Source organism: Rhizobium sp. NPDC092011 (assembly GCF_044756305.1).
Classification (GTDB): domain Bacteria; phylum Pseudomonadota; class Alphaproteobacteria; order Rhizobiales; family Rhizobiaceae; genus Rhizobium.
This window is the reverse complement of sequence record NZ_JBIVSO010000001.1, coordinates 1,199,229-1,256,899: the sequence shown is the minus strand read 5'-3', so window position 1 is coordinate 1,256,899 and position 57,671 is coordinate 1,199,229. Positions and strand designations below refer to the sequence as shown.

Below are 57,671 nucleotides of genomic sequence, written 5' to 3'. Positions count from 1 at the left end.
CCGAGCACGGCATTCCTGCCCCGGTGGTTGCGCAATATCTGCGTGAAAACCGCATCGTCGCCGAGAAGAACGACCTCAACTCACTGCTGTTCCTCCTCACGCCCGGCGTTGAGGCCAGCAAGGCCGGCACTTTGATCAGCGGCCTGGTCGCCTTCAAGAAGCTCTATGACGACAACGCCCTGCTGGAAGAGGCTATTCCTGAGTTCTATCGCCGCCGACCGGGCCGCTACGCAGGCGTAAGGCTGCGCGATCTCTGCACGGACATGCATAATTTCTTCCGCCAGGCCAATGTCAGCGCGCTGCAGACGTTGCAGTTTTCCGCGGCCCACCTGCCGCCGATTGCGCTCTCGCCCCATGATGCCGCACGCTGCCTGGTGCGCAACGATGTCGATTACCTGCCGATCGACGCCATCGCCGGCCGCATCGCAACGACGCCATTCGTGGTCTATCCGCCGGGTATCGCCACCATCGTACCGGGCGAGCGCCTGACGGATGAGGCAAAACCCATGCTCGACTATCTCAAGATGTTCGAAGCCTGCTTCAACATTTTCCCCGGCTTTGAAGTCGAGATTCAAGGGCTCTATCGCGAGATTGATGAAACCGGCCGCATCCGCCTCTATACTTACGTCGTTGCGGAATAGGCCGGGAATTCAGGTTCGATCATGGAGCAGAATAGAACGATCGTCATTCGCCCTTCGCGCGAGACCGACGTCGATGCGATGTTGGCGATCTATCGTCGCCACATTCGCCGCGGTGTCGAAGATGGAGTGGACGACAACGACACGCCGCAATCCGACGATCTCAAGGACCGGCGCAAGAATCTTAGGAACCGCCGGTTCCCTCATGTCGTCGCGGTTGAAGGTGAGAAGGTCGTTGGTTACGCCTATGTGGTATTGTTCCGCAAACGCCCAGCCTATCGCTATACCGTCAAGCACTCGATCTATGTCCATCACGACCATATCGGCCAAGGTGTCGGCAGCCTGCTCATGCGCGGGCTGATCGACGCCTGCGCCGCCGCCGGATTCCGGCAGATGATCGGCTACATCGACGCAGACAACGTCGCTTCGCTCACCCTGCACGAACGCTTCGGCTTTGCGCGGGTCGGCCTCTTGCCGGCGGTTGCCTATCGTTACGGTCATTGGGCCGACACGGTGATGGTTCAGCGCTCCCTAGGCTCCGGCTCGACCACGCCGCCACCGCCACCACCGCTTTCAACCCGATAATGAGTAGCTCCAGGGATCTCGTGACAGGAACTGGCTTCTTTTGAAGCCTCGCTCAGACCATATGTGCAGCAACGCCGCTCGCCGCCAATAGAAAAACGACGATCCAGGGCGGCGTTTTCCAGACGGTGAGCAGCAGGAAGCCCGCCAGCGCCAAGGCGAAATCCTTCGGCGAGAGCACCGCTGATGTCCAGACCGGATTGTAGAGCGCGGCACCGAGGATGCCCACGACGGCGGCATTGGCTCCACGCATGGCGGCCTGCGCCGTCGGCCGAAGCCGCAACGCATCCCAGTAGGGAAGCATGCCATAGACCAACAATATCCCCGGCAGGAAGATCGCAACAAGGGCTATCGACGCACCGGCAAAGCCATTGGGTTCCGGCCCCACGATTGTGCCGAGGTAGGCCGCAAATGTAAACAGCGGCCCCGGTACCGCCTGCGCCAAACCGTAGCCGGTCAGGAAGGTTTCGTTCGTCACCCATCCCGAATCCACCACTTGGGCCTGCAACAGGGGCAGGACGACATGTCCTCCCCCGAATACCAACGCCCCGGAGCGGTAGAAGGCATCGAACAGCGCAATCGCTTGGTAACTGTTTGTCATCACGAACAGCGCCGGGAGGACCAAGAGGACTGCAAATGCGACAAGAGCTGTAGCTCCCCCGCGGCGCGATACCGGAAAGTGCAGGCGGCTTGCCGATGTGAAAGACGGTTCGCCGCGACAGAGCCAGAGCCCACCGACCGCTCCAAGAGCGATGGCACCGGTTTGACCGAGCGTTCCACCGATGAAGACGACAATCGCAACGGCTGCAAGAGCGATGGCGGCCCGCCCTCGGTCCGGCGTCAGGTTTTTAGCCATGCCCCAGATCGCCTGGGCAATCACCGCGACAGCGACCAGTTTCAATCCATGCAGAACGCCAGTAGATGCCGCTCCGGTGAAAGTTGCCGTGCCGACGGCAAAGGCGAACAGGATCACAGCGGACGGCAAGGTGAAGCCGAGCCACGCCGCCAACCCGCCAAGCAGCCCGTTGCCGCGTAGGACCCCGAGCGAAAATCCGACCTGGCTGGAGGCTGGCCCCGGCAGAAACTGACAAAGGGCAACGAGATCGGCATAGCCTTTCTCATCGATCCACTTCCGTCGCGCGACAAGCTCGTCACGGAAGTAGCCCAGATGGGCAATCGGACCGCCGAAGGAGATCAATCCGAGCATCAGGAAGACGCGGAAAACCTCCAGAGGCGAGCCTCTTACCGCTGGTTCGTCTACCAAGGCATCACGATGGGCACTCATCATTTCCTCTTGAACCGGCTCGCTCGTGTAACCCGCACATGCTGTCCGATCGTCTCAATACACCATCATCGCGCCGATCAACTCACGAGTGCTTGAATGGGCTAAAGCGCGCCGCGATCTCTAAGATTCGCTTCACGCGCTCTAGCTCTTTGATTTCACGCATGTCGTAGCCGCAAAAACCGTTGCACACTTTTGCGCGACATGCTCTAGCATTGTCAAAATACCTTACCGATATTCGATAACATGCGGCAACGGCACTTAGCTCAAGATCATGTCGGCCGCTTTCTCCGCGATCATGATGACCGGCGAATTGGTGTTTCCCGAGACGATTTTCGGCATGATCGAGGCATCGACCACTCTTAGCCCGCCGAGACCATGGACGCGCAGCTGTGAATCGACGACGGCATCCTCGCCGCTTCCCATCCTGCATGTGCCAACCGGGTGGAAAATGGTCGTTGCGATGTCGCCTGCCCTTCGCACCAATTCCTCATCGCTTTGAAACTCGGGGCCTGGCAGCATCTCCCTCGGAGCGAACTTCGAGATCGCTCTGGCCTGCATAAGACGGCGAGCATGACGAATGGAGCGCGCCGCCACGATGCGATCCCCTGCCGTCGAGAGATAGTTCGGCCTTATCTGCGGAGCCATTGAAGCATCCGGCGCGGCAACGTGGACCGTACCTCGGCTTTCAGGACGGAGATTGCAAACGGAGACGGTGACGGCGGGATAGCGGTGCAGCGGTTCGCCCAGCCTGTCCGTGCTGAGCGGCTGAACGTGATATTCGAGGTCGGCCGTCGCCACCGCCGGATCGCTTTTCGCAAAGATCCCGAGCTGGCTCGGCGCCATGGACAGAGGGCCGGAGCGGCGGAACGCGTACTCCAACCCCATGCCGGCCCGGGCAAAGAGATTATGATAGAGCTGGTTCAACGTCTTCGCGCCCTCGATGCGAAATACGGTGCGGATCTGCAAATGATCCTGCAGATTTTCTCCAACTCCTTTCAGAGAATGTATGACGTCGATGCCGATATTCCGCAGCAGTTCGGGTCTGCCGACCCCGGAGAGTTCCAGTATTTTCGGCGAATTGATCGCCCCGGCCGAAAGGATGACCTCGCGCTTTGCCCGCGCCTCGTGAACCCTGCCATCCAATCGAAACCGGACGCCGCTAGCGCGACGCGCCTCAAACAGCAGCGCTTCCGTTTCCGCGCCTGTCAGCACTCTAAGGTTGGCCCGCTTCATGGCAGGGCGCAGAAAGGCCTTGGTGGTGTTCCAGCGTAGTCCGCCGCGCTGATTGACCTCGAAATAACCGGACCCTTCGTTGTCGCCATCATTGAAATCGTCGGTCTTCGGAATGCCAAGCTCCTCTGCCGCATCTCGAAACGCATCGAGGATCGGCCAGGAGAGGCGCTGCCGCTCAACGCGCCATTCGCCGCCTGCACCATGAACCTGCGACCGACCGCGATAATTGTCCTCCGACTTCAGGAAATAGGGGAGAATGTCATCCCAGCCCCAACCGACATTGCCCTCCTGCCGCCAGCCATCATAATCGGCAGCCTGGCCGCGCATATAGATCATGCCATTGATCGATGAGCAGCCTCCGAGGAGCTTTCCCCGCGGATAGGGAAGCGAGCGGCCATTGAGGCCAGTTTCCTGCTGCGTCTTCATCATCCAATCCGTGCGCGGATTGCCCATGCAGAAGAGATAGCCGATCGGGATATGCACCCAATGATATCGATCGTTGCCGCCGGCCTCGAGCAAAAGAACCCGATTTGCCGGGTTGGCCGACAGGCGATTGGCAAGAACGCATCCCGCCGATCCCGCGCCGACGATGATGAAATCGTAATCGCCGGCATCGGCGACTGCATCGTCAGAGGACGCGCTCACGCTGCCGCTCCTGTCGCAGAAGGCAGCGATGAGGACAGCCGTCGCCAGATCGGTGCCATTGCCGTCAGGATGTCGTTATAGAGGCCATAGCGTCGCTCGTAGTGGCTTTGAAGATGCCTGTTCGGAACGTAGTTCCGCTCGACCCGCACCATGGACGCCGCGCCGGCCGCGAAATCCGCAAAAACTCCAATCCCCGTTCCCGCGGTGATTGCGGCGCCGAGCGCACCGGTTTCCCGCGAACGGGCGATCGAGACCGGCAAACCCAGCACATCGGCGAATATTTGCGGCCAAATCAGGCTGCGCGAACCGCCACCGGAAAGCACAGCTTCGTTGAAGACTGCACCCGCCTGCCGCATCGTCTCGATATGTTGTCGATGGCCAAACGCAACGCCTTCCAACACGGCACGAACGAGATGCCCCTTCGTATGCCAACCGGCGACGCCATAGAAGCCGGCGCGGGCATTGCCGCTTTGTTGCGCACCATAAAGGAAGGGATGATAGAGCGGATCATCCCCAGCAGGCTCGATGCCGGCGGCCAGATCTCCGCACAAGTCGAAGGGCGATCGGCCGTCCAGCGGAACATCCGAAAAGAACTCCCGTACCAGCCATTCGAGATTGGCGGCCGAGGTGGCGCTCGATTCGATCGCCATATAGCGCTTGCGGTCGAAGGTCGAGGACATGAACACCGGCCCGTCGAGCCGCGGCGTATCGACGACAACCTGATTGATGCTCCAGGTGCCGGCGATGATCGAGGCCGCCCCAGTGCGGGTGACACCGGAGCCGATGGCGGAGGCGACAACATCGAAAAGACCGCCGACGACAGGCGTTCCGATGGCAAGCCCGGTCAGTGCTGCTGCCTCCGCTGTGACGTGCCCCGCAATATCGGAGCTTTCGATCAAGGGCGGAAGCAGTTCCATGCAATCACCGAGGCCATAGGCTTCCATCAGACCATGGTCATAGCGGCGATCGACAACATGGAGCAGCCCGCATCCTGTCATATCGGAGACTTCGCTGACACGAACGCCAGTCAGGCGATTGACGATGAAATCCTTGCACAGGAAAACCGTGCCGATCCGGGCGAAGGTTTCCGGCTGGCAACGCTTCAGCCAGGCAAGCAATGTCGGCGTCTGCGATGGCCAGGGCCGCTGCTGGCCGATCGGATAGGTGCGGTCACCCACACCTTTTTCCTGCCATTCCTCGACGAGGCCAACGGCGCGCGTATCCAGAGACTGGATGCCCAGCAAGGGACGGCCTTCGCGATCGAGGGCGTAAAGCCCGTTTCCGTGGCCTGCACAGCCGACGGCAACAATGTCTCCGGGCGAAACTCCAGCCTGCTCGATGCAGGTGCGGATAACCTTACCGGCATTCGCCCAGAGCTCATCGAGCCCGCGCTCCACATGTCCGGGGCATGGCATGCGGCTGTGCCCCTCCGCTGACGCTGCCGCAATTTCGTTGCCCTGCCGGTCAAAGATCACCGCCTTGATGACCGTGTTGCCGGCGTCGAGCCCCAATAGATATTCTGCCATCCCGTACCCCTCCCAAGGCCCCAAGTCTTACGATCAGCCGCGCTGATAGAGCGCGAAGGCTTCCTCGCCGCCGACATCGTCATGAATGATCGCCATCAATCCGCGCACGACCGCGCTCGGATTTGCATGCTGATAGATGTTGCGACCGTACACCATGCCCATCGCGCCCTGCCGCATCAAGGCCGCCGACTTCTCGAAGACGTTGCGAAGGTCTTCCTTGCCGCCGCCGCGCACCAGAACCGGGCAACGGGCCGCTTCGACCACCCTATGAAAATCCTCGGCGTTGCTGGTCGGATCGGCCTTGACCACATCGGCTCCCATCTCCCGGGCAAGCCGCGTCAGCGTAACGATCTTGTCCGCGTCGCCATCGACCATATAGCCGCCAGCCGTGTCGACCGGCTGCATGACGAGAGGCTCGATCATCAAAGGCATTCCATATTTGTCGCAGTCGGCCCGAACCCGCGCGATGTTCTGCACGCATTGGCGAAAGAGGTCCGGCTCGTCGGGGAGCATGAACAGATTGACGACGACGCAGGCCGCATCCATCTCGATCGCGCCGATCAGCGGTTCTGCCTCATTCTGCAACACGGCCCACATATTGCGGTGACGTGTGCGGTTATAGGGATTTCCCATATCGACGCGCATGACCAGCGCCGGCTTGTCCCTGGCGGTAAGATCTTGCAACAGGTCGGCCTGACCGTAGTTCATCTGGATCGCATCGGGTGCCGCCGCCACCAGGGCAGAGACGACCGCCGGCATGTCTTCCAGGCCATTGAGGAAAGACGGTTCGTTGCAGACGCCGTGATCGATTGCGACATCAAGGCAGCGGCCGTCATTGAACAGCCGGTTCATCCGGACTTTGCTGTTGTTTCGCATTCCATGCTCCTTTGTTCGTTCCGTTCGGAGAGAGTGCTCTCGGCGACGCCGTGGCGCTCGCGCAAGAGAGTGAGAAAACGGGTTCGCTCGGCGCTGCGCTGCGCCGGGGTCCAGGCCTTTTCCGTCGCCAGCAGATCGAGCACGGCGTCCATCATCTCAGCAGAAAGCGCGCCTGAAATCGCAAGCGTCGTCCGCCGCAACAGAAGATCGTCCAGATGCTCCGCCGCTTCGTTGCGGATGAGGAAAATCAGCTCTCGCTGCGAGTAATCCGCATGCGGCATGGGCAGATCGGGTGCCATGGCAATAAAGCCGGCGATTGCTTCTGCGTGCGTGCCGTAACGGCCGAAAAGCGTCGCCATGCGGCTACCAGGAATTCCCTTTTTGGCGGCCACTTGTGCGATCCAGGCAGCGCGATCCAGCGGGAACCTCCGCCCGCCGCCGATTTCCCGGTCTGCCGTCGAAACGCGACGCTGCTTCCCCAGCCGTTCAAGGGCAATATCGGCGGCAAGCTCGCCGAAGGAGCGAAACGTCGTCCATTTGCCGCCGATCATGCACAATACCGAAGGGTCGCCATCATCCCCATCGACGATCGTACAGAAATGATCGCGCGGGATGCGACCTGTAAAGCTGTCGGTACTCGCCGGCAGAGGACGGACGCCTGAGAACTGGAAGCTGATCTCTTCAGGCCGGATCGTGATCCCTGGCAGAACGAAGGACAGGGACTGCAATATGTAATCCCGCTCATCCGCCTCGCAGCGCACGCTCCCCGGGTCATCGACCCGGATGTCGGTCGAACCCACCAGAACCTTGCCGAGATAGGGAAAGAGGATGCAGATGCGGCCATCCTCATTCTCGTAATAGATCATGTGGCCGGCCAAGGCGTCGTAAAGTGCGGGGTTGTCGATGATGAGATGCGAACCCTTCGTTCCACCCATCAAGGGGGATGTCTGCGCTTCGGGTTTAAGGAGAGCCTCGTTGGTAATGTCGATCCATCCGCCTGTTGCGTTGATGATGAGAGTGGGTTCGATCGTTGCAGATGCTCCGGCGATCGTGTCACGAATGAGATAACGCCCCTCACCCGTTCTCCGGATTTGGGCATAGTTCAGAGCCCGCGCCGTCGATCCCGCAGACAAGCCGTCGTCGAGCAGCTCTGTGCCGAGCCGCTCCGGATGACTGACCCAGGCGTCGTAATATGTCGCCGAACTCCTGATATCGGAACTGAGCGCCGGCCATTTGGCAAGCGTGCCGCTCCGGCCGCGAAACTGATGGCGCGGCATCATGGCCCGCTTGCGCGTCAGGAAATCGTAGATGCTGAGACCGACCTTGATCGCAATCGCACCGCGACGGCTGGGACGGCGGGACAGGCCGAGAAAGCGAACCAGGCCATTTCCCAGGCCTGAGAAAATATCGAAGACCGGCACGGTCGTCGGCAGCGGCGCCACATAATGCGGCGCGTTGCGCAGCAGCCGGTCGCGTTCGGCGAGCGATTCCTGCACCAGCTTGAACTCGCCGTTTTCAAGATAGCGAAGGCCGCCATGCACCATGCGCGACAATGCTGCGCTGGCTCCCGAGCAATAGTCGTGCTTCTCGACGAGGAGCACGTCGAGTCCCTGAAGCGCCAGTTCCCGAAAGGCACTGATGCCATTGATGCCGCCGCCGATGACACACACGTCCACCTTCGGGCTTCGGCGAAGCCCGTCCAACGTTTCTTCACGATTCATGATGGCGATCCGTTACCTGTCCATATCGGTCAGCTTCGCTGAAATGGCTGCCTCGATGGCTGATTGATCATCCGCATCCAGCCGGATGGTCCCGGCCCGAGCGTTGTCGAGCGCCTGCGCAGGATTGCGGGCTCCGCAAAGCGCGAAAGTGACGCCGGGCTGGGTAAGTGTCCAGGCGATGACGACTTGAGCGATACTGGCTTCGTGCCTATCGGCAACGGGTCCGATTGCCTTTGCGAAAGCCTGCGCCTTGTCACGGTTCGAAACGGAAAAGCGAGGATTACCCCGCCGTTGATCGTCACCGGAGAAGATCCGCTCCGGCCCGACGGTGCCGGACAAGAGCCCGAGCGCCAACGACGAATAGCTGAGAGTCGAAATCCCGTTTGCCCGCGTCAACGGCAGCAATTCGCTCTCGATCTCCCGATCGATCATGCTGAAGCGCTCCTGGATGGCATCGAGGCCATCGGCCGCAATATAGGCCTCCAGCTCAAGCGCGCTGACATTGCTGGCGCCGATCGCCCGGATCTTGCCGGATGCTTTTAGGTCCTCAAGCGCCCTAACCGTCTCCTCGATCGGAGTCGTCGGATCCTGCCAATGGGTGATATAGAGGTCGATGTAATCGGTGCCGAGGCGCCGCAGGCTCTCCTCGACTTCGTGGGAAATCGCATCGCGGCCGAGATAACGATGAACCGGCTTGCCGTCCTGATCGAAGAAATGCCTGCCTTTGTCGGTATGCCACACAAGGCCACATTTGGTGGCGATCACGGCCTTGTCGCGACGGCCGGCAAGCGCCTTGCCGACGATTTCTTCCGACCGCCCGAGACCATAGGCCGGTGCGGTATCGATGAGCGTGACGCCAGCATCGAGCGACGCGTGGATCGCCGAGATCGATTCCGTCTCGTCCGTTCCGCCCCACATCCAGCCGCCGATCGCCCATGTTCCAAGGCCGACCGCCGAAGCGACGACACCGGATTTGCCGATCTCGCGTGTCAATTGTTGGCTGCTCATACGTGCTGCCCTTTGCCGTTTGCCAGTGCCAGAACGCGGGCGCCTGTCGCTTCGTCCGTAACCAGCGTATCGAGATGATGGCCACGCATGACGCTGAGGATCGGGCCTGCCTTGTTCGGCCCACTCGCCACACCGATCTTCGTCGGGATCGAAGCGAACTCCGGAAGCGTGAGCGAGACCAGCGATCGGTTGAGGCTGTAATCGCAAACGCGACCTTCGTCATCGAGCAGATGGGCAAGCAATTCGCACGAAGCACCGGAACGCTCTATCGCCGCGCGGTCCGTGCTCGAAGACGGGTGGAGGTCATAATAGCTTGAATCGTCGGAAAGGATGGAGCCGATACCGACGACGGCAATTTTGGCTTCCCGCGCCTGTTTGAACACATCGGCGACGGCGCGCATGTTGATCAGCATGTCGCGCTCGGCCGCACTGTCGGCAAACAGAGGCGCATGGATCTGGAAAGAGTGCCCGCCGAGACGATCCGCCATCAGCGTCGAGACGTGATTGACATCCGTATAGTGCTTGCCCTGAACGCAGCCGGTCGCAGGGATTACCGAGACATCAAAAGGTCGCGGTGCCTGAAGGCCGGCGACGACGGCACTGACGCCCTTGCCGCCGGTAATGCAGATCGTATCGCCATCCGCGATATGTTCGACAAGCAGGCGGGCCGCCGCCTCGCCGACGGCCTGGAGCGCCGTCTGCGGATTGTCCGACACGGTCGGCACCACGATGGCACGGCTGATGCCGCCGAGCGCGAGAAGCTGCTCTTCCATGTCGACCAAGGGCTCGACGGGGGATTTGATCTTGATCTCGACGAGGCCGAGCTGGCGACCGCGCTTGATCAGCCGGTTGACCGTCGCATGCGAGATGCCGAGCTGATCGGCGATCTGAGCCTGCGTCAGACCTTCGAGAAAATGCAGGACGAGGGCTTGGTGCATCTGGCGCGCGATGACGATTTCTTCTCGCGGCGCAGATGGGGCTTTCGGCTTTGCAAGGGGCATGTCAGGCAGCCTTACGCTTGTGAAGGAAATGGTCGATAGAGACGGCGGTCAAGAGAATGCAGCCTTTGATCATGTCCTGCCAATAGACCGAGACATTGAGCAGGATCAACGAACTCGTGACCACCGAGAGAAGCGCGATGCCGAGAATGGCGCCGAGGATCGTCCCAGAACCGCCGCTCAAGGATGCTCCACCGATGACGGCAGCAGCGATGATGTTGAGCTCCATGCCGACGCCAAAAGTCGGCGTCGCAGCACCGAACCGCGACATATAGATCACGCCGGCAAACCCCGACAACGTCGTGCAGAGGACGGTGACCCAGAATTTGACCTGGTTGGTCTTGATCCCGGAATAGAGCGCCGCCTTTTCGTTGCTGCCGGTGTAGAACACCTTGCGGAATGCGGTTGCGCGGCGCAGCAGGAAATCGAAGATGGCGACCACTGCGACGAAGATCAGGATCACATAAGGTATCCCGTAAAACGTGCCCTGCCCGACTGCCTTGAACGAGGGCGGCAGCGTGAACAATGAGAGCGGCGTTCCTTTGGTGATGATGAGGCAAAAGCCTCGAACGATCACCATGGCCGCAAGCGATGTGATGAAATGATTGAGACCGATGACGGTCACGAAGAAGCCCATGGCGCAGCCTATCAGGGCGCTGGCGAGAATGCCGATCAGAGAGGCGCTCCACGGGTCAACGCCCATCAGGAACAATGACCCGGACAGAACCATCGAGAAGCAGACGACCGACCCGACCGAAAGGTCGATGCCGCCGACGATCAGAAGGATGGTCATGCCGACGACGACGATACCCTCGACGGAGAACGACATTAGCATGGCCCTGAAATTGCCAAGCGTCAGAAAGTGTGGCGAGGCAAAGCTCATGACGATGCAGAGTGCGAGAATGATGGCGATCAGCCCCGCTTCCCGCATTGTCCCGAGCTTGCGCCAGGAAGACGTACGCTCCCTCGTCGCGACCAAAGCGTGATCTGTCATTGTCTCATCTCCCGTTTCTGCCCTTTTCTCAGACGGCATGTGTTGATGCCTTCGCTTTGAGGTGTTGCTGCACATCGACACCGGAAGCCAGCCTCATGACCGCCTCCTCCGTCATGGTATCCCCCTCAACCTCCCCCGCGACGGCGCCTTCGCGGATGACGATCGCCCGGTCACACAGACCAAGAAGTTCCTGCAATTCCGATGAGATCACGACGATGCCGATACCGGAACGCGCGAGGTCGCGCAGCAAACGATGAATTTCGGACTTGGCGCCGACGTCGATGCCGCGCGTCGGCTCATCAAGCAGGATTACCTTGGGATCGACCGCCAACTGCTTGGCGATGGCGACCTTCTGCTGATTGCCGCCTGAAAGCGATGAAACCGGCATGTCGATACCGCCCATGCGCACGCCGAGCCGGCGCGCGAGCTCTTCGGCACGCTCGGACTCAGCCTTCGCATTCAACAGCCCGAACTGGCCCGTCAGCGACTTGAGATCGAGAGCGGAGATGTTCTGCGCGATCGACAGATCGAGAAACACACCGGAACCCTTGCGATCCTCGGAGAGATAGACGATCCCGGCGCGAACGGCATCGGCATAGCAAGTCGCTCGAAGCGCCTTGTCATGCAGTCGGATATCGCCTTCCGTCGTCTGGCGCAGCCCGCAAATGCCTTCGGCGATTTCAGTCCGACCGGAGCCGATCAGTCCGCCAATCCCGAGAATTTCCCCCTTGCGCAGCTCGAAGCTGACCTCTTGAAAACGCTTGCCATCGCCAAGATTGCGAACGGACAATACAGTCTCCACGCTGCGTTCGGTGAAGTCCTGCTTTTCCGGATAGAGCTGGGTGATTTCGCGGCCGACCATGCGGCGCACCACATCGTCGGCTGTGATGTCCGACACGCGCTCGGTCGACACGTAGCGGCCGTCGCGAAAGACGGTTACGCGGTCGCAGAGGCTGAAGATCTCAGCCATGCGATGGCTGATGTAGATGATCGATATGCCCTGCTCTTTCAGGTCGTTGATGATGCCGAAGAGCACCTGGGCCTCGGCGACGGTCAAAGCCGCCGTCGGCTCGTCGAAGATCAGGACACGGCAATCGAGCGTGAGCGCCTTGGCGATCTCCACCAGTTGCTGGCTTGAAATCGGCAGCTCGCCGACTTTCTGGCGAACATCGATCGGGGAAAGGCGGTTCATCACCGCCTGGGCCTCCCGTTCCAGCCTGGCAAAATTCATCAATGGAGAGCGGCGCCGGTTCGTCGCCGCCATGAACATGTTTTCGGCAACGGTCGCGTCCGGGCAAAGTGCGATTTCCTGATGGACGAGACCGATGCCCAGGGATTGGGCTGCGGCCGGAGACGCAATCTTGACGGGTGCGCCGTCGATAAGGATCTCACCCTCGGTTGGCTGCAGCACGCCGGCGATGATGTTCATGAGCGTCGATTTGCCAGCGCCGTTTTCACCGCAAAGCGCGTGCACTTCACCTCTTTCGAGCGTGAACTTCACATCCGTCAGTGCCTTGATCGCACCGAAACGCTTGCTGACATTACGTATCTCCAAGACTAGCGCCTGTGTCATGAACATCTCCTCCTTTTCGAACCCTGCGTCGGCTGCCCGAGATGTCTCGCCCCGGACAGCCGACGTTTCAGGTCTTACTCCTCGATGCCCTTCGTGCCGCGACGCTTCAGATACTTGTCCCAGTAGAAGTCATCGGCATTGGCGGCGGTGACGATCGACAGACCGTTGTCGACGAAGGGAATGCTCATCGGGTTGAAGCCGGAGCGCTTGGCGTCGTTCATGGGATCGATCAGCTCCGGATGCTTGGCAAGCCACAGCATCATGAAGCCCATGTAGCCCTGCATGCCCTGGTTCGGATTGATGGAGCCGAAGACTTCGCCGGCCTTGATCATGTCGAGAATGTTGGCGTTGACGTCGGCGCACATGACGAGGATCTTGCCGCCGCTTTCCTTGTTGGCCTGAGCAGCGCCAATTGCGGAGTTCGCCTCCGGCATGAACACGGCATTGAGGTTCGGATGCGCCTGAACCAGGCTCATCAGTCCCTGATAAGCCTTGTTCGGATCCTGGTTCGATGCGGCGCGGCCGACAAGTTTCATCTCTGGATATTTGGTTTCCATGCGGGCGATGAACGCTGCGATGCGCTTGTCGTGGTTGTCCTGACCCGGATTTTCCAGAACCGCATATTCGCCCTTGCCGCCAAGCTTCGCGGCAATCGCGTCGGCCGCGTAGGCGCCTTCGCGCGAATTGTCCGAGGTGATGAAGGAAATGCGCTTTGAGAGAGGCGAGTCCGCCGCAAAGGTGACGACCGCCGTGCCCTGATCGATCGCACGGTTGATCGGCTCGATGAAGGGATCGGAGTTCATCGGATGAACGAGAATTCCGGCCGGATTCTGGGCAAGCGCCTGATCGAACGTGGCGATCTGCTTGTTGACGTCATATTCCGGCGTGCCGGTATACGCAGTCTCGCAACCGAATTGCTTGCCGGCTTGCTTGAACATTTCATAGACCGGGAACCAGTATTCGACGCCCGAAACCATCACGTTCATGACGTATTTTTCACCGGGTTTGCAGCGGAACGGATTATCCGTCTCTGCTGCCGCAGCGGTGGAAACGAATGCCGCCGCAGCCAGGACAGCCATTGCGGTCGTGCTTAGAAAATTGCGCAAGATTCCTCCTCGAGGCCGAAGCCCCTCCCCAAAAAGCCGAGAGCGCGTATCGCGCCTTGTTCGTGAAACCGGGTTTCCTCCTCGAACCCCGGTGAGCGTAGTTAGCGCGACGGGAAACTTCATGTCAATATAATTCACATTGTGAAATATATTTCATGCACTCAGTCTTGAATGGCAACAGAAGAACAGGCGTCAAGTGAGCAAATTGTTTCTTTGGGAGGCTCATCATTAAAGTAATATACCTATTCTATAGATTATAAGCACATAACTTAGAGACGCCCGGGGCCAACTGATCCTCCCAACAATCAACGCCTCGAGCTGGGGACAGGCACTTTCAGGAGAGATTTCATGCAAGCAATTACCAACGTGCACAGGCGCGTGACAGGCGCTATCGCGGCAACGATGATCGCGGCCGCAACACTGTTGCCGAACATGGCAAATGCAGGCCCAACGCTCGACAAGATCAAGGAACGCGGCCTCATCAAGGTCGGCGTCGGAACGACACCGGGCTTCTTCACGCCTGATAGCAACGGCCGCTGGCAAGGGTTCTTCATCGACTTCGGGCGAGCACTTGCCGTGACCGTTTTCAACAATCCGGACAAGGTCGAATTTACCAACTCTTCGCCGCAGCAGCGCCTGCCCGCGCTTCAGTCCGGCGAATTCGACATTCTGCTTTCCGGCGTGACGGAAACCATCACCCGTGCATTCAAGCTCGGCTTCCATTTCGGACCGGTCGTCTTCTATGATGGCCAGGGTCTGTTGGTGCGCAAGGATCTCGGCGTCACCAAGGGTCAGGATCTGGATGGAGCCACGATCGGTATCCAGAGCGGAACGACGGGTGAGCTGAACATCGCCGACTTCTTCCGCAAGACCGGCAAGAAGTTTACACCCGTGACGATCGAGGAAACGGCAGAGTTCACCAAGGCGCTGGATTCGGGCCGCGTCGACGCGTTGACACAGGATTCGACCGATCTTGCGGCCAAACGCACGCAGCTCAAGAAGCCGGACGACTATATCCTGCTGCCGGAGCGACTCTCCAAGGAACCTCTTGCGCCTGCCATCCGCGCGGGCGACGACCAATGGCTGGAAATCGTCAACTGGACGGTCTACGCGACAATCCAGGCCGAGGAATTCGGTATCACCAAGGACAATGTCGATACATTCCTCACCAGCGACGATCCGGCCATCAAGCGCTTCCTCGGCGTCGATCCTTCCCTCGGCCAGGCAATCGGCCTCGATCCGAAATTCGCCTACAATATCATCAAGGCGGTCGGCAATTACGGGGAAATATTCGAGCGCAATGTCGGCAAGGGTACACCCCTCAATTTCGACAGGGGTCTCAATCAGCTCTGGACCAAAGGTGGCCTGATCTATTCGCCGCCTTTCCGTTGAGACGGGCTCGATGGATCAGCTGCAGATGCATTCCCGTCACTCGGGGTCGGGCTTTTCGAAGCCCGGCCCCCTTCGCCGTTTTCGCCTCTGGCTTGGCCCTGCTCCCGCGGCGCAATTGGCCGTTCTTTTGACCTTGGGCACAGTGCTCTGGTATTTTGGCGACAACATCGTCGCCACCATGCATCGGCTCGGCATCGAGCCCGGTTTCGCTTTCCTGTCGCAGCGTGCGAATTTCGAAATCGGCGAGAGCCTGATCGCCTATTCCTCGTCTGACAGCTATGGACGGGCGCTGCTCACCGGGCTTGTCAATACGATCTATGTTGCATTCGTCGGCTGCATCATCGCGACAGTGCTTGGCACCGCACTCGGCGTTGCGCAGATGAGCCGCAACCTCGTTCTGACATCGGCTGTCCGCTTTTATGTCGAGATCTTTCGCAACACGCCGCTCTTGCTGCAGCTTTTCCTGTGGAGCGCGATCTTTCACAATCTTCCAGCCGCCAGGCGAGCAACGGAGATAGCGGGTGCCTATCTCAGCAACCGCGGCGTCTATATTCCGAAGCTCGTGCTTGTCGGAAACACTCCGGCCGTCAGCATCGGCCTGGCCCTGTTATGTGGCCTTGTCGTCGTCGCCATATTGCAGCGCCTCCTTCTCGGCCGCCCCTTCTATGCCACTCAGATCGGCGTTGCGGCCGTCATTGCTGCAGCAGCGACTTTTTGGCTTACCGGCGGTGCCGTCGATCTCGATCTGCCGATCAAAGGCGGCTTCAACATATCGGGCGGGCTATCGCTAAGTCCTGAATTCGCCGGGCTACTGGCCGGTCTGGTTTTCAACTCGGCGGCGACCATTGCCGAGATCGTGCGCGGCGGGATCCAGTCGGTGCAAGGCGGACAATGGGAAGCGGCTCGATCGCTTGGTCTGCGACCCGGCCACATCGTGCGCCTCATCGTTCTCCCACAGGCATTGCGGGTGATAACGCCGCTGATGACGTCGAGCTATCTCGATCTGACGAAGAATTCCAGCCTCGCCGTTGCGATCGGCTATCCGGATCTGGTGAACGTCGGCAACACGACCGCCAATACCACCGGACAGACGCTCGAGGCGATTGCGATCATCGCGGGGGCTTATCTGACGCTCAACCTGATCGTCTCTCTCGGCATGAACCTCTTCAACAGGCGCATCACGCGGACGGGGAGTCAGCGTCAATGAGTGAATTGCAGATCGGCCTCTCCAAATGGCGTCGACGGCAGATTTCCAAAGGTCTCTTCGACAACTGGCCGAACGCCGTCATATCAATCATCAGCCTCGCAATCCTGCTTTGGATGGCAGCTCCTCTTTTGCGCTGGGCAGGCAGCGCCGCGATCTGGAGCGGAGCCGGCACTGATTGCAGCGCAGAGGGCGCAGGCGCCTGCTGGGCGTTCATCGCTGCCAAGTTCCGTTTCATTGTTTTTGGATTCTATCCCCCAGTATTGCAGTGGCGACCTGCACTCGCGATCGTCTGTATTCTTGCGTTGCTTTTCATATCGGCCGATCCGAGATCCTGGGGTTTCAAGCTTCTGATATTCTGGCCGATTGCGCTGCTGTTAGTCTGGCTTCTCATGGCGGGTGTCGTGGTTTCTCCGCCTGTGCCGACCAATCAATGGGGTGGGCTTCCGATCACGCTCCTTGTGTCGGTCATCGGCCTTGCAACTGCTTTTCCGGTCGCGTTGCTTCTCGCCTTGGCACGCCGTTCGTCAATGGGCATCCTGCGCGTGCTTGCCGTGACGTTTATTGAATGCTTGCGGGGTATCCCGCTTATTGCCGTCCTATACGTTGCCATGTTGATCCTGCCGATGGCCCTGCCGAACGGCGCTTTGCTCGACAAGCTGCTGCGGGCCCAAATCGGCATTACGCTGTTCGTCTCCGCCTATCTTGCGGAGGTAATCCGCGCCGGCTTGCAATCGATACCTCCGGGCCAGCTCGAGGCCGCTTATTCTCTTGGTCTCGGATACTGGCGCACGACCCAGCTTGTCGTTCTCCCACAGGCTCTGAGAGCGGTCATTCCGGCAATCGTCAATCTCTCGATCGGAATTTTGCTCAACACCTCGCTATTGGCCGTCATCGGCATTTCGGACCTGTTGAACACGGGCAAGATCGCAGCAACCGATCCCCTATGGCTCGGCTTCTACACCGAGGCCTACGTCTTCACCGGCGCGATCTATTTCGCGATCAGTTTTGCTGCGTCTCGGTACAGTCTATGGCTGGAGCGCCGGCTCGCTGCGGGAAAAACGCATTAGAATTAGGCGCGGCGCCTCAACCGGTACGACGCAGGACGCTCACGCCCTGGCTGGCCCACCGACCCTCAAGGCAAGCACGTTGCCTGGCCCATGCACGGCGGCAAAAAACAGGCCCGCCAGGAAGGTGAAATGGTCGACGAAGAAACCAAACTCCGCCTGGTTGGCGGCCCAATGCGTCGGACCGTGAAAGGAAAACCCAAGGAAGACGACATAGGCGGCTGCGACAATTGCCGCCGGGGTAAAGAAAGCACCGGTGAGGAAAGCGATAACCAGCAGCACTTCCAGGATTGCGGCGCACCAACCCAGAAATAGCGGGAGCGGAAAACCCGCAGCCGCGATGTAGGTGGCTGTAGCCCCCATATCCATGAATTTGAACGAGACCGCCATCAGAAAGACGGCAGCAAAGATCAGACGAGCGATGAGAATGGCGGCAGTCTGCCAAGCCGATTGAGCATTTTCCACGATGTTCCTCCAAATTGAAGCTGTTGATGCTGCAAGGACGACGGAGAAAGAGCGGTTCCGACATCCAGGCCGGGATTTTTTTCAAGTTGCACAAGCGCTCCTTGGAGAGCCGCCAGCTCGCTCATTGTTGAGCCGCCCCAGGTCGAGAAAACAAGGCCGACGTCTGGCTCTCCAGGGCCATCGAGCCAGCGGTGGCGGGTCCCCAGCACGCCTCATCAACCTCTCGATTCCACATCAATATGGAAAGCATCTGCCATGTCGAATTCACGCCCATTTTAGTGGTTGACAAATACTAAGCCGATCTTATCATTAGGGTGCTGAATTAGATTGACCTCCAGTCCAGCGAAAGGCGGCCCAGTTTTTCCCTAGACTGGACCGCTTTTGCTTTTGTGGCGATGTTGGACACGTCTGCGTGCCGCTGGTGGTCCGCGCTGCTCGCGACACCTAAAGCGCGTCGCGATCTCTAAGATTCGCTTCACGCGCTTTAGCTCTTTGATTTCACGCATGTCGCAGCCGCAAAACCGCTGCACACTTTTGCGCGACATGCTCTAAAATGACGGCCGGGCTATGCCGTCACAAGCGGTGAAACTTCATGGAGGGGATAAGCGTCCGACGACAATGGTGAGGCATGGTTATCGCCGTCGGACACTGTACAGTCCCGGCCCGAGGTGGCATCCAGGCCGGCGTTGGGAATATTAGCACTTACAACGAGCTTAACGACCTGCCCGTATGGGCAGGACTGCTTTGGATCCGAGCCCACCTGCTCTCTGCGATGATCCGTGACAACGGGACGATTGCATAAGAGGTGCTACCGCACGTTCTCTCCGAACTCGAAAGAAACAAGAAGGCAGAGATTGCGTTAGAATTCCAGGACAGCTGGAGAAGCTTAGATTGCATCTGGCAATTGCTGCAATTTCGGCACGCTGGATCCGACGATGACCAGCAGCTGAATGGCAAAGCACCCGGCCGCAGCGAAGAGACATGCCGTCACTCCGGCATGCGCGGCAATGGCAGCGCCCATGGCGGCGCCAAGCGGCCGTGCTCCGAGGGTCGCCGTCATGACAAAAGCCGAAACGCGCCCGAGCATGGCATTGGGTGTCACCGCCTGTCGAAGCGTCATCGTCGAAATCGCCCACAGGATCGGTCCGGCGCCAAAGAGAAAGAAGCTCAGGCCGGCAATCCAGACCGAGGGCAGCCACAAGGTCAGCAGCATTATCAATGCGGCGCCGAAGCCTCCGATCGGCCCAAGCAGGATGGTGGTGCCGAACGATACCCGGCGAGCCAGCGCTGGCGCCATCAACGCGCCAACGATCATACCTCCGCCATAGATGCCGAGCGTGATCCCGACCTCGGTAGCCGTCAAGCCGAGATCCTGCACTGCATAAGCGACATAGATCGCCTGGAGAACGAACCAGCCGATATTGAAGAAAACGGCGGTGACGAGAATCGGCCGCAAGAGATCGTGACGCAGAACAAACCCGGCCCCTTCTTTGAGATCATGAAGCAGGTCGCGTTTCTGCTTGGCTAAGACCTCGTCCCGGGGAAGACCGGCGAGGCAGAATACAGCCAAAAGCGAGAGCGTAGTCGCCAGCACATAGGCAGTCGGCGCCCCGGTCCAGCCGACAAGAGCGCCACCCAGCGCCGGGCCTGCCGTGAACGCGGCGCTGCGGGCAAGCTCGAGCCAGCGATTGGCATCCGAAAGCTGCGCCCGAGGCACCTGAGAGGCGACCAGCGCCGGCGCAGCGACGCTGAAACATACCGTGCCGATCGCCCCGACAAAGCCGAGAGCTGCGAGTAACGGCAGGTTCATTGCGCCGAGTAACAGCAGAGCAACAATCGCTGCCAGCGACAAGGCGCGCAGCAGCTCCGATGCCACCATCAGCTTGCGTCGCGACGCATGATCGACGACGAGACCGGCCGGAATGGAAAGCAGGAGGAACGGTAGCGTCTGGGCGGTCTGCAGCCATCCTGTTTCGGAAGGCCCTGCGGACAGGAGCAAGACGGCTGCGAGCGGCGCTGCCGCAAGCGCAATCTGTTCGGAGAATTGCGCAAGCAGATTGGACCAACCGATGCGGCGGAACGCATCGGAAAAAGATGGAACGGAGCTATTCACGGAGATCCTCGTTGACGTGGTTTCGCCAACAAGGTTGATCCATTCTCAGGCTGAAACCACCCGTTTCCTGCCCTTCTTCATCTCCGCAACACGCGCCTACCGCTCCCCTCACCGGCGCCTATAAACTGACTCAGATGTGAAGGGCGTGGCCGAGCGCTTTCAATGCGGCCTCCTGCAGGCTTTCGCTGCGTGTCGGATGAGCATGGATGGTGCCTGCGATGTCCTCCAATCGCGCGCCCATTTCAAGTGCCAGGGAAAAGGCACTTGAAAGCTCCGAGACGCCGGCGCCGACAGCCTGAAGACCGAGAACCAGATTGGTGTCCGTACGCGCCACCGCACGGACGAAACCGTCCTCCGACTGGGTCGTCATCGCGCGGCCATTGGCGCTGAGCGGGAAGAGACCGACGCGAACTTCGTAGCCCTGAGAGCGCGCCTCGTCGGGCGAGAGGCCCGCAGTGACGATCTCCGGATCGGTGAAGCATACGGCCGGGATGGCGCGCTTGTCCCAGACACGTTTGCGACCCGCAACGATCTCGGCAACCATCTCACCTTGCGCCATGGCGCGATGCGCAAGCATCGGCTCGCCGGTGACGTCACCGATCGCGTAGACGCCACGCATGGAGGTGCGGCAACGCTCGTCGATACGGATGAAGCGGCCGGCGCGATCGAGATCGAGTTCTTCTAGACCCCAACCTTCGGTGCGCGGCTTGCGGCCAACAGTCACGAGCACCTTGTCAGCGGCTATTCGCTGCTCCTCGCCGGTGGCTGTCTCGATCACCAAAGCCTCCCCGAAATAACTCCTTGCCTTTGCGCCGGTCAGCACCTGTACGCCAAGTTCATTGAGGCGCTTGGCAACCGGCTTGACGAGCTCGGCATCATATTGCGGCAGGATCTGAGGTGTTGCCTCGACCACAGTGACCTCAGAACCCAACTTCGCAAAGGCAGTCCCGAGTTCAAGGCCGATATAGCCGCCACCGACGACGGCAAGCTTGGCCGGAACGCTTGTCAGCGACAGCGCTTCGGTGGACGAAAGGATTGCGCCGCCGAAGGGCAATGATGGCAGTGCGACCGGTTCGGAGCCCGTGGCGATGACAACTGTTTCGGCACGGATGACCTGGGTCCCCGTCTCGGTTTCGACCTCGACCGTCTTGCCATCTCGGAATTTCGCCTGGCCGTGCACGATCTTGACCTTGGCCTTGCGCAGGAGGCCTAGCACGCCGCTGTTCAACCGACCGACGATGCCGTCCTTCCAGCGAATGGTCTGAGCGAGATCGAGCTTCGGCGCCTCGACCGTGATGCCGAGCGCATTGGGGCTGGTCATGTGGCGGACCTTCTCGAACTCTTCGGCCGCATGGATGAGCGCCTTCGACGGGATGCAGCCGATATTCAGGCAGGTGCCCCCGGCTTTCGTCGATTCGACGATGACCGTGTCGACACCGAGCTGGCCGGCACGGATGGCGCAGATATAGCCGCCGGGGCCGGCGCCGATGACGAGGAGCTTGCAGACGATTTCTTTCATGTCATCAGCCTTCGATGAAGATCAGTGCGGGGGTTTCGAGCAGCGCCTTGATCCGCTGGACGAAGACAGCCGCATCCCAGCCGTCGACGATCCGATGGTCGAAGCTCGACGACAGGTTCATCATCTTGCGCGGAATGAACTGTGTGCCGTCCCAGACCGGCCGGGTCATGATCTTGTTGACGCCTACGATCGCCACCTCCGGATGGTTGATGATCGGCGTGGTAACGATGCCGCCGAGCGCGCCGAGCGAAGTGATGGTGATGGTGGAGCCGGACAGCTCCTCGCGCGCGGCGGTGCCGTTGCGGGCGGCATCGGCGAGGCGCGTAAGCTCGGCGGCAACATCCCAGATCGACCGCGCCTCGGCGTGCCGGACGACAGGCACCGTCAGACCGGATGGCGTTTGCGTGGCGATACCGATGTGGACGGCACCGTAGCGGGTGACCACACCGGCATCATCGTCGAAAGTGGCATTGACGCCAGGCTGCTCGCCAATCGTCTTAACCAGCGCCCGCATCAGGAAAGGCAGGATCGTCAGCTTCGGCTGGTCGGACTTGCGCCCGGCATTCATCGTTGCGCGCAGATCCTCAAGGTCGGTAACGTCGACCTCCTCGACATAGGTGATGTGAGGAATACGCGAGCTTGCAAGACGCATCTTCTCGGCGATGCGACGGCGCAAGCCGGTTATCTTGATCTCCTCGACATCGGTCTTCCGCGCGGGACCTGTGGCAACAGCGGCGGCCGGCTGTGCGCCGCGCGCGATAAACTGCTCGAGGTCTTCATGGCCGATACGCCCGGCCGGACCGGTGCCGATAACCTGACGCAGATCGACGCCAGCCTCCTGAGCGCGCAAACGTACGGCGGGAGAAGCCAGCGGCCGTTCTGCCGGTTCGCGAGCGGCGGGGCGCTCCGCGATCTTTTCCGGCTGAATGATCTTGGTCTCAATGGCCGGTCTGGCCGGCGGCGACGCGGCCGGTTTGGCATCGGCAAGCTTGTCTTTGGCCGGCTCGACCTTCGGGGCTGGTTCCATCGCGGCGGGAGAAGCCACTTCGGCTTCTCCCCCATCCTCTCCGGCGATCTGGATACGAAGGAGCGGCGCCTTGACAGCGACCGTGTCTCCGACTTCGGCGCCAAGCCAAAGCACGACGCCCTCGACAGGAGACGGGATTTCCACCGTCGCCTTATCGGTCATGACGGCTGCGAGCACCATGTCCTCGCGGACCGGATCGCCAGGCTTGACGTGCCATTCGACAAGTTCCGCCTCGGCCACACCTTCACCCACATCGGGCATCTTGATGACGAATTCACCCATCTTCAGCCCTCCATCACTTCTTTCAACGCCCTTCCCACACGGGCGGGACCGGGGAAATAGTCCCATTCCTGGGCGTGCGGATAAGGCGTGTCCCAACCGGTCACGCGCACGATCGGCGCCTCGAGACTGTAGAAGCAATATTCCTGAACCAGCGAGGCGATTTCGCCACCGAAGCCCGAGGTCAACGTTGCCTCATGCACGACGACGCAACGGCCGGTCTTCTTCACCGACTGGACGATGGTATCGAGGTCGAGCGGCAGAAGACTGCGCAAATCGATCACCTCGGCATCGATCCCCGTTTCTTCCGCTGCGGCGAGCGCCACATGCACCATCGTGCCATAGGCGACAACGGTCACTGCACTGCCAGGCCGGCGGATTTCCGCCTTACCGATCGGGATCGTATAATGCCCTTCGGGGACCTCGCCGAGGTCGTGTTTCGACCAGGGCGTGACCGGCTGCTCGTGATGGCCGTCGAAAGGACCGTTATAGAGCCGCTTGGGTTCAAGGAACATCACCGGGTCCGGGTCCTCGATCGCCGCGATCAGCAGGCCCTTGGCGTCGTAGGGGTTGGAGGGCACGATCACCTTCAGACCGCAGACATGGGTGAACAGTGCTTCCGGGCTCTGGCTATGCGTCTGTCCACCGAAAATACCGCCGCCCGTCGGCATGCGTACGACGATCGGGCAGGTAAAATCGCCATTGGAGCGATAGCGGATACGCGCCGCCTCCTGGGTGATCTGGTCGTAGGCCGGGTACATATAATCGGCAAACTGAATTTCGACGCAAGGCTTCAGGCCATACGCGGCCATGCCGATTGCGGTGCCGAGAATGCCGGATTCATTGATCGGCGCATCGAAGCAACGGGTCTTGCCATACTTTGCCTGCAGCCCCTGCGTGGCGCGAAAGACGCCGCCGAAATAGCCGACGTCCTCGCCGAAGACGACGACATTGTCATCCCGTCCCATCGAGACGTCCATGGCGCTGCGCACCGCCTCGATCATTGTCATTCTTGCCATGTCAGTATCCTGCCTTCTGCCGCTGGCGGCGGATATGAGCGGGCATTTCCGCATAAACGCCCTCGAAAATATCCCGTACAGACGGCTTGCCGCCGGCATGGAGCGTGCCGTGGCTTTCGGCCTGCTTCTGTGCCTCGATGACCTCATCAAGCACTTCCGCCTCCGCCTGAGCGTGGCGCTCCTCCGACCAGACGCCGCGCACGATGAGGTGCTTCTTGAGCCGCAGCACCGGATCGCCGAGGGGCCAGGCTTCGGACTCGGTTTTCGGGCGATAGGCGCTCGGATCATCCGATGTGGAGTGGGCGCCGACACGGTAGGTGACATATTCGATCAGTGTCGGGCCGAGGTTATGCCGGGCACGCTCGGCGGCCCACTTGGCGACGGCATAAACCGCCAGATAGTCGTTGCCATCAACTCGCAGCGCCGGGATGCCGAAGCCGAGGCCGCGGGCGGCAAAGGTGCCGGAGCCGCCGCGGGCAATGCCCTGGAAGGTCGAGATCGCCCACTGGTTGTTGACGATATTGAGGATAACAGGCGCCTTGTAGGTGGAGGCGAAGACCAATGCGGAATGGAAGTCGGATTCGGCGGTCGAGCCGTCACCGATCCAGGCGGCCGCGATCTTGGTGTCATTCTTGATGGCCGAAGCCATGGCCCAGCCGACGGCCTGAACGTATTGAGTGGCCAGATTGCCGGAGATGGTGAAGAAGCCATGGTCTTTCGACGAATACATGATCGGCAGCTGCCGGCCACGCAGGGGATCCGCCTCGTTCGAGTAGATCTGGTTCATCATCTCGACCATCGGGTAATCGTCGGCGATCAGAAGTCCTGCCTGCCGATAGGTCGGGAAATTCATGTCCCCCTTGTTCAACGCCTTGCGGAAGGCGGAACTGACCGCTTCCTCGCCCAGATGCTGCATGTAGAAGGACGTCTTGCCCTGCCGCTGTGCCATCAGCATGCGGGCATCGAAGGCCCTGAGCTTCATCATATTGCGCAGGCCGGTCAGCAGTTCCTCATCGGAGAGAAGTCCGGCCCACGGACCGACCGCCTCGCCATCGCGGTTGAGAACGCGGATGATGGAATAGGCAAGATCGCGGATTTCCTCCGGCGCCACGTCGATCGCCGGCCGCGGCACAGACCCGGCTTTCGGGATCTTGACGGTGGAGAAATCCGGCTGGCCACCGGGCCGAACCGCTGGCTCGGGGACGTGCAGGCTCAGATTTGGAACCTCGTTCATGCCCTGTCATACCTCCATTGTCGATCGTGCCGCCGATTGCTCCCCACGGCGAACACGATCCCAGACATTCTACAAATTGCGTGCGATAACGATGCGCTGAACGTCGCTCGTTCCCTCGTAAATCTGGCAGATGCGAACGTCGCGATAGATGCGCTCCACCGGATAATCCGCCATGTACCCATAACCGCCATGGATCTGGATGGCGTCGGAGCAAACCTTTTCGGCCATTTCCGACGCGAACAGCTTGGCCATCGATGCTTCGGTAAGGCAGGGTTGCCCCTCCTCCTTCAGCTGGGCCGCATGCAGCACCATCTGACGCGCCACCTCTATCTGCGTCGCCATGTCGGCGAGCCTGAAGGCAACCGCCTGGTGATCGATGATCGGTGAACCGAAGGCCGTGCGCTCGCGGGCATAGTCGCGCGCAGCCTCGAAAGCCGCACGCGCCATGCCGACGGATTGCGATGCAATGCCGATACGCCCGCCCTCCAGATTGGATAGGGCAATCCTGTAGCCGTCGCCCTCTTCCCCGAGCCTTTGATCGGCAGGGATGCGCATGCCGGTAAAGGCAATCTGACATGTGTCGGACGAGTGGAGGCCGAGCTTGTGCTCGACGCGCACGACCTCGTAGCCGGGCGTGTCGGTCGGCACGATGAAGGCCGAAATGCCTTTCTTGCCGGCTTCGGGATCAGTGACGGCGAAGACGATGATGACATTACCATTCTTGCCCGAGGTGATGAACTGCTTGGCGCCATCGATGACATAGTGATCGCCGTCGCGGCGAGCCCGGGTCTTCAGGTTAGAGGCGTCGGAACCGGCCTGCGGCTCGGTGAGCGCAAAACCGCCGATCCATTCCCCGCTTGCAAGCTTCGGCAGGAAACGCTGCTTCTGCTCTTCCGTGCCGTATTTCAGGATCGGCACGCAGCCGACCGAGCTGTGCACGCTCATGATGGTGGAGCAAGGGCCGTCACCGGCGGCGATTTCCTCCAGCGCCACGGCATAAGCGATCACGCCAGTTTCCGAACCGCCATAGGCTTCGGGCACGAGCATGCCGAGAAAACCGAGTTCCCCCATCTCCTTGAGTTCCTCGCGAGGGAAGCGGCTCTTCTCGTCGCGCTCGGCCGCGCCCGGAGCCAGCCGCTCGCGGGCAAAATCCCGCGCCATGTCGCGGATCTGAATCTGGTCTTCGCTCAGGATCATAGTCCGGTCTCCTCCTCGAAACCGTTCAATTGAGGTCGACGGCCATCGCGGTCGCTTCGCCGCCGCCGATGCAGAGCGTCGCCATGCCGCGCTTCATGCCATAGCGCTTCAATGCGGAAAGCAATGTGACGAGCACGCGCGCGCCGGATGCCCCGATCGGATGCCCGAGTGCGCAAGCGCCGCCGTGAACATTGACCTTGTCATGCGGCAGGTCGAGGTCCCGCATGGCAGCCATGGCGACAACCGCGAAGGCCTCGTTGACCTCGAACAGATCCACATCCCGAAGGTTCCAGCCTGTGCGCTCACTTAGCTTTCGCAGCGCGCCGATCGGCGCGGTCGCGAAGAGATTGGGCGCCTGGGAATGCGTGGCATGGCCGATGATGGTGGCAATCGGAGTGATGCCGTCACGCTCGGCCTGGGAGCGCCGCATCAACACCAGTGCGGCAGCGCCATCGGAGATGGACGAGGCGTTGGCGGCAGTCACAGTGCCGTTTTCGCGAAATGCCGGCTTCAGCGTCGGAATCTTCTCAAGTTTTGCCTTGCCGGGCTGTTCATCCTGGCTGACGACCGACTCCGACCTCCCCGTTTTCACCGTCACCGGTACGATTTCGGCGTCGAATGCGCCGCTTTCGATCGCGTTGCGGGCACGGGTCAACGACGTCACAGCATAGTCGTCCTGCGCCGTGCGGGTAAATTGGTACGCTTCCGCGCAATCCTCGGCGAAGGTGCCCATGAGACGCCCCTTGTCATAGGCATCCTCAAGCCCATCAAGGAACATATGGTCGATGACCCGGCCATGCCCAAGCCGATAGCCGCCACGGGCACGATCGAGCAGATACGGCGCATTCGTCATGCTCTCCATACCGCCGGCGACGGCAATCGATGCGCTGCCCGCCGAAACAAGATCATGTGCCAGCATCGCGGCCTTCATTCCGGATCCGCACATCTTGTTGATGGTGGTCGCTCCCGCCGTAAACGGCAAGCCGGCGCCGATCGCAGCCTGCCTGGCTGGCGCCTGACCCTGGCCGGCGGGCAGAACGCAACCCAAAACCGCCTCCTCCACGGCGTCCGGGCTGATGCCGCTGCGCTCGAGTGCAGCGCGGATCGCGGCAGCACCGAGTTCCGGCGCAGTGCAATCTTTGAGATCTCCCTGGAAGCCGCCCATTGGAGTGCGGGCCGCACCAACGATGACGATCGGATCCTCTCGCATCATATCAAAACCTCCCATAACAAGCCTGCCTCAGTGCGCCGCCATACGCAACGCGCCATCAAGGCGGATAACTTCGCCATTCAGCATGACGTTCTCACAGATGTGGCGTACCAATGCCGCGAATTCCACCGGCTTTCCGAAGCGCTGCGGAAAAGGCACGCTCTTGCTCAGCGAATCCTGCACCTCCTGCGGCATACCGGCCATCATCGGCGTCTCGAAAATGCCGGGTGCAATGGCAACGACGCGAATGCCGCTGCGGGCCAATTCACGGGCGATCGGCAACGTCATGGCGGCAACTCCGCCTTTGGAAGCTGCATAGGCTGCCTGGCCGATCTGCCCGTCGAAAGCGGCAACCGAGGCGGTGTTGACGATGACACCGCGCTCGCCTTCTGTGTCCGGATCCTGCTTCGCGATTGCCGCCGCCGCAAGCCGGATCATGTTGAAGGTGCCGATGAGATTGATGCCGACAGTCCGGGCAAAGCTGTCAAACCGGTGTGGCCCGTTGCGGCCGATCACCTTTTCGCCCGGCGCGACGCCGGCGCAATTGACCAGTCCGTGCAGATGGCCGAAGCGCTCCAACGCCATGTCGATCGCAGCCTGGCCATCCTTTTCCTGCGTGACATCCGTCTTGATGAAGGCGGCGCTGGCGCCAAGCTCGCCGATAATCAAGGCACCGGCATCCGCATTGACGTCTGCTATGACGACATTTGCACCTTCAGCTATCAGCATGCGCGCGACGGCGGCCCCAAGGCCCGAACCGCCACCGGTAACGACAAAGGTCTTGCCGCGGATCAACATGGTCGCTCTCCTCCAGCGCAGTCGATTTCAACTGAGGGCCTCCACACGTCATGCGGTCGCCCGCAATATCGTATCCCCTGGCAAGGCGCGATTTGCCTTATGCCTTGCCCTACTCTATCTCCGCTCGATATTGCATTCGATGACAAAAGCGTCTCAAACCAGCGGCCAGTTTTACCATGTTTCATAGGTCATGACGATGACGGAAGCCGCGCGGCGGATGATATCACCTTTCTTTGTGCAAGAGGCGCTCGACTGTGTCCGGCGGCAAGGAAAATCGCCCGACCAGCTTCTGACGGCGCTTGGCCTCTCCACCCGGGTCGATGCGCCGATATCAGCCGAAAACTACGGTGCGCTCTGGCTTGCGATATCAGCAGAAATCGACGACGAATTTTTCGGCCTGGGCGGCAGGCCCATGCACCGAGGCAGCTTCACGCTGCTCTGCCATTGCATCCTCCACGCGAAGACTCTCGACCAGGCGCTGCAGCGGGCGCTCCGGTTTTTGAACATTGTGCTCGAGGACCCGAAAGGGGGTATCGAAGTGACCGACGGGCTGGCGCATGTGGTCCTGACCGATTTGACAGGCGCGCGCTCGGCCTTCGCCTACCGAACATACTGGATATTGCTGCATGGCATCGCCTGCTGGCTCATCGGCCGGCGCATTCCACTTCGCATGGTCGATTTTCGCTGCGACGAGCCGGATCATGGCGCCGACTACCGGCAATTTTTCGGGGCGCCCGTGCGCTTCTCGCAACCGGCCAGCAGGCTGGCATTCGATGCCGCCTTGCTCAAACTCCCGGTAACGCGCAGCGAGCAGGCTCTAAAGCAGTTTCTGCGCAATGCGCCGGCCAATATCCTCGTGCGCTATCGCTATGACGCAGGCCTTGCGGCAAGCGTGCGCAAGCGGCTCCGGCAATTGCCGCCTGCATCCTGGAAGGCATTCGATGAGTTGGCTGCGCAAATGCGCATGTCGCCTTCGACCTTGCGGCATCGCCTGCACGCCGAGGGTCAGAATTACGCTGCAATCAGGGATGAGATCCGCCGTGATCTGGCGATCGAAATGCTGCAAACAACCGAGTTCGGCGTCGGAGAGATCGCAACACGCCTTGGCTTTTCCGAACCCAGTGCCTTCCATCGCGCATTTCGGAAATGGACGGCAAGAAGCCCGGCTGTATTTCGACGAGAGATGACCGCACGGAAACGGTGATCAATCAAGCGAACAGCTGCCGGCTAGCCGCTCGCCTTGGGAAAAGCGCCGCCGTGGTCATATTGCCGATGGCTTCCGTTGACCCGTTGCCGCGATACCAGCATTTATGGGCAGCCCTATCCTGCCCCACAACAAGAAAGCGAGTTCACGTGTCCCACACCGCTTCCAACCTCCTTCTCGATCTCGACGGAACGCTGGTCGATTCCCAGCCCGGTATTTTGTCGAGCTGCCGCGCGGCGCTACGTGCCCTCGGCTACGAAACTGACCCGGAGATGGAGATCCGCTCGATCATCGGACCGCCGATCGAGGATGTGATGCGGTATCTTCTAAGCTCATTCGGGGACGACCGTGTCGCTGAGGCAGTCGACGCCTACCGCGCCGATTACGGAGCTCGTGGCCTTCTTTTGAGCGAACTCTATCCCGATATCCGGGAGACACTGGTCGAGCTACATTCCCAAGGCGTGCGCCTGCTTCTAGCGACATCGAAGCGACAGACCTTCGCACAGCGCATCCTTGACAATCATGGATTGTCGGACCGCTTCCAGGGCATATATGGCTCCGTTCCCGGTGCCGGCCTGGACCATAAGCCGGAGCTGCTGGCGCATATTCTCAAGGATACCGGGCTGGCAGCCGAGGACTGCCTCATGGTCGGCGACCGGAAATTCGACATCATCGGTGCCCACGCCAACCGGATGCGCGCCGTCGGCGTTCTCTGGGGCTACGGAAACCGGGACGAGCTTGAAACCGCTGGAGCGGACCTCATTGTTGGCGATCCAGCCGAATTGAAAGCGCTGGCCGGATAAGCAGATGAAAGGCGCCACGATTTCCACCCCGGCGCTCATCCAACGGCCGCCCGTTATCATGTGACCCAGCTATAGCGCCGCGACGCCGTGACATTACGACGTCGCAGCGCTCCATGCGCTTCACCGGGAGCGATTGTTCGCGAGACACGCAATGCTGTTGCAACCCTCGCACTTTAAGCTCGCACGGATATGTCGAGATATAACGAAGCCAGTGAAGTCGATTGATAGAAAACGCACGGGCACCGCGAAGGTCCCACAACCTCTACTTCGGCGCCTGGTTCGATGGGTGATAGCGAGCGCCATGGCGCTTGCGCCTGGTTTGCATCCCGCCGGTGCTCAGCCCTTGCGGCAAGAGCCATGCTCCACACCATCGGCGCCAAGCGTGGCGATTACTTTCGACGATCTTCCCTATAGCATTGCCGGTGACCCCGAAGCTCGAAACGCACTTCACGCCGCAAGAGAGGCGAATTCATCGATTCTGGCGGCTCTGGACCGCTATCATGCACCTGCGACCGGGTTTGTGGTTGAAAGGCGCGTGAAAGCTTTAGGCCAGATGGGAGAAACCCTGCTCGCACCATGGAACCGAGGACACCTAGAACTGGGCAATCATTCCTTCGGCCATAAGGATAGCAACGACCTCAGCGTTGAAGAATTCCGCCGCGAGGTAATGGAGGGGGAAGCGACCATCGGCCCGATGGTCCGGAACGTGGGGCGATCGCTCAGCTTCTTCAGATTCCCCTACAATCACGTTGGCGACACCGCCGATCGGCGCGAGGCCTTCGAAGCCGTGCTCAGGGAGCGCGGCTATCGAATAGCGGCATCGACGATCGATACGTCCGACTATCTCTTCGACGCCGCCCACGAACATGCGCTGAAAACAGGCGACGAGGACATGCGCCACCGCATCGAAACCGCGTATCTGGACTATAGCCGCGCTGAAATCGCTTACTATGCCGATCTCAACAGGCGGGTGCTCGGTTGCGATGTACCGGCTATCATGCTGCTCCACCTGAACCGGATCAACGCATCGGTCATGGATCGCCTACTCGGAATTTTCCAGAGGTCCGGCTACCGCTTTGTATCGCTCGACGAAGCACAAGCCCATCCAGCCTACGCCAGCTCACCACGGTTTGCGACCAGGTTCGGGCCGATGTGGGGATATCGCTGGGCGCGCGACCGCGGCATAAAAGTCGACGGCAATAGGGAACAGGAGCCGCCGGCATGGATCGTGTCATACGGTAAATCGCCTGCTCCCTAGACCGGGCCGATATTGGAAATCGCTGGCAATGTGCAATTGCGGGGATTTAGACCGAGGCGTCATCAGGTGCCGGAAGACGTGGCGAGACCACCTATATGGCCGTGGGCTCGCCCGTAATTCCGCCAATACCGCAATGGAGCGCATAGTCCTCCATATCCGGCTTCAAGCCAGCAAATGCCGAGAGGACGTGCATCTTGAGCTGCAAGGCGGCGGGGCCGGGCGGCATCAATCTTGATTGCACGAAGCCGAGCGCGCGCGGCACGCCGCTCGGCAGGATCGGCAGCGCCGAGATGTTGTCCGTCTCTCGCCGCGCGAACACCACACCAAAGGGCAGCACGGCCAGACTGTCGGAATTGCCAAGATGCGCCAGAATCCCAGCAAGCGAGGCGCCAGAGAAATTGATGCGCACATGTTCGGCGCCGAGATTGAGGAGCGCGGTCCTTAGATCGGCACTTAATGGGCTGCCGGCGGGCGGCTCGATCCAGGGATATTGCAGAAGGTCGGTAGGCCGGAGCCCCTTCGAAGCCAGCAGAGGATGACCAGTCCGGCAGGCGACGACGTTGCGCCCGGTCAGGATCGGATCAAAAGTCAGATCGCCGTCAGCAAAAACCTCGACGGGACATATCGCAAGATCCAGCTGGCCCGTCCTGATCTTCTCGGCAAGGCTCGCCGTATAGCCGTAGACCTGCTCTATGCGAACGTTGGGTCGCGTTCTTTGGAAGCGCCCGACCATAGCCGAGACAAGCGCATCCATGAAGAACGGCGTACCGCCGATGCGAATGTCGCCGCGCTCACCGCGTCGGAATGACTCGGCGACATCGCTCGCCCGCACGGAGGCGCGCCGCACGGCTGCACCGAGATCGGCAAGATCCCGGCACAGAGGCGTCGGCTCCATGGGGCGGCGATTGCGCAGGAAGAGCGGCTCTCCGAGCCGCTTCTCCAGATAGGCAATCGTGCGCGAGAGACCGGGCTGGGTCATGCCGAGTATTGCCGCTGCTTCGGACATACCGCCCGCATCGACGATAGCCCAGATCTGCAGCAGATGGCGCGGGTCGATCTGCAAGATGGTATCCTCCGTGGCCTTGCTCCACAACAACATACCATATTGGTATGTTAATCTACGATATCATCATTCGAATTTAGTTGATCCCCCAGCTACAGTTTCTGCTGGATACAGTGACCAGCAGCGGCCTTGGCCGGTCGCTGGGAGGAGGAACTGATGAGAGCATTCAATTATCTGGGATCGTCAGCAAGGATCCTGTTCGGGGCCGGCACACGGATGCAGGTGGCGGAAGCCGTTGCCGACTTGGGCTGCAGGCGGGCGCTTGTCCTTTCCACTCCGCAGCAAGCCAAGGATGCCGAGACTATTGCCGCACTGCTGGGGGAGCGCTGCGTCGGAACCTTTGCGCAGGCGACCATGCATACGCCAGTGGAGATCACGGAACTGGCACTTCAAGCGATGAAGGACAGTGGTGCAGACTGCACCGTCGCCTTCGGCGGCGGCTCGACCACCGGTCTTGGCAAAGCGATCGCCTATCGTCTCGATACGCCGCAGATCGTGATCCCCACCACCTATGCCGGCTCCGAGGTAACGCCGATCCTCGGGCAAACCCAGGCGGGCCGCAAGGAAACCGTGCGTGCGGCCTCCATCCTGCCGGAAGTGGTGATCTACGATCCGGAACTGACGCTTGGTCTGCCCGTTCCGATGACGATATCAAGCGGCCTCAATGCCATGGCCCATGCCGCCGAGGCGCTTTATGCCCGCGATCGCAATCCTATTTCATCGCTGATGGCAATCGAGGGATTGAGGGCACTGGCCGAAGCCCTGCCGCAAATTACCGAAGCGCCGCGAGATCTTTCCGCGCGAAGCGCTGCGCTCTACGGCGCCTGGCTCTGCGGGACGGTGCTCGGCACGGTTGGCATGTCATTGCATCATAAGCTCTGCCATGTGCTCGGAGGAACATTCGATCTGCCTCACGCGGAAACCCACGCAATCGTCCTGCCGCACGCCATTGCTTTTAATGCCGGCGCCGCCGCTGCCGAGCTGCAGCCGATAGCCCAGATTTTCGGCGCAGCCGCACCGGGCGCGGCGCTGCATGACTTCGCAGTCAGGATAGGCGCGCCAACGGCCCTCAAGAACATCGGATTGCGCGAGGCGGATCTCGACCGCGCCGCCGAAATCGCGGCGGCCAACCCCTATTGGAGTCCGCGGGAAGTGACACGCGCCGATATCCGCCGGTTGCTGGCGGCGGCGTGGCGAGGAGATGCTCCGGCGACCTGAGTACAGGCGCCGGAAATATCGGATACGGGAGGAAAACATGAGCCAATCAACAACGTCATCGCTAGCCGAGCGCCGAGACGTCGCCATCATCGGATGCGGGCCAGCCGGCCTCATTGCCGCTTCGCTTCTTGGCCAGGCCGGACATCAGGTCATCGTCATCGAGCGCTGGCCCGAACCCTACGGCCTGCCTCGCCTCAGCCATATCGACGGCGAGACGGCGCGCCTCGTCGCATCGGCCGGCGACATCGATCACGCGCTTCGCGATGCAAGGCCGGTCGACACCTATCACTACCTCGACGCTCAGGGGAACATCCTGATCGATCTCGACTGGAAGGGCAAGCAATGCGGCTTTCCTGCCCATATTTCGATCTTCCAGCCGGAGATCGAGGATGCGGTCTATGCCCGCGCTGCCGCGCTGCCGAACGTCGAATTCCTGCGCGGCTGGGAAGTTTCGAAGCTTGAGCAACGGGACGACCAGGTCCTTGTGGAAGCCCGCCCCTGGGACGGATCGTGGAAAACAGTTTCCGGCGATGGCGAAAATCTCCGCCGAATAGAGGTCGACTATGTGATCGGCGCCGACGGCGCAAACAGCTTCACGCGCCGTGCGCTCGGCGTGGAACGTCATCAATATGGTCATCATGAACGGTGGCTGAACCTCGATTCCGAGTATGTCAAAGATCTCGGCGACCGCTTTGCCATCACCTCGATCTACTGCGACCCGGCACGCGCGCATATGTATATGCCGATCGGCAAGTCCCGCGTGCGCTTCGAGATGCGCGTGCTGCCAGGCGAGGAGACCAGTTATTGGGAGGACATCAAGAACGGGCTTGCCTGGCTTCGCGACCAGCACGGCATCGGGCTGGATGAGATCAGGCCAATCCGCAATGTCGTCTATACCTTCGATCCGGCAATCACCAAGAGTTGGAAAGAGGGGCGTATCATGCTGGTGGGCGATGCCGCCCATACGATGATGCCCTATATGGGCCAGGGCGCCTGCTCTGCCATCCGCGACAGCGCCAACCTTGCATGGAAGCTGGATCTGGTGCTGCAGGGCAAGGCAGGCCCGGAGCTTCTGGACACCTACGAAGCGGAAAGACGTCCGCACGTCACACAGATCACCGAGATGTCGACCATGCTCGGCAAGGTCGCCAATGAGGATGATCCGCAGAAGGTCGACGAACGCAATGCGCTCTTTCTGTCCGGCAAGATGCCGCCTCCGCCGCCGTTTCCCAAGGTCGAAACCGGTGTCGTTCATTTGCAGGCCGACGGCGGCCTTCACGCCGCGACCGGCTCGCCGACGCCGCAGGGCCGAGTGCGATACAAGGGACACGAGGGCTTGATGGACGATGTGGTCGGCCGCGGTTTCATGATCGTCAGCCAGGCCGACCCGGCTCGCTATCTCGACCCGGAAAGCCTTTCCTTCTTCGAGCAGATCGGCGGGCGTTGGATCATCGTGGCCGGCGCCGATACCGCACTGGATCATGTCGCGGACCTTGATGGCGTCCAGCTGGACTTTCTGGACAGAAACGGCTTTGCGGCCTATCTCCGCCGTCCGGATTTCTTGATGTACGGCGCAGTCCGCCAGCTCGACGGCCTACCCGACTTGTTGCGTGACTTGCGCAATAGCCTGCATTGGCAAATCAGGCCGACGCTGACCCATGAGGCGATGATGGAGGCACGGGCATGACGGACGATCTCGTCGTCAAGGCGAGCCTCGCTCACCAACGCGCCATGGCCATGACCCGGCTCCTGGATTGCGGAATGGACCATGCGGATGCAAGCCGTCTGCATGCGCGCACGTCGGCCGGCGAGCCTTGGGATGTGGTCGCGGAAGCCATCGCGACCGAACGCCTGACACAGGCTGACAGGGCCGAAGCCGAAGGACGCATCGTCACGGCGGCTGGGGCGCGTCAGCGCGGCATCGCAGCGCTGGTCTTCGCCCAGATGGCCTTCAATTTCGACGAGCCCCGCAAGGTCGAATTGTACCGCAAGCTGATCGCTGCATGCCGACGGCTCGGCCCCGTCTTCGATCTGCCCTTCGAGCGCGTCGAAACGAAGTTTTCCGGTAAGCGTCTGATCGGTTGGCTGGTGCGCCCCACAACGCAAAGGGCACGCGGCACCGTCATCCTCTTTGGCGGTCAAAGCGGCTGGGGCGTGGCTTATCTTCCAATCGCCCGGGAACTTGCACGACGCGGCCTCGCCACCATACTGGCTGAGGGACCGGGCCAGGGCGAGACCCGGATCGAACAGAGGCTCTATCTCCAAGAGGGCGTAGAAGCCGCTTTCGGTCGCTGGGTCGATTTCATTCTGGCCGATCCATCACTTGGCAAGCCCGGCATCTGGGGCAATAGCTATGGCGGGCTATGGGCCGCCCGAACGGCAAGCAGCGACAGCCGGATCGGCGCCTGCTGCGTCAACGGTTCCTTCGCCCGGCCCGCAATCCTGCCCTTCCGCACGGCCTTCGAACAGAGCGCTGCGATGATCGGCAGCGAAGACCGGGCAATGATCGAGGCCGTTATGGCGAAGTTGCGTTTCGATCCGGCGCAACAGAGGATAGCTTGTCCGCTTCTCGTCCTGCACGGCGGCGCGGACCCGCTCGTGACGATGGACGACCAGCAACCATTCCTCGATGCCGCAACCGGCGAGGCTATGCTGCATGTCTGGCCGGATGGCGAGCACACAATATACAATCACAGTTTCGAACGAACGGCGCTCGTCGCCGACTGGTTCGCGGCGCGGCTAGGCCCGACGATGTGAGGGAGGAATAACATATGAGCGGTTATTTTACTGAGGACAACTCCGTCGACGCCGTCAACGGCAGGGTCGGGAATGAAGCCTCGCCGCGCGTGCAGAAAGTGATGACCAGCCTGGTTCGTCATTTGCATGACTTCGTCAAGGACGTCGAACTGACCCAGCAGGAATGGGAACTCGCCATCGACTTCCTCACACGCACGGGCAAAAGCTGCACCGATACGCGGCAGGAATATATCCTGCTGAGCGATGTGCTTGGACTCTCCATGCTGGTCGATGCCATTGGCAATCGCCGTCCCGCCGGTGCGACGGAAAACACTGTTTTAGGCCCGTTTTATGTTGCCAATGCGCCCATCCGAGACATGGGCGACAGCATCAGCCTGGACGGCAAGGGTGAAAGCTGCCTCTTCGAGGGGCGGGTGATCGACCTAGACGGCAACCCCGTCCAAGGCGCGATGGTCGACGTGTGGTCTGATAACGCTGACGGATTTTACGACGTACAACAGCCGGAATTGCAGCCGAAATGGAACAATCGCGGCCGTTTCCTCACCGGCACCAACGGCAGCTATGGCTTCGTCGGGATCAAGCCGGTCAGCTATCCCATTCCCGACGACGGGCCTGTCGGCGAGCTTCTTGCAGCCTTGCACCGGCACCCCTACCGCCCCGCTCACATGCATTTCCTGGTGACGGCGCCGGGCCATCAGAAGATCGTCACCCACATATTCACGGGCGATGATGTCTATCTCGGATCCGACGCCGTCTTCGGCGTCAAGTCTTCGTTGATCGCCAACTTCGAGCACATCGGAGGCAAAACCGGATGGCGGGCCTCTTTCAACTTCGTAATGGTTCCCGAAGATCCGTCGAGATTGACGGCGTCCGATGGCCCGATCAGCTGAATTTCAGAACACGCCCCAGCCCGTCATGCCACTCGGCATACGAGCCGCATGACTCCCGGCACGCTCTACTGCCGTCAGCACAATCTCTACGATAACCAGAGCCAAGGCTCAGATCCTGCGATAGGATTCCACGCTTGCTGTCGAAGCGGGCATCCATCGACCAATTCATACGCGGTCCTTGGTGCGATCCTGATCTAGCTCCGGCAATTTTGATTCCGCAACCGCCCCAATGCTTGCTCCGCGAGCACGTCTGGCCCGGGACATTTCGCGCGCTCACGCGAACTCGTCTGACAGCTTTCCCTAGCGCACACCACCGGATCCGGCTGTTGCAGATATCCCGCTGCACCATTGCTTCCGCCTCTCATCGTTTGTTTCGCCGCACGATGAAGTTTTGCTAAGGAGGCTCTTGACACCCTGCGTTCAATGCAATCTAGTTCAGTTGTCAGACATCTTACATAAGGTGGAACGAGTGTCTGACATTGGAGGATCTATGAACAATTTCTTGAAAGGCATGGCGATCGCTGCGGCCGCGTTTGCCATGACATCCGTTGCGCATGCCGGCACCACACTCGATCGTGTCCTGTCGAAAAAGAGCATGGTGGTTGCGACGAACAGCGGCTGGCCACCGCAGAGCTTTCTCGACGACAGCAACCAGATGGTCGGATTTGATATCGACGTCTCGCGTGAGATCGGCAAGCGCCTCGGGGTAGAGGTCAGCTTCCAAACGCCGGAATGGGCGACCCTTACGGGCGGTCACTGGCAAGGACGCTACGACGTCGGCGTTGGCTCCGTCACGCCCACTAAGGCGCGTGCTCAGGTTATCGACTTCGCCGGCATCTATTATTACAGCCCCTATGTTTACGTCGTCCACAAGGACAGCCCGCTGAAGACCGTAGCCGATCTCAACGGCAAGGTTATCGGCGTCGAGACTGCGACGACCTCGGAGGATTTCATTCGCCGCAACCTGCAGATCGACGCACCCGGCCTGCCGCCGGTGCAATACAAGGTCGAACCCGGCGAGGTTCGAACCTTTGCCGACTCGATGCTGCCGTTTGACGACTTGCGGCTTGGCCCCGGCGTCCGTCTCGACGCGGTCATCGCACCGGAACAAACAGCGCAGAACGCCATCAAGAATGGCTATCCGCTGCGCATCATCGCAGGCGAATATGCCTTTCGCGAACCGCTCGTGATCATTGCAGAAAAAGGCGATCCCGAATGGACAGCCAAGGTCGGCGAGATCATCAAGCAGATGAAAGCAGACGGCACGCTCGGGACGCTTACCAAAAAGTGGTATGGCGCCGACTATAGCGTCGACTGATCGCGAACCGGTCGGGGCAGCACCTGCCCTGACCTCACTCCTTTCCAGATTGCCTTGAAAGAGAGACCATGTCGTACCCTGACACCTATTATCACCGGACAATGACGGAAACCGGCGCTCGCCCGCAGCTCAGCGGCTCCATCGAGTGCGACACGGTCATCATCGGTGGCGGGCTTGCCGGATTGACGACGGCGTTGCAGCTTGCACGCGCCAACATGGCCGTTGTCGTGCTGGAGGCGCAGTCCGTCGGCTTCGGTGCATCGGGCCGCAACGGCGGTTTCGTCAGCGCCGGATTTGCCACCGACGGTTCCGCAATCGCACGCGTCACTGGTGCCGAAAAAGCAAAGGCCATTCACCGACTTTCCGTCGAAGGCGTTGATTTCGTACGCGACACCATCCGGGATCTCGACATTACCGACGCCAAGCCGATACCCGGCATAATCAGCGCCTTGCGGTACGATGGCGGCGACAGCCTGAAGAGGTATGCCGAGGAAATGAACCGCGATTTCGGCAGCGATCTCGAATTCATGGACCGTAGCCAGATCCGCGCCGTTCTGAAATCCAATCGCTATTTTCAGGCGCTGCGCAGCCCAAAATCCTTCCACATTCATCCTTTGAACTATGTGCGTGCGATAGCCCGCGAAATCGAGCGGCTTGGCGGGCGCATCTATGAAAACTCGGCGGCGACCGATTGCCAGCTTTCCGGCCCGGAGAAAATCGTGCGAACGGTACACGGCCAGGTGAAGGCGCGCCAGGTCGTGCTGACGACAGGCGGCTATACCGGCTCCCTGGTCGGCAAGCTAAAGCGCTCATTCCTGCCGATTGCCACTTACGTCATGATCTCCGAAGAAAACCCCGAGCTGATAGCCACGGCGATCACGACGAGCAGCGCGATCGGCGACAATCGCCGCGCGGGTGACTATTACCGCGTTGTCGACGATGGAAAACGCCTTCTTTGGGGCGGACGCATCACCACACGCGCAGCCTCGCCTGCGGCATTGGCTCGAGAATTACGCAGCGAGATGACAGGGACCTACCCGCAACTCTCCGAACTCAAGACCGAACTCGCTTGGTCAGGCCTGATGTCCTATGCGCGCCACCTCATGCCACAAATCGGTGAGATGATGCCGGGTGTCTGGCATTGCACGGCCTTTGGCGGCCATGGCCTCAACACGACGGCGATGGGCGGAAAGATCGTGGCCGAGGGCATTCTCGGCCAATCCGATCGCTATCGGCTTTTTCAACCCTTTGGTCTCGTCTGGGCCGGCGGAATTGCCGGGCTCGCCGCGGCACAGCTCACCTATTGGAAACTGCAGGCACAAGACTGGTGGCGTGAAAGAGCCGCCTAGAGCAATTCAGGGAGAAGTGCGCAGCGCTTTTCCGTCCGGAATTGCGTGGAAATAAAGAGCTGGAACGGTTCGGCCTTTCCATGAAAAGCTGAAGCGTTCCAAGAAGATCGTCAAGGGGAGCGATGATGCTTGGAAGACTGATTTTGAACTACCCGGACGCGGCCCGGCGAACCGGGTTGCTTCTCATGCTGACGGTTATGACGGCGGCCCTCTATGCGCTCGGAATAAGCTCTGCCTGGATCGGCAAGCTGGTGCCGATGACACTTGGCTGGCTCGCCGACAGCCCTCAGGCAAGCCGGCTTGTCTCCGCCGTGTTGATCTCCCTGATCATAGCCGTCAACATCAAGCTGCTGAGACTATTGCCTCGCCGACAACAGATTATTGGCGTCTGGATCGAGCTGCTCATCCTGCTGATGCTCTTCTTCTATACGTTCGACCTCTCCTATGCCTTCATCGCAAAGAAGATCGGCTTCCTGATCTCGCAGGGCGTGGTGACGACGCTTTACATATCCGCCATCTCCATTGTCATCGCCACCGCCATAGCCCTCGTAGGAGCGATCGCGAAACTCTCGCGGAATGGCGTCGTCTACGGCTTCGCGACGTTCTATACGTCTCTTTTCCGTGGCCTGCCGCTTCTGATGCAGATCTACATCATCTATCTCGGCCTGCCGCAGGTGGGTTATGTCATCAGCGCCATACCGGCCGGGATTCTGGCTCTTTCCCTCTGCTACGGCGCCTATATGACCGAGATTTTCCGAGCCGGCATCGAAAGCATTCCCCGCGGCCAATCCGAAGGCGCAACGGCTCTCGGGCTCAGCCCGAACCAAACCATGTTCCTGGTGATCTTGCCGCAGGCGATGCGCGTCATCATCCCCCCGACGGGCAATCAGTTCATCGCCATGCTGAAGGATTCCTCGCTCGTCTCGGTCGTCGGTGTCTGGGAGATCATGTATCTGGCGCGTACCCAGGGCCAGACGGAATTCCGCCATATCGAAATGCTCATCACGGCTTCGATGATCTACTGGATCCTGTCCATGGCGCTTGAATTCCTTCAGTCACGTATCGAAGAACGATTTGGCCGTTTCAACGCGCGATAGCATTCAGCGGCCCGCTCCAGAGCATTTCCGCGAGTTGAAGAAAAGCGGGAATGCTCTGGGCTTCGCGACGATATTGGTCCAGCTTTCAAGCCAGCTTCGGCGCTATATTCCGTCAATCTGGGTTAGAGCGGCAGTGGTTGCTGCGGGAAACCGCCGACATGGGTGCAGGTCATTGCCGCACAGTCACGCCCGGCCTCCATGCACGTTTCCAGCGGCTTCGAAGTGATGAAAGCTGCTAGGAAGCCTGCGATAAAGCTGTCTCCCGCCCCGGTGGTATCGACGATTTGAACCCGGGCAATATCGATCTCAGCTCTTTCCGAACCGCGTGAGGCAATCGCACCCTCCGCCCCGCAGGTAACGACGGCGCAACCCGCACCACCTTGCAGCATCTCCTGAAGCATGGTCTCAGCCCTTTTCCCGCGTGCGCCGGCGGAGGCGAATGCAACGGACAGCCCTTCGACACCCAGGTTTTCCGGAGTTGCATTGACGGAAATGTCCTGAGACACGCTAACGCCAGACGCAGCCAGACGGCGGCGCAAAGCGCCACCGTCATCCATCCAGCCGATATGGACATGATCGACCGCCTTCAGGATAGCGAGATCGCTTTCGCTCGGCCTATACCCCGCGCAAACGCCGAATTCCTCAAAGACCATAATCCGGTCACCCAAAGGCGTCTGCTCGATGTCAGTATAGGCGGTCACGCCCGGGCAAACGCGAAGATGAACGGTTTCGACGCCATTTGCTTCGAGTATTTGCCTCGTCCGCACACCGTCCGCGTCCTCGCCCACCGCCCCGAAATAAGCCGCCGATTGACCGAGCCGGGCAAACTGGACGGCAACGTTCACGGCATTACCGCCGACAAGCGACTGGCTTATCGGCGGCAAAAATCGATCGATGCAATTATCTCCGACACATGCAAATCGGAACGGCGCCATTGATCCCCCCAATAAGATCCTTAGCCTACAAACAACAGACCGCCGCAAGCGCCTCCAACACTTGCGACGGCCTCCATTCTCGCCAAATAGCTTAGTAGGCAACGCGTTTATAGTAGCGACGGGTGGTCAACGGATGATTTCGCATGACCTCAAGATGGGCGCTGATGCGCTCCAGCACGGTTGCGAGCAGCACGGGCGAAATCAACGCGCGAACCTCGGCCGATATTCCCGGCAATGTAAAGTCGGCCGTATCCAGAACCGTTAGCTTTTCCGTATAATTCGGCACGAAATTCTGAACCCGCTCGGCCAATGGGCGGTAGGCGTCCTCGCCCTTGAACAGGATAACGCTGACCTCTTTATCGACCAATTCAAGCGTGCCGTGGAAAAAGTCGGACGCGTGAACGGGACGCGTGCGGATCCACTGCATTTCTTCCAGGATGCACATGCCGTAATAGAAGGCTTCGGGCCAGACGTTTCCGGCACCGATGATGATGTGATAGTCGGACGCCGCAAGAGCCTTGGCATAGGCCTCTGCCTTGCCCTCAAAAGCGCGCTTTACCTCAAGCAGCAGCCTGGGCAGCGTCGCCAGTTCGCCGAGAACGCCATCGTAGTTCGAAATCTCGCCGCGATGTTTCATGATCGACAGCGCTATGATCAGCGATTGCAGATAGAAGGACTCGCAGGACGTATCATCCTCGGCGAAATTGACGAACACGTGGTCTCCACCCTTGCCGAGCGGCGTCTCCTGATGCCCGACCAGCGTCAGGACCGTTGCGCCGATCTCCTTGATCTTGGAGAGCAGCGCGACGCTCTCCTTCGTGGTGCCGGAGAGCGACGGCATGACAATGATGGATTTGGCGGTCAGGTTCACCGAGGAAGAAATGAAGAGCTCTGCGGTCAGATCGATGAACGCGGGAAAGCGCGAGTTGCGTTGCAGCAGCTGGGCGGCCGGCTGCATGAGAATGGCGGCGCCGCCCGTTCCCATGAAAAATACGTTCTCCGCGCCGGCGGCCAGGCATGTGCCTATCACCTGATCGAGACGCTGCGCCAGCGCCAACGCGCCGGACTGGATACGCAGAAATCGCTCTTCGTCAAAATTCAGCATGGAACTCTCTCGGTTGATGACGTCGCACGGACGCATTCTGGTGATGACCTTTGCACATCATGCAAAGTTGTAAGACAACTGACATCATTGGATTTGCCTGTCAAGACGCACAGGCGATGGTTGCCCCTGCTTTCAAGGCATAGTTGCCAAGCTGGAAAGGCGCTCGCCTCCATAGCCGCCTCTTGACCAATTCATATTTGTCAGACAAGACGATAGTGGAGTGAAAGAGTTTGGAGAGGCATGATTTGAACGAGTCTATTCGCGATACGCGCACCATCGTGATCCAGCTTCGCGACCGTATCGCCGACCTCATTCAAACCGAAGGATTACGGCCCGGCGAGAAATTGCCGACCGAAGCCCAGCTGACGCAGCGCTTCAACGTGTCCCGACCGGCCTTGCGCGAGGCGCTGAAACTGCTCGAGCAGGAAGGCGATATCTATGTAGAGCATGGGCGCGGCCGCTTCGTCTCCGCGATTTCAGCCGTACACGTCGATCGCCCGATCACCGTCTTCGAAAGCGTCACCGACATGACGCATGCCTATGGCTATACGACCGTAAACAAAGTGCTCTCGATTTCGGAAGAGGTGCCTGACGCGACCATTGCCAAGCATTTGCAGCTCGAAGACAAGGAAACCGTCATTCGGCTCGAGCGGCTACGCCTCGAGAATGACAATCCGATCATGTATTGCCTGGATTATGTCCCGCGCAGCATCGTCCCCACGCGGCTTTACGATGTTGACTGGAGCGGATCCCTGCTGTCGCTGCTTGAGCAGTACAGGCACCGCCCGCGGATGTCGTCCGCCTCCGTCAGCGCGGTCATGCTGCCCCAGAGCGTGGCCGAGCGCCACGATCTCAAAGACTTCGGACCCGCCCTTCTCATCACTGAAACCTGCTTCAACGATGCCGGCATCCCGGTCATTTATGCCATCGACTATCATCGCGGCAGTCACTTCACCTTCAGCTTGGTCCGCAAGTAGATTTGGGCTGATCTATCGATGGGGATCGAACCCCAGGACAAACTCGACAACCTTCGATGAGGACATTTCGCATGGCTTGAGGATCGGCGGCGCTGTTGCGAGCATGTAGAGATTGAAGCTCACTATGTTTGTTGCACCGAGTTCCTCGCCGTATAGCCAGATCCGTCTGCGATCAGCGGATCGGTTGACCGTCACGCCCCAAGCACGCCCCTCATACCGTCCTTCCACATAGCCATCAGGTAGCTTGCCTAGAGCCTTCTCGAATTCCGCAAGCGCACCGGGCAGTAGTTTCCCTGCAGCTTCCGTCACGAAGCCAGACATTCATCGCATATGCCGCAGCCATCGTCGTCCATCCTCGTCGGTGAGCGCATCTTTCGACAGCACAGGCACGCCTTGGCGTTCGGCCGGGTTTTGTCATCGCGCTCCGGCGGGAGGATTTCCATAAAAGGATCAGAAATTGGATCGGCTACGAAATTGCCCATATCGAGGCTCCATGTGGGGGACCAATAAGAGATAAGAAGCTTCGGACGCATCACAAGGCGGCACCTGTGACGATCAAGCCACGCCAGCGGTTTGATATCTCCCCACAGGATGGTATGTTCTTCATTTGTTTCGCCACTGGATCGAATGAGATTCGCCGAATTTGCAGCGTGAATACCGAGACCACCATGCACGATATGAGCTCAAGCCCTGTTCGAAAAATCATCCATGTCGATATGGATGCGTTTTATGCTTCGGTCGAGCAGCGGGACAATCCCGAGCTCCGCGGCAAGCCGCTTGCGGTCGGTGGGTCGGCAGCGCGCGGCGTGGTGGCGGCGGCAAGCTATGAAGCCCGCGCCTTCGGCGTCCACTCGGCCATGCCATCGGTCACCGCGAAACGGAAATGCCCGGACCTGATCTTCGTGCCTCCACGTTTTGAGGTCTACAGGGCTGTATCGCAGCAAATCCGCGAGATTTTTGCGGAATACACCCCGCTTATCGAGCCCCTTTCGCTCGATGAGGCCTATCTCGACGTCACCGAGAACCTAAAGGGCATGCAGATTGCCACCGAGATCGCGCTGGAAATCCGGAGGAAAATCAAACAGGTCACGGGGCTCAATGCGTCGGCAGGCATCTCATACAATAAATTCCTCGCAAAGATGGCGAGCGATCTCAACAAGCCGAACGGCCAGGCGGTGATAACGCCGAAAAACGGCCCGGCCTTCGTCGAAACGCTTCCCGTCAAGAAATTCCACGGTGTCGGGCCGGCAACCGCCGAGCGCATGCGCAAATACGGTATCGAGACGGGGTTCGATCTGAAGTCGAAATCCCTCGCCTTCCTGCAGGAACATTTCGGCAAGTCAGGCCCGTATTTCTATGGGATTGCCCGCGGCATCGACGAACGCCAGGTCAAAGCCAACCGCCTAAGAAAATCCATTGGCGCGGAAGATACCTTTGTCGAAGATATAAGCGATCTCGCACTGGCGACGGCAGAGCTGCAGCCGCTCGTGCAAAAGGTCTGGCGTTATTGCGAGACTGGCGGCATTAGCGGCAAGACGGTGACCGTGAAGATCAAATATTCGGACTTCACCCAAGCGACCCGTAGCCGGACAGGCTCTCTTCCCGTCGCTGGCGTGGACGAGGTTCTCGAGGCGGCATCCTCGCTTCTCGCAACCGTCTACCCATTCAAGCGACCCGTTCGTCTGCTCGGTGTCACGCTTTCCTCTTTGACCAACGAGGAGGTCGCTGACAATCAATTCCAGCCTCAGCTCGACCTCGGCGTCTGAGGGACGAGATCGCCCGCGGGCCTTGCATTCCCGGGATTTTGGAGCGAACCGCATGCGTCATTGCCAGCTCTTTCACGCCGCGAATACATGCATGAAAGAGCCTGCATTCTTGGAAAGCCAACCGGCTCGACGACCTGAAGGGCCCCGGGAGGACATTATCACCGGATACTCATCCAGTCCGGCTGGACGGCTGAGCATTCCTAGGCATAGACGTCGGTATAAAGCTCCGACGAAGCCGGCGCCGGATTGGCCTTGGCGAAATCGACCGCCTCCGCAACAATCTCCTTGATTTCCTGCTCGATGAGCTTGATGTCGCTCTCGGTGGCATGACCATCCTCGAGGATGCGATTGCGCGAGCGAGTGATCGGGTCGTTGTCGGTTTTGACCTTTTCCACTTCCTCGCGGGAACGGTACTTGGCCGGATCCGACATCGAATGCCCGCGATAGCGGTAGGTCAGCATTTCGAGAATGAACGGCCCCTTCCCCATGCGGGCATGTTCGACGGCCTTGGCACCTGCGGCGCGAACGGCGCGGACGTCCATCGCGTCGACCTGCTCGCCCGGCACGTTGAACGACAGACCGCGTTGAGAAAGATTGAGGTTGGCCGAAGCGCGCTCGATGCTCGTGCCCATGCCATAGTGATTGTTCTCGATGACATAGACGACCGGCAGGCTCCAGATCTTCGCCATATTGAAGCTCTCGTAGACCTGCCCCTGGTTCGACGCGCCATCTCCGAAATAGGTGAGGCAAACGCGATCATTGCCACGATATTTGTTGGCGAAGGCAAGGCCGGTGCCGAGAGACGCCTGTGCCCCGACGATGCCATGGCCGCCATAAAAACCCAGATCCGGCGCGAAGATATGCATCGAGCCGCCCTTACCCTTGGACGCCCCTGCCATGCGGCCGGTCAGTTCGGCCAGCACTGCCTTGGGATCCATGCCCGCCATCAATGCGTGTCCGTGATCGCGGTAGGCCGTAATGACCTGGTCTCCCTCGCCAATCGTCATCTGCATGCCGACGACAACCGCTTCCTGGCCGATATAGAGATGGCAAAATCCGGCTATCAAACCCTCGCCATACATTTGACCGCAACGCTCCTCGAAACGGCGGATCAGCAGCATGTCGCGAAAGGCCTTCAATTCCTCAGCCTTGGAGAGGACGAAATTCGGATCGGCATTCAGCTTGGCCATGGTATTTCCTTCATATTGAGAGGAGCGGAGACTGAGGCTCACGTGCTCGAGAGCTTGAGGCCAACAATCCCGCTGAGAGTGACGGCGATCCAGAAGAGCCGCAGGAAGGTCGCGGGCTCGCGAAAAATCACGATGCCGACAAGGATCGACCCGACCGCGCCGATGCCGGTCCAGACCGCATAGGCGGTGCCGATCGGCAGTACCTGGAGGGCTCTGCCGAGCGCATAAATAAAGGCGGCGAGCAGGACGAAGGAGAGGATGGACCAAGCCAACCGGCTATAGCCATCCGCCATTTTCACGCTGATGGCCCAGCATACGTCGAGAATGCCCGATACGATCAGCAGTATCCATGCCGTGCCCGTTCCCATGCTTGCCATCATCCCTCATTGCCGCTTCCGATCATGCCATGCAGACGCGAAAACGCGTGGGCTCTGGCATATGCTGGGATGATAGAGGCGTTGCGGGCGCCATGCCCGTTGTGGTTTGGCAAACGGATATTTCCGCCCGACAATCGCAACGGTGGAAGCGTGGCCGTCGTTTGCGCACGTGCGGTTATCCAGCCGATCTGATGCTGGCGTTTGCCAGCAAGCACTTGCAAGACGGCAAAACGGCCTTGCGATCTTGCAATCCCAACTTTGCGTTTCGATCATTACATTGCGATGGAGCGAGCCCGGGACCCGGATCTTGGGTTTCATCTTGCAAATTTGCAATGCAAATTACCATGACGATAACTGAACCTGCGAGGCAGCAAGAACATGGCGGATTGGAACGAATTCAGAATTGTACTGGCGATTGGACGCGCAGGATCTCTCGTAGGCGCGGCAAGAGACCTGGGCCATGACCATTCTACGGTCTTTCGTTGGCTGAACGCGCTGGAGAAACGCAGGGGGGTACAGCTGTTCGATCGCACCTCGAGCCAATATGTGCCGACGGAGGCCGGCCTGCAGATGGTGACCGCTGCGGAGCGGTTGGAAGCCGAAATCCTGGCGCTCGATCGGTCGATTACCGGTCAGGACACGCGCCTGTCCGGCAAGCTCAAGATCACCTCGTCCGAAACTTTGGCCTATCGCATTCTCAACGAAGTGCTTGCGGGCTTCCGTCGCGAGCATGACGGAATAGAACTCGAACTTCTTGTCGACAACAGGCAGCTCGATCTTCTTCGGCGCGAGGCCGATATCGCCATTCGGGCAACGCGTCCGCATGAAGGGGAACTCTTCGGGCGTAAGATTGCCTCCACCCCTTGGGCTTTCTACGCGAGCAGTCTCTACCTTGCAGATCGGGAACGGCCAACGTGTATCGACTCGCTTTCCGACCATGTCGTAATCGGCTGGGACAGCGGGGCAGTCGCTGCGGCATCGAAATGGTTGACGGAAAATATTTCATCCCGCGCCTTCGCATATCGATCAAGCAGCCTCATCAATCAGCTCATGGCGGTGAAGGCGGGCCTGGGTCTGGCACTCCTGCCTTGCTACCTTGGCGATCTCGAATCCGATATCGAACGGGTGCAGGAACCGCTCGAAGAACTCACCAGAGAATTGTGGCTGATCACACACAGGGATCTGCGCAATACGGCACGCGTCCGAGCCTTCTTCGACCATGTCGGGGGCGGACTATTGGCACGCCGCGCGCTGCTGGAGGGAGAGCGCGGCAAAACTCCAGGCGCCACCGATTGAGCGGACGCAATCCGTGGCCGTGCGAAGCGGTCGTAGGCGCACGTCACTCACCAAGACCACGCTTGCTATTTGCGCAAGCCCTCGGCAACAAGCGTCGCACGCACGCCCGGACGCTCGACCACCCCTGACAGATAACGCATCAGATTTGGCCATGCGCCAAGATCGATGCCGCGCCCTTTCGACCAGTTCATGATCGTGAAGCAATAGGCATCGGCGATGCTGAAACGGTCGCCGACGAGATAATCGTGATGGGTAAGATGCGCTTCGAGGACATCGAAACGCGGCTTCAGCCTTTCCCTGGCAACGTCGGCGGCCTGCGCGCCATACTCCGGATGGAACAGCCATGGGCTGAAGCTCTTGTGCAGTTCCGAGCTGATGAAGGTCAGCCACTCCTGCAGGCGGTAGCGCTCGAAGCTGTCTTGTGCGGGCGCCAACATCGCCTCTGGCTTCAGATCCGCGAGATACAGCAGGATTGCGACGCCTTCGGTGAGAATCCGACCGTCGTCGAGTTCCAGCACCGGGACCACTCCCTTGACACTGATCGACTTGAGATCGCGGCCATCTTCGACGCGATGCGGCTCGCTGCGAATGTCGACCCTCCTCAAATCGAGCGGAATACCTGCTTCTGCGGCAACGATATGCGCGGCCATAGAGCAGACGCCGGGTGCATAATAGAGCTTCATTTTCTTCCTCCTGTATTGGGTTTTCTCCTCCGGAGGATATGCGGCTCTGCGTGAGAAAGCCGGTTGGAAGCTGGCAAGTCGGGTTTGCCAGATAGCAACGCATGCAAGCGAGACGCGGCACTGGTGCTTTCGCTACACAGGACGGCGACGCTTGCCACGAGACAGTGAGACGGGCGGAAGAATGGCGGGCACAGCCACAACGTCGTTACGCGCGGCGGAGTCGGTATCGGAGCAAAGGACAGGCGATCAATAGGATGCGTGGAGAGGCAGGACGTATTGCAACACCATTGCTCGATCGGATCGAGACCCCTCGAGATCTTTGGAACCTTTCAATCGAGCAACTGCAACAGCTGGCGAACGAGCTGCGCGCCGAGACGATCAACGCGGTATCGCAGACCGGGGGCCATCTCGGTTCGTCGCTGGCGGTGGTGGAATTGACGGTGGCCCTGCATACAGTCTTTCACACACCGCACGACCGGCTCATCTGGGATGTCGGGCATCAGACCTACCCGCACAAGATCCTGACCGGTCGACGGGACCGGATGAGAACGATCCGCCAGCGCGACGGTCTGGCTGGGTTCACCGCTCGCAGCGAGAGCGAATATGATCCGTTTGGCGCGGGTCATTCCTCCACATCGATCTCCGCGGGCCTTGGCATGGCGGTTGCCCGCGATCTGCTGGCCGCTAAAGGCTCCGGCAAAGACCGGACCATTGTCTGCGTGATCGGTGACGGGGCGATGAGCGCAGGCATGGCCTATGAAGCGATGAACAATGCCGGCGCGATGAAAGCGCGTATGATCGTGATCCTCAATGATAATGAGATGTCCATCGCACCGCCGACCGGCGCGATGAGCGGCTACCTCTCACGCCTCATCAGCAGCCGGCAATTTCTGACGTTCCGCGATCTCGGCTTGAAACTCGCCGGTCAGATATCGTCGCGACTCGAACGTGGGGTACGACGGGCCGAAGAATTGGCGCGAAGCTTCATGACAGGGTCGACACTGTTCGACGAACTCGGCTTCTACTATGTCGGGCCAGTCGATGGGCATGACCTTCAGCAGCTCATTCCACTCCTGCGCAATGTGCGCGAGGCGGATATCGACGGCCCGATCCTGATCCATGCGGTAACGCAAAAGGGAAAAGGCTTTGCTCCGGCGGAACGAAATGCCGAGAAGCTGCACGCGGTCGCGCGGTTTGACGTCGCCACCGGCGAACAGGAAAAAAGCAGGTCTGGTCCGCCGAAATATCAGGATGTCTTTGCAAAGGCCTTGATCGCGGAGGCCGAACACGACTCCCGGATCGTCGCGATCACAGCCGCGATGCCGTCCGGAACCGGGCTCGACAAGTTCGCGGCGCGCTTCCCCTCGCGGTTCTTCGATGTCGGCATCGCGGAGCAGCACGCTGTTACCTTTGCCGCCGGCCTCGCTGCCGAAGGCATGACGCCCTTTTGCGGGATCTATTCGACTTTCCTCCAGCGTGCCTATGACCAGATCGTGCATGATGTTGCAATCCAGCGGCTGCCGGTGCGCTTTGCGATCGATCGCGCCGGACCGGTGGGAGCCGATGGAGCAACACATGCCGGAAGCTTCGATCTCGTTTATCTCGGCTGTCTGCCCGACATGGTGCTGATGGCACCGTCCGACGAGGCGGAACTCATCCACATGGTTCGGACGGCGCAGCAGATTGACGATCGTCCGAGCGCGATCCGTTATCCCCGCGGTCCTGGCACGGGGGCACAGCAACCGGCAAAGGCCGAAGCGCTGACTATAGGCCGCGGCCGAATTCTAAGAGAGGGAGCTTCCGCTGCGATCCTGTCGCTCGGCACGCGCCTTGCGGATGCCCTACAGGCCGCACGTATGCTCGAAGTCGAGGGTCTATCCATCACCGTCGCCGACGCGCGCTTCGCCAAGCCGCTCGATGTCGCACTCATCACCCGTTTGGCAAGACACCACCCCATATTGGTGACCGTCGAAGAGGGCGCCGCTGGCGGCTTTGGTGCGGCCGTGATGCATTGCCTGACATGGGAAGGCTTGATGGATCGTGGGCTCGTTTTCCGAGCAATGACTCTGCCGGACCGCTTCATCGATCACGACAGCCAGGAGGGGCAGATTGCGGCAGCGAAACTGACGGCCTCCCATATTGCCGAAACCATTCGTCATTGCCTGCGGGCGTCGTTCAGCTGGGGTGACAAGCGGATTTGACCGGCCCCAGGACTGACACATCCCATACCGTGAGTGATACTGCCGCCAACGGCCAAAGCGCCCGCAGATGGGTTTGCGGGCACTTCGAGACATATTCGGAGAAAACTTACTTCAGGCGATCCGCGAATTTGTCGAGCGCCTTGTTGGCGCAGGCTTCGTCGAAATTACCGCCCGGCGCCCCGCCGACGCCGATAGCACCGATGGTGTCCTTGCCGACCTTTACCGGCACGCCGCCAGCAAGGACCAGGAAGCCCGGGATATCGGCCAGACCGGCGGCAGCCGGATTCTTCTGAACGGTCTCGGCCATGCCGCTGGTCGGGTTGCGCGAAGACGCTGAAGTGTAAGCCTTCGCCGAGGCGGCGTTGGCCGTATGGGCACCGGCATTTTCAGCCCTGACCAGTGCCAGCAAAATGCCGGAGCGGTCGGTAACAGCCGCAGCGACGTTGTAGCCGTCGGCCGCGCAAGCCGAAACGGCCGCCTGGGCGAGATCAACCGCAAATGCGGTTCCGAGGCTGGTCTGCTTAACGGTGTTGTCCGCGAAGGCCGGAGCGCTGATGGCTGTGGCAAGGGCGAGCGAAAGCAGGACGTTTTTCATGTCAGGGACCTCCAGGGCGTTGTGTATCCTGAAAGGAGGTCTATCCGGCGAGCCGGTTTGCCGGAATTCGCACAGCCACGGAGACATATCGGTAGAACTACCGATATGCAGCAAGCCATATGCGCGTTTGCTCGGCCACAGCGGGCGTGCCGAGCTTCATGGCGATACTCGCGCGATGGCTGTCCACCGTGCGGACGGACACATCAAGCGTCGCAGCGATCTCCTTGCTGCCCAGCCCCTTCGACACCAGTTCGATGACCTCGCGTTCGCGGGCGGTGAGCTGATCCAGCAGCCGTCCCGTCTCCTGACGCGCCAAAAGTTCGGCGAGCTGCGCCTCGCAGGAAGCAATCGCCTCGATCAGCACGTGTTCGTCGACGGGCTTGACGAGAAAATCTGCCACCCCGGCCTTGAAGGCGCGACGGCAAGCTTCGACGTCGCCGTGACCGGTAATCATGATCGCCGGCCAATCGACATTCATCTCCGCCAGTTTCTTCAGGAGCTGCAGCCCGCTGATTGCGGGCATGCGCAGATCGAGGATCAATATGCCGGGCTTGGCTTTGTCGAGATGGGCAAGCAGATGGGACGCATCCGGAAAGGCGGTAACACTCTTGCCATAGGTGGAAAGCAGGAGCGCGAGCGCTTCGCGCACGGAGGCATCGTCGTCGACGAGATAGATCATGCGGCCCCTCCGGCTGGCAGACGAATGGTAAAGCAGGCGCCCCCGTCGTTGCGTACGTCAATGGTGCCGTCGACCTTTTCGATCAATCGGACGCAGAGAGGCAAACCGAGCCCCATGCCATCCGGCTTGGTGGTGAAAAACGGCTCGAAGATGCGGTCGAGCAAATTGGCGTCGATCCCCGGCCCGTTGTCGGCGATGACGATGAGCGCCTGGGCGTTCTGCGGACCGGCCTTGAGCGTTATGCGCGCGTCCGGCTGACCGGACATGGCGTCTGCGGCGTTGCGAATGAGATTATGGATAACCTGCTGAAACGAGATGAGGTCGATCGCGACGACACAAGGAGCGTCGGCGATCACAACGTCGAGCGCGATCGCCTGTTGCGCCAAGTCCGCCTCGACGAGGCGCAACGCGCCGTGCAGCGCCTCCGACAGTGCCACTCTCTCGATCCGCGCCTCTGCGCCGGAAATATAAGCGCGCATGCGGCCGAGAATATCGCCTGCCCGTTTTGCTTCGCGAATATTGGCATCCAGCGCCTGCTCAAGAATATCCGTGCGGTCCAAAGTCAGCGCACGCCGCGCGGCCTGGCTTTGGCTCAGTATGGCGGCGATGGGCTGGGTGAGTTCATGGGCAATGCCCGACGCCATTTCGCCAAGCGCGTTGACGCGGCCGGCATGGGCGAGCCGGGTCTCCTGCTCCAGCAGGGTGGCGCGACGCTCCTGCCGCCTCTTCTCCCGGCGCGCATTACGGTATTGCACGCTAAACCACACTGTAGCAGCCGACCCCAGCAACAGAGGAAGCACCAGGCTGAAGGGAAAGAGTTCGCCGAGACTGAAACCCTCGCTGATCGACAGATGGAGCGGCTGTCCCGGATTGCTGGCGGAAAGGCTGCTCTTCACGTCCACGATCGAGGCCCGATCCGAAACCCTGCTAAAGAGTACGGTGTCGCCGAGCGACAGGCTGACCGAATATCCAGGCGGGACATTGTCTGTGGCCAAGAGTGCCGCGGCGTTGATGCGCAAGCGCAGCAGCCGGCCGGCTTCGACGAGCTTATATATGTCGTAGGCATGACGCTCCGGGATCGGCCGAACAGCCGTTTCCCCGGGCTTGCCGAGCTTCGGCAAATCGCCGGCCGACAGATCCGCTTCCACAGTCGGCCCCTGCGGTTTGCCATAGGCGATGACGTGAGCATTTGCTCCGTCGATGCGGATCGTCGCGATATCGGTGACGCGGGGATAGAATGCGGTTATCGACTCGGCAAGTCCCTGCACGCTTGCCGACGGCTCGGTTGGCGACATGCGGATCACGGCGGCAAGCGCAGTCATATGGGCGTCGTGCTGCGCCAGCTTTTCGGCCAGAAAAGTATCCGTTCCTCGCGTCCAGTCGGAAAGCTGGGCCAGCCCGGATCTGTATTGAAAGGCCGCCAGCAGAGCGATGGCAAGCACTGCTGTTGCCACCCAGATCAAGAGAGATCCCAAAGGGATGAACCGTGAGAGTGGAAAATATCTTGTCATGGGCGGCATTGAAGTGGCACGGGGCATCCTGTCAGTTGTCGAAGCAGCTATTCATCATGAGGTTGGATGCAATCGCAACCGCGAAATGACGGCGAACGAATTCCGAAGCCTATCGGTATCCGATCTTCCGGCGCTGATCGCTATTGGCGAGCGCCGGAAGAGCAATGCTTAATGCTGACCGAAACAGATCTTGGATCGGTTCGGGGCCATGCCCCAAGCCGATGTCAGATCGACAAATCTCGAAGAAGCCCCTCCAGGTCGCGTTCGCCCGCCTTTGATTGTGCTCCAGCTTTGAGACCACCCCGGATCAGTGCCTCTGCCGCCGGTCGTGCAAACAGGCCGGCCCAAGCAGCATGCTCGCGCCCCAAACCTTCTCGAAGATCGGTCGGCGGCAAGGCAGCCTTTGCTGCGGCGATGACGCCGGGCGGCAAAGCGGCAATCTGTCGGGCCAATCTCGCGACAAAGTCGTCGATCTGGTCAGCTGGCAGCGCGCGATTGACCCAGCCATAGCGTTCCGCCGTCCGGGCATCGAAAAGATCGGCACCAAGCACAACCTCCAGCGCCCGAGACCGCGGCATCCGTGTTCCAAGGTACTGGGTTGCGCCGCCGCCAGGCGTGATACCCATCAGCGCCTCGCACTGCCCGAGACCGGCGCGGCCTTCCGCTGCGAAAGCCATGTCGGCTGCCGCGACAAGCTCCGCACCGCCGCCGCGCGCGAAACCTGCCAACTTGACGATTGTCACCTGAGGCTGCGATCGCAACAACTCGCCAAACGCCTGAAACGGATTCAAGCCTTCCGGTGCATCCTGCGCCAGTTCGTCGAATGCATTCGGCTCATCGATGAGCGTCATGTCCACATGCGCGATGAAGAACTCCGGATCGGCGCTATCGAATACGATAACGCGTGTCTCCTCGTCCCCACGAACCGAAACAAGAAAACGACTGATCTCGCTCATCAGGCCGACATCGAGGACGTTTACTGGCGGATTATCGATGGTGACGGTGGCCACTCCGCCATCTTTCACGATGCGTAACTTGGCGAATTCGAAGGAAGTCATGGTGTGCTCCTGCGTGTCCCATGAGGGGTGAAGTTAAGGTTGCAGGACTTTAAGTATTTAATATATACCTAGTGTCAATTACGCACCAAAAGCATCCCAGGGATGCCGGAGAATACCAATGATCCCCGATCCAGACCCCGTTTACCGTTCGGATTGCCCGAGCCGTGCTATCCTCGATCAGATAGCGGACAAGTGGTCGATGATGGTTATGGCCGTGCTGAAGGAGCCTCGGCGATTCAATGCGATCAAGAGCCGTCTCGATGGCGTCACCCAGCGGGTCCTCACTCAGACGCTGCGCAAGCTGGAGCGAAACGGAATGATTACCCGCACCGTCCTGACGGGACGTGTACTGGGCGTGGAGTATGCCCGGACGCCGTTGGGAGAGTCGCTGCAAAGGCCGTTCGCTGAGCTTTATGACTGGACGGTCGAGAACATGGTGGAGATCCAGCAGCATCAGAGCCGCTACGATGAAATGCAGAGCTGAAAGTTCCATTCCGGACACATGATTCCATCACGTCCCCTCGCCGCCCACTCCGGTTGGCACATGCGGTCTGCCTGCATCGCAGCTTTCCAGTAGCTCGATGGTTCCGAGCGCGATCTGACATGGACAACGATCTACGCGGCAACACCTGTGCCACCTGAACAATTTCGGCTGACCGAAATCGCATTTCAGCTGGGCGCAGTCGCCGCCGGCCTGATCGCTCTACTGGCCGGCGGTGGTATCGGATGCCGTCACTCTGGAAGCCAGGTCAGATCGTCGCCCGATTATAAGTGCGGATGACGTTCCGGATGGCCTCCAGCGCGAGCGGCCGCGCCTTGGCTTCAACCGTGCCGGCGGCCACGGCCGGATAGAGCGCTCCAAGATACTGGCTGACCAACGTCTCCGGCAATTCTCGGTCGCCGAGCCTTTGGAACAGGCCCTCGACAAGTGCCGCGGCAGCAGGGTGCGGCCAGTAGTAACGAATGCGGTCGCTGTAGGAGAAATGCCGCTGAATGCGCAGCTCCGCCTCGTTGCCGTGGTAATATTTCTGCCAGTTCTTCGGCTCTGCGAGCAAAAGCGCTTCCATGCCCTGCCGCAAGGTTTCCGGCCCATTATCGAGAACCGCAGCGATCTGATCGAGACCGTAGAGCGCTTCGCGAAGCGCAAAGGTGAGCCCCGGCCCAACCTTGAGAATGGCAAAGCCATCCTCCACGAGCCCGCGCAGCGCGGATGCCGGCTGGTAGTCGGTCGAGTGCGCTTCAAAGACGAATTGCGGCATACGGCGCAGAACGCTGCTGAGCTCGCGAGCCGCAGCTCGGTCGTAGACCACGACGTTTTCATTGCCGAATTCGACGCCCGGCTGCACCACGACGCCGATGGCACGGGCGAAGGCGTTTTCAAGACCAAGGGCGGCAAAGGCGCGACGATGCACCTCGACAGTTTCCAGCGCCGCCTCCGGGCTGGTCAGCTCCAGATGGTCGAGCGCTTCCATCGCGCCACCGGGGATAGGCACTTCCGTGCCGACGATATAAACAGGCAGATCAAAGCCCGATACAGCTGCCGCTTTTTCAGCAACCAGCGCAAGACGCGCAGCGCGCTCGGCGGTTACCGCATCCGACAGTGCGACCGGTTCCCCTGCACAACCCATCGAA

General features: G+C 60.2%; 52 protein-coding genes (2 of these 52 cut by a window edge). 21 read left to right on the top strand and 31 right to left on the bottom strand.

What is annotated here, in order from left to right; all coding sequences use genetic code 11:
• Positions 1-641: the 3' end of an Orn/Lys/Arg decarboxylase N-terminal domain-containing protein gene (locus ACIQJ2_RS05765; RefSeq protein ID WP_400675444.1), read on the top strand. It extends 1,717 nt beyond the left edge of the window; only the last 641 of its 2,358 coding nucleotides appear in the window; the start codon falls outside the window, past its left edge; it ends in the stop codon at positions 639-641.
• Between the two features lie 21 nt (positions 642-662).
• A complete protein-coding gene (locus tag ACIQJ2_RS05760) occupies positions 663-1,223 on the top strand; it encodes a GNAT family N-acetyltransferase (RefSeq protein ID WP_400675446.1) in 561 nt (186 codons plus the stop codon).
• A gap of 52 nt (positions 1,224-1,275) precedes the next feature.
• Here the strand turns inward: ACIQJ2_RS05760 and chrA are convergent, their stop codons facing one another.
• From chrA to ACIQJ2_RS05710, 10 genes are all read right to left on the bottom strand, one after another.
• Positions 1,276-2,505, bottom strand: a complete 1,230-nt coding sequence (gene chrA / locus ACIQJ2_RS05755; RefSeq protein WP_400675448.1) for a chromate efflux transporter — start codon at positions 2,503-2,505, stop codon at positions 1,276-1,278.
• Positions 2,506-2,763: 258 nt separating this feature from the next.
• Positions 2,764-4,383, bottom strand: a complete 1,620-nt coding sequence (locus ACIQJ2_RS05750; protein ID WP_400675450.1) for a GMC family oxidoreductase — start codon at positions 4,381-4,383, stop codon at positions 2,764-2,766.
• A complete protein-coding gene (locus ACIQJ2_RS05745; RefSeq protein WP_400675452.1) occupies positions 4,380-5,909 on the bottom strand; it encodes an FGGY-family carbohydrate kinase in 1,530 nt (509 codons plus the stop codon). Before ACIQJ2_RS05745 ends, ACIQJ2_RS05750 begins: the two co-directional genes overlap by 4 nt.
• 33 nt (positions 5,910-5,942) lie before the next feature.
• Positions 5,943-6,761 carry a class I fructose-bisphosphate aldolase gene (locus ACIQJ2_RS05740; RefSeq protein ID WP_400675573.1) on the bottom strand — a complete coding sequence of 273 codons (819 nt, stop codon included), beginning with the start codon at positions 6,759-6,761 and terminating at the stop codon, positions 5,943-5,945.
• A complete protein-coding gene (locus tag ACIQJ2_RS05735; RefSeq protein WP_400675454.1) occupies positions 6,758-8,506 on the bottom strand; it encodes an FAD-dependent oxidoreductase in 1,749 nt (582 codons plus the stop codon). Before ACIQJ2_RS05735 ends, ACIQJ2_RS05740 begins: the two co-directional genes overlap by 4 nt.
• Before the next feature lie 12 nt (positions 8,507-8,518).
• On the bottom strand, positions 8,519-9,514 hold the full coding sequence (locus ACIQJ2_RS05730) for an aldo/keto reductase (protein ID WP_400675456.1): 996 nt from the start codon (positions 9,512-9,514) through the stop codon (positions 8,519-8,521).
• Positions 9,511-10,515, bottom strand: coding sequence for a sugar-binding transcriptional regulator (locus tag ACIQJ2_RS05725; protein ID WP_199151378.1), 1,005 nt, complete (start codon positions 10,513-10,515; stop codon positions 9,511-9,513). The genes ACIQJ2_RS05730 and ACIQJ2_RS05725 overlap by 4 nt, the downstream gene beginning before the upstream one ends.
• Before the next feature lies 1 nt (position 10,516).
• Positions 10,517-11,506 carry an ABC transporter permease gene (locus ACIQJ2_RS05720; RefSeq protein WP_400675458.1) on the bottom strand — a complete coding sequence of 330 codons (990 nt, stop codon included), beginning with the start codon at positions 11,504-11,506 and terminating at the stop codon, positions 10,517-10,519.
• A gap of 28 nt (positions 11,507-11,534) precedes the next feature.
• The gene (locus ACIQJ2_RS05715) at positions 11,535-13,079 is read right to left on the bottom strand and encodes a sugar ABC transporter ATP-binding protein (protein WP_400675460.1); all 1,545 of its coding nucleotides are present in this window, start codon (positions 13,077-13,079) and stop codon (positions 11,535-11,537) included.
• Between the two features lie 74 nt (positions 13,080-13,153).
• On the bottom strand, positions 13,154-14,185 hold the full coding sequence (locus ACIQJ2_RS05710) for a substrate-binding domain-containing protein (RefSeq protein WP_400675462.1): 1,032 nt from the start codon (positions 14,183-14,185) through the stop codon (positions 13,154-13,156).
• 348 nt (positions 14,186-14,533) lie between these two features.
• Here ACIQJ2_RS05710 and ACIQJ2_RS05705 point away from each other — a divergent pair, with 348 nt between their 5' ends.
• The 3 genes from ACIQJ2_RS05705 to ACIQJ2_RS05695 are packed head-to-tail and all read left to right on the top strand — an operon-like array spanning position 14,534 to position 17,851.
• A complete protein-coding gene (locus ACIQJ2_RS05705; protein WP_400675464.1) occupies positions 14,534-15,577 on the top strand; it encodes an amino acid ABC transporter substrate-binding protein in 1,044 nt (347 codons plus the stop codon).
• A gap of 10 nt (positions 15,578-15,587) precedes the next feature.
• On the top strand, positions 15,588-16,784 hold the full coding sequence (locus tag ACIQJ2_RS05700; RefSeq protein ID WP_400675466.1) for an amino acid ABC transporter permease: 1,197 nt from the start codon (positions 15,588-15,590) through the stop codon (positions 16,782-16,784).
• Positions 16,781-17,851: an amino acid ABC transporter permease gene (locus ACIQJ2_RS05695; protein WP_400675468.1), complete on the top strand. Its 1,071-nt coding sequence runs from the start codon at positions 16,781-16,783 to the stop codon at positions 17,849-17,851. The genes ACIQJ2_RS05700 and ACIQJ2_RS05695 overlap by 4 nt, the downstream gene beginning before the upstream one ends.
• A gap of 39 nt (positions 17,852-17,890) precedes the next feature.
• Here ACIQJ2_RS05695 and ACIQJ2_RS05690 read toward each other — a convergent pair whose 3' ends face one another.
• From ACIQJ2_RS05690 to ACIQJ2_RS05650, 9 genes are all read right to left on the bottom strand, one after another.
• A complete protein-coding gene (locus ACIQJ2_RS05690) occupies positions 17,891-18,313 on the bottom strand; it encodes a DoxX family protein (protein ID WP_400675470.1) in 423 nt (140 codons plus the stop codon).
• An 886-nt stretch (positions 18,314-19,199) separates the two neighbouring features.
• Positions 19,200-20,426, bottom strand: coding sequence for an MFS transporter (locus ACIQJ2_RS05685; protein ID WP_400675472.1), 1,227 nt, complete (start codon positions 20,424-20,426; stop codon positions 19,200-19,202).
• Positions 20,427-20,556: 130 nt separating this feature from the next.
• Complete coding sequence (gene lpdA, locus ACIQJ2_RS05680) at positions 20,557-21,945, bottom strand: dihydrolipoyl dehydrogenase (RefSeq protein ID WP_400675474.1); 1,389 nt, start codon at positions 21,943-21,945, stop codon at positions 20,557-20,559.
• A gap of 4 nt (positions 21,946-21,949) precedes the next feature.
• Positions 21,950-23,254 carry a dihydrolipoamide acetyltransferase family protein gene (locus tag ACIQJ2_RS05675; protein ID WP_400675476.1) on the bottom strand — a complete coding sequence of 435 codons (1,305 nt, stop codon included), beginning with the start codon at positions 23,252-23,254 and terminating at the stop codon, positions 21,950-21,952.
• 2 nt (positions 23,255-23,256) lie between these two features.
• Positions 23,257-24,270, bottom strand: coding sequence for an alpha-ketoacid dehydrogenase subunit beta (locus tag ACIQJ2_RS05670; RefSeq protein ID WP_199150768.1), 1,014 nt, complete (start codon positions 24,268-24,270; stop codon positions 23,257-23,259).
• Between the two features lies 1 nt (position 24,271).
• The gene (locus tag ACIQJ2_RS05665) at positions 24,272-25,504 is read right to left on the bottom strand and encodes a 3-methyl-2-oxobutanoate dehydrogenase (2-methylpropanoyl-transferring) subunit alpha (protein WP_199150767.1); all 1,233 of its coding nucleotides are present in this window, start codon (positions 25,502-25,504) and stop codon (positions 24,272-24,274) included.
• A 69-nt stretch (positions 25,505-25,573) separates the two neighbouring features.
• A complete protein-coding gene (locus tag ACIQJ2_RS05660; protein ID WP_400675478.1) occupies positions 25,574-26,701 on the bottom strand; it encodes an acyl-CoA dehydrogenase family protein in 1,128 nt (375 codons plus the stop codon).
• Positions 26,702-26,726: 25 nt separating this feature from the next.
• Positions 26,727-27,914, bottom strand: coding sequence for an acetyl-CoA C-acyltransferase (locus ACIQJ2_RS05655; protein ID WP_400675480.1), 1,188 nt, complete (start codon positions 27,912-27,914; stop codon positions 26,727-26,729).
• A 27-nt stretch (positions 27,915-27,941) separates the two neighbouring features.
• Positions 27,942-28,709: a 3-hydroxyacyl-CoA dehydrogenase gene (locus ACIQJ2_RS05650; protein ID WP_400675482.1), complete on the bottom strand. Its 768-nt coding sequence runs from the start codon at positions 28,707-28,709 to the stop codon at positions 27,942-27,944.
• A gap of 196 nt (positions 28,710-28,905) precedes the next feature.
• Between ACIQJ2_RS05650 and ACIQJ2_RS05645 the strand changes: the two genes are divergently transcribed.
• The 3 genes from ACIQJ2_RS05645 (at position 28,906) to ACIQJ2_RS05635 (ending at position 31,974) form a co-directional block, all read left to right on the top strand.
• Positions 28,906-29,913 (top strand): AraC family transcriptional regulator, encoded by a 1,008-nt coding sequence (locus ACIQJ2_RS05645; RefSeq protein ID WP_400675484.1) that lies wholly within the window; start codon positions 28,906-28,908, stop codon positions 29,911-29,913.
• Between the two features lie 149 nt (positions 29,914-30,062).
• Complete coding sequence (locus ACIQJ2_RS05640; RefSeq protein ID WP_400675486.1) at positions 30,063-30,716, top strand: HAD hydrolase-like protein; 654 nt, start codon at positions 30,063-30,065, stop codon at positions 30,714-30,716.
• Between the two features lie 151 nt (positions 30,717-30,867).
• A complete protein-coding gene (locus ACIQJ2_RS05635; RefSeq protein ID WP_400675488.1) occupies positions 30,868-31,974 on the top strand; it encodes a polysaccharide deacetylase family protein in 1,107 nt (368 codons plus the stop codon).
• Between the two features lie 91 nt (positions 31,975-32,065).
• On the opposite strand, the gene ACIQJ2_RS05630 is transcribed toward ACIQJ2_RS05635, so the two are convergent.
• Complete coding sequence (locus ACIQJ2_RS05630; protein WP_199147662.1) at positions 32,066-33,037, bottom strand: LysR family transcriptional regulator; 972 nt, start codon at positions 33,035-33,037, stop codon at positions 32,066-32,068.
• A 153-nt stretch (positions 33,038-33,190) separates the two neighbouring features.
• Between ACIQJ2_RS05630 and ACIQJ2_RS05625 the strand changes: the two genes are divergently transcribed.
• From ACIQJ2_RS05625 to ACIQJ2_RS05595, 7 genes are all read left to right on the top strand, one after another.
• A complete protein-coding gene (locus tag ACIQJ2_RS05625; RefSeq protein ID WP_400675575.1) occupies positions 33,191-34,255 on the top strand; it encodes a maleylacetate reductase in 1,065 nt (354 codons plus the stop codon).
• Positions 34,256-34,292: 37 nt separating this feature from the next.
• On the top strand, positions 34,293-35,942 hold the full coding sequence (locus tag ACIQJ2_RS05620; protein WP_400675490.1) for a bifunctional 3-(3-hydroxy-phenyl)propionate/3-hydroxycinnamic acid hydroxylase: 1,650 nt from the start codon (positions 34,293-34,295) through the stop codon (positions 35,940-35,942).
• Complete coding sequence (locus ACIQJ2_RS05615) at positions 35,939-37,012, top strand: alpha/beta hydrolase family protein (protein WP_400675492.1); 1,074 nt, start codon at positions 35,939-35,941, stop codon at positions 37,010-37,012. Before ACIQJ2_RS05620 ends, ACIQJ2_RS05615 begins: the two co-directional genes overlap by 4 nt.
• A gap of 14 nt (positions 37,013-37,026) precedes the next feature.
• Positions 37,027-37,902, top strand: a complete 876-nt coding sequence (locus tag ACIQJ2_RS05610; protein WP_400675494.1) for a dioxygenase — start codon at positions 37,027-37,029, stop codon at positions 37,900-37,902.
• 490 nt (positions 37,903-38,392) lie between these two features.
• Entirely contained in the window at positions 38,393-39,220 is an 828-nt protein-coding gene (locus tag ACIQJ2_RS05605) for a transporter substrate-binding domain-containing protein (RefSeq protein WP_199147670.1), read from the top strand.
• A gap of 68 nt (positions 39,221-39,288) precedes the next feature.
• Entirely contained in the window at positions 39,289-40,569 is a 1,281-nt protein-coding gene (locus ACIQJ2_RS05600) for an NAD(P)/FAD-dependent oxidoreductase (RefSeq protein ID WP_400675496.1), read from the top strand.
• A 125-nt stretch (positions 40,570-40,694) separates the two neighbouring features.
• Entirely contained in the window at positions 40,695-41,666 is a 972-nt protein-coding gene (locus ACIQJ2_RS05595) for an amino acid ABC transporter permease (protein WP_199147674.1), read from the top strand.
• A gap of 122 nt (positions 41,667-41,788) precedes the next feature.
• Here the strand turns inward: ACIQJ2_RS05595 and ACIQJ2_RS05590 are convergent, their stop codons facing one another.
• Together ACIQJ2_RS05590 and ACIQJ2_RS05585 are read right to left on the bottom strand one after the other, a co-directional pair.
• Positions 41,789-42,601, bottom strand: coding sequence for a PfkB family carbohydrate kinase (locus ACIQJ2_RS05590; protein WP_400675498.1), 813 nt, complete (start codon positions 42,599-42,601; stop codon positions 41,789-41,791).
• 91 nt (positions 42,602-42,692) lie between these two features.
• The gene (locus tag ACIQJ2_RS05585) at positions 42,693-43,706 is read right to left on the bottom strand and encodes an SIS domain-containing protein (RefSeq protein WP_400675500.1); all 1,014 of its coding nucleotides are present in this window, start codon (positions 43,704-43,706) and stop codon (positions 42,693-42,695) included.
• A gap of 245 nt (positions 43,707-43,951) precedes the next feature.
• Between ACIQJ2_RS05585 and ACIQJ2_RS05580 the strand changes: the two genes are divergently transcribed.
• Complete coding sequence (locus ACIQJ2_RS05580; RefSeq protein ID WP_199147680.1) at positions 43,952-44,683, top strand: GntR family transcriptional regulator; 732 nt, start codon at positions 43,952-43,954, stop codon at positions 44,681-44,683.
• A gap of 12 nt (positions 44,684-44,695) precedes the next feature.
• Here ACIQJ2_RS05580 and ACIQJ2_RS05575 read toward each other — a convergent pair whose 3' ends face one another.
• The gene (locus ACIQJ2_RS05575) at positions 44,696-45,004 is read right to left on the bottom strand and encodes a hypothetical protein (RefSeq protein WP_400675502.1); all 309 of its coding nucleotides are present in this window, start codon (positions 45,002-45,004) and stop codon (positions 44,696-44,698) included.
• A gap of 347 nt (positions 45,005-45,351) precedes the next feature.
• Here ACIQJ2_RS05575 and dinB point away from each other — a divergent pair, with 347 nt between their 5' ends.
• A complete protein-coding gene (dinB, locus tag ACIQJ2_RS05570; RefSeq protein WP_400675504.1) occupies positions 45,352-46,449 on the top strand; it encodes a DNA polymerase IV in 1,098 nt (365 codons plus the stop codon).
• A 200-nt stretch (positions 46,450-46,649) separates the two neighbouring features.
• On the opposite strand, the gene pdhA is transcribed toward dinB, so the two are convergent.
• Positions 46,650-47,639, bottom strand: a complete 990-nt coding sequence (gene pdhA, locus ACIQJ2_RS05565) for a pyruvate dehydrogenase (acetyl-transferring) E1 component subunit alpha (RefSeq protein WP_199147684.1) — start codon at positions 47,637-47,639, stop codon at positions 46,650-46,652.
• 38 nt (positions 47,640-47,677) lie between these two features.
• Positions 47,678-48,007: a DMT family transporter gene (locus ACIQJ2_RS05560; RefSeq protein ID WP_400675577.1), complete on the bottom strand. Its 330-nt coding sequence runs from the start codon at positions 48,005-48,007 to the stop codon at positions 47,678-47,680.
• Positions 48,008-48,394: 387 nt separating this feature from the next.
• On the opposite strand from ACIQJ2_RS05560, the gene ACIQJ2_RS05555 reads away from it, so the two are divergent.
• The gene (locus ACIQJ2_RS05555; RefSeq protein WP_400675506.1) at positions 48,395-49,312 is read left to right on the top strand and encodes a LysR family transcriptional regulator; all 918 of its coding nucleotides are present in this window, start codon (positions 48,395-48,397) and stop codon (positions 49,310-49,312) included.
• Between the two features lie 65 nt (positions 49,313-49,377).
• On the opposite strand, the gene gstA is transcribed toward ACIQJ2_RS05555, so the two are convergent.
• The gene (gene gstA, locus ACIQJ2_RS05550) at positions 49,378-49,995 is read right to left on the bottom strand and encodes a glutathione transferase GstA (RefSeq protein ID WP_400675508.1); all 618 of its coding nucleotides are present in this window, start codon (positions 49,993-49,995) and stop codon (positions 49,378-49,380) included.
• Between the two features lie 254 nt (positions 49,996-50,249).
• On the opposite strand from gstA, the gene dxs reads away from it, so the two are divergent.
• Positions 50,250-52,196 carry a 1-deoxy-D-xylulose-5-phosphate synthase gene (dxs, locus tag ACIQJ2_RS05545; protein WP_400675510.1) on the top strand — a complete coding sequence of 649 codons (1,947 nt, stop codon included), beginning with the start codon at positions 50,250-50,252 and terminating at the stop codon, positions 52,194-52,196.
• 106 nt (positions 52,197-52,302) lie between these two features.
• Here the strand turns inward: dxs and ACIQJ2_RS05540 are convergent, their stop codons facing one another.
• The 3 genes from ACIQJ2_RS05540 to ACIQJ2_RS05530 form a co-directional block, all read right to left on the bottom strand.
• Positions 52,303-52,791, bottom strand: a complete 489-nt coding sequence (locus tag ACIQJ2_RS05540; RefSeq protein ID WP_400675512.1) for a heme-binding protein — start codon at positions 52,789-52,791, stop codon at positions 52,303-52,305.
• 97 nt (positions 52,792-52,888) lie between these two features.
• Positions 52,889-53,470 (bottom strand): response regulator transcription factor, encoded by a 582-nt coding sequence (locus tag ACIQJ2_RS05535; protein ID WP_400675514.1) that lies wholly within the window; start codon positions 53,468-53,470, stop codon positions 52,889-52,891.
• Entirely contained in the window at positions 53,467-54,924 is a 1,458-nt protein-coding gene (locus tag ACIQJ2_RS05530; RefSeq protein WP_400746486.1) for a sensor histidine kinase, read from the bottom strand. Before ACIQJ2_RS05530 ends, ACIQJ2_RS05535 begins: the two co-directional genes overlap by 4 nt.
• A gap of 55 nt (positions 54,925-54,979) precedes the next feature.
• Between ACIQJ2_RS05530 and ACIQJ2_RS05525 the strand changes: the two genes are divergently transcribed.
• Complete coding sequence (locus ACIQJ2_RS05525; RefSeq protein ID WP_400746463.1) at positions 54,980-55,153, top strand: hypothetical protein; 174 nt, start codon at positions 54,980-54,982, stop codon at positions 55,151-55,153.
• Between the two features lie 52 nt (positions 55,154-55,205).
• On the opposite strand, the gene ACIQJ2_RS05520 is transcribed toward ACIQJ2_RS05525, so the two are convergent.
• Positions 55,206-56,039 carry an enoyl-CoA hydratase/isomerase family protein gene (locus tag ACIQJ2_RS05520; protein ID WP_400675520.1) on the bottom strand — a complete coding sequence of 278 codons (834 nt, stop codon included), beginning with the start codon at positions 56,037-56,039 and terminating at the stop codon, positions 55,206-55,208.
• Positions 56,040-56,157: 118 nt separating this feature from the next.
• Here ACIQJ2_RS05520 and ACIQJ2_RS05515 point away from each other — a divergent pair, with 118 nt between their 5' ends.
• A complete protein-coding gene (locus tag ACIQJ2_RS05515; protein WP_199147704.1) occupies positions 56,158-56,523 on the top strand; it encodes a helix-turn-helix domain-containing protein in 366 nt (121 codons plus the stop codon).
• Between the two features lie 265 nt (positions 56,524-56,788).
• Here the strand turns inward: ACIQJ2_RS05515 and ACIQJ2_RS05510 are convergent, their stop codons facing one another.
• Positions 56,789-57,671 carry the 3' portion of a D-tagatose-bisphosphate aldolase, class II, non-catalytic subunit gene (locus ACIQJ2_RS05510; RefSeq protein ID WP_400675522.1) on the bottom strand. The gene runs 392 nt beyond the window's last position, so 883 of the gene's 1,275 nt are visible here — the last part of the coding sequence; its start codon lies beyond the right edge, outside the window — the gene reads right to left on this strand; its stop codon occupies positions 56,789-56,791.

Excerpts from the sequence above, each read along its gene's own strand:
- ACIQJ2_RS05730 (WP_400675456.1), bottom strand. The coding sequence starts at position 9,514 with ATGAGCAGCCAACAATTGACACGCGAGATCGGCAAATCCGGTGTCGTC.
- ACIQJ2_RS05610 (WP_400675494.1), top strand. The coding sequence starts at position 37,027 with ATGAGCGGTTATTTTACTGAGGACAACTCCGTCGACGCCGTCAACGGC.
- gstA (WP_400675508.1), bottom strand. The coding sequence starts at position 49,995 with ATGAAGCTCTATTATGCACCCGGCGTCTGCTCTATGGCCGCGCATATC.
- dinB (WP_400675504.1), top strand. The coding sequence starts at position 45,352 with ATGCACGATATGAGCTCAAGCCCTGTTCGAAAAATCATCCATGTCGAT.
- ACIQJ2_RS05675 (WP_400675476.1), bottom strand. The coding sequence starts at position 23,254 with ATGGGTGAATTCGTCATCAAGATGCCCGATGTGGGTGAAGGTGTGGCC.
- ACIQJ2_RS05605 (WP_199147670.1), top strand. The coding sequence starts at position 38,393 with ATGAACAATTTCTTGAAAGGCATGGCGATCGCTGCGGCCGCGTTTGCC.
- ACIQJ2_RS05615 (WP_400675492.1), top strand. The coding sequence starts at position 35,939 with ATGACGGACGATCTCGTCGTCAAGGCGAGCCTCGCTCACCAACGCGCC.
- ACIQJ2_RS05720 (WP_400675458.1), bottom strand. The coding sequence starts at position 11,506 with ATGACAGATCACGCTTTGGTCGCGACGAGGGAGCGTACGTCTTCCTGG.
- ACIQJ2_RS05705 (WP_400675464.1), top strand. The coding sequence starts at position 14,534 with ATGCAAGCAATTACCAACGTGCACAGGCGCGTGACAGGCGCTATCGCG.
- ACIQJ2_RS05715 (WP_400675460.1), bottom strand. The coding sequence starts at position 13,079 with ATGACACAGGCGCTAGTCTTGGAGATACGTAATGTCAGCAAGCGTTTC.
- ACIQJ2_RS05540 (WP_400675512.1), bottom strand. The coding sequence starts at position 52,791 with ATGAAAAACGTCCTGCTTTCGCTCGCCCTTGCCACAGCCATCAGCGCT.
- ACIQJ2_RS05555 (WP_400675506.1), top strand. The coding sequence starts at position 48,395 with ATGGCGGATTGGAACGAATTCAGAATTGTACTGGCGATTGGACGCGCA.
- ACIQJ2_RS05725 (WP_199151378.1), bottom strand. The coding sequence starts at position 10,515 with ATGCCCCTTGCAAAGCCGAAAGCCCCATCTGCGCCGCGAGAAGAAATC.
- ACIQJ2_RS05535 (WP_400675514.1), bottom strand. The coding sequence starts at position 53,470 with ATGATCTATCTCGTCGACGACGATGCCTCCGTGCGCGAAGCGCTCGCG.
- ACIQJ2_RS05650 (WP_400675482.1), bottom strand. The coding sequence starts at position 28,709 with ATGTTGATCCGCGGCAAGACCTTTGTCGTTACCGGTGGCGGTTCGGGC.
- ACIQJ2_RS05595 (WP_199147674.1), top strand. The coding sequence starts at position 40,695 with ATGCTTGGAAGACTGATTTTGAACTACCCGGACGCGGCCCGGCGAACC.
- ACIQJ2_RS05660 (WP_400675478.1), bottom strand. The coding sequence starts at position 26,701 with ATGATCCTGAGCGAAGACCAGATTCAGATCCGCGACATGGCGCGGGAT.
- ACIQJ2_RS05735 (WP_400675454.1), bottom strand. The coding sequence starts at position 8,506 with ATGAATCGTGAAGAAACGTTGGACGGGCTTCGCCGAAGCCCGAAGGTG.
- ACIQJ2_RS05525 (WP_400746463.1), top strand. The coding sequence starts at position 54,980 with ATGGGCGGCATTGAAGTGGCACGGGGCATCCTGTCAGTTGTCGAAGCA.
- ACIQJ2_RS05700 (WP_400675466.1), top strand. The coding sequence starts at position 15,588 with ATGGATCAGCTGCAGATGCATTCCCGTCACTCGGGGTCGGGCTTTTCG.
- ACIQJ2_RS05655 (WP_400675480.1), bottom strand. The coding sequence starts at position 27,914 with ATGATGCGAGAGGATCCGATCGTCATCGTTGGTGCGGCCCGCACTCCA.
- ACIQJ2_RS05520 (WP_400675520.1), bottom strand. The coding sequence starts at position 56,039 with ATGACTTCCTTCGAATTCGCCAAGTTACGCATCGTGAAAGATGGCGGA.
- dxs (WP_400675510.1), top strand. The coding sequence starts at position 50,250 with ATGCGTGGAGAGGCAGGACGTATTGCAACACCATTGCTCGATCGGATC.
- ACIQJ2_RS05635 (WP_400675488.1), top strand. The coding sequence starts at position 30,868 with ATGCTGTTGCAACCCTCGCACTTTAAGCTCGCACGGATATGTCGAGAT.
- pdhA (WP_199147684.1), bottom strand. The coding sequence starts at position 47,639 with ATGGCCAAGCTGAATGCCGATCCGAATTTCGTCCTCTCCAAGGCTGAG.
- ACIQJ2_RS05670 (WP_199150768.1), bottom strand. The coding sequence starts at position 24,270 with ATGGCAAGAATGACAATGATCGAGGCGGTGCGCAGCGCCATGGACGTC.
- ACIQJ2_RS05590 (WP_400675498.1), bottom strand. The coding sequence starts at position 42,601 with ATGGCGCCGTTCCGATTTGCATGTGTCGGAGATAATTGCATCGATCGA.
- ACIQJ2_RS05645 (WP_400675484.1), top strand. The coding sequence starts at position 28,906 with ATGACGGAAGCCGCGCGGCGGATGATATCACCTTTCTTTGTGCAAGAG.
- ACIQJ2_RS05665 (WP_199150767.1), bottom strand. The coding sequence starts at position 25,504 with ATGAACGAGGTTCCAAATCTGAGCCTGCACGTCCCCGAGCCAGCGGTT.
- ACIQJ2_RS05760 (WP_400675446.1), top strand. The coding sequence starts at position 663 with ATGGAGCAGAATAGAACGATCGTCATTCGCCCTTCGCGCGAGACCGAC.
- ACIQJ2_RS05515 (WP_199147704.1), top strand. The coding sequence starts at position 56,158 with ATGATCCCCGATCCAGACCCCGTTTACCGTTCGGATTGCCCGAGCCGT.
- ACIQJ2_RS05695 (WP_400675468.1), top strand. The coding sequence starts at position 16,781 with ATGAGTGAATTGCAGATCGGCCTCTCCAAATGGCGTCGACGGCAGATT.
- ACIQJ2_RS05585 (WP_400675500.1), bottom strand. The coding sequence starts at position 43,706 with ATGCTGAATTTTGACGAAGAGCGATTTCTGCGTATCCAGTCCGGCGCG.
- ACIQJ2_RS05745 (WP_400675452.1), bottom strand. The coding sequence starts at position 5,909 with ATGGCAGAATATCTATTGGGGCTCGACGCCGGCAACACGGTCATCAAG.
- ACIQJ2_RS05575 (WP_400675502.1), bottom strand. The coding sequence starts at position 45,004 with ATGTCTGGCTTCGTGACGGAAGCTGCAGGGAAACTACTGCCCGGTGCG.
- ACIQJ2_RS05740 (WP_400675573.1), bottom strand. The coding sequence starts at position 6,761 with ATGAACCGGCTGTTCAATGACGGCCGCTGCCTTGATGTCGCAATCGAT.
- lpdA (WP_400675474.1), bottom strand. The coding sequence starts at position 21,945 with ATGAAAGAAATCGTCTGCAAGCTCCTCGTCATCGGCGCCGGCCCCGGC.
- ACIQJ2_RS05600 (WP_400675496.1), top strand. The coding sequence starts at position 39,289 with ATGTCGTACCCTGACACCTATTATCACCGGACAATGACGGAAACCGGC.
- ACIQJ2_RS05620 (WP_400675490.1), top strand. The coding sequence starts at position 34,293 with ATGAGCCAATCAACAACGTCATCGCTAGCCGAGCGCCGAGACGTCGCC.
- ACIQJ2_RS05560 (WP_400675577.1), bottom strand. The coding sequence starts at position 48,007 with ATGGGAACGGGCACGGCATGGATACTGCTGATCGTATCGGGCATTCTC.
- chrA (WP_400675448.1), bottom strand. The coding sequence starts at position 2,505 with ATGAGTGCCCATCGTGATGCCTTGGTAGACGAACCAGCGGTAAGAGGC.